Raw genomic sequence first — 56,628 nt, forward strand, 5'->3', positions numbered from 1 at the left:
CACCAGCATGCCGGCAATGACTTTCCCTGACTTCATGGCTTGCCCCCTCATGACCAAGATCTGCTTGTCCCCATACATGATATGCCGAAAATCCGCAAATATGAGTCATACGAGGGCGGACTGCGAGAGTGGGTCGGCCGTCAATACGCAGCATGATGATGATATCGTTTACATTTTCAACAGTCAACTTTCTGGAAAATTATCGCTTCAACGCTTTGAGCTCCTCCGACAGCTGAATAAAAGCTGCTTTATCACCCTTGTCCAGGGCAAGATTGATTCTGTTTTTCAGTCGTTCTTCCGCATAAGCGCGCTCTGCTGCTCCGGTTGCTTCCTCAGCCGCCGCGCCAAACGTGTCGTGAATTGTTTTTTCATGGTCCGGCCGGTCTTCAAGTACGGTATAGTACTCCGCGTGTCCTTCCACACCATGAAGCTTGAGAGAAATATAAACCGCATCCGTCTGGTCAAGACGCAAATCATGAAATGCTTTTTCCGGATCATTGGTCATCACGGAATCCTTAATGTATCTGAAACGTTCGATCCGGTCTTCTGCAGCATGAATATCGATGGCCCGTCTGCACCCTTCAACAGATTCAACAAAGTGAACAATGCCTAGAATTATATCGTCACCCATCAGATAGTTAAACAGCCAGATGATCTCTCTGTTCCTGAGCAGTCGTTGTTCCAGAAACCATTTGATAAACGCTTTCTTCTGAACCGCCGGTACGATTTGTTCCATCATCCGTTCCCCCCCCGGAAAAGCAAATAAATAAGGTTCTCTTAAATATATTCCATCTTACATTGAATCATCCTGCTTTAATCGTTCTACAAAAGCCGTCAGATCCTGATCTTCCGGATGAAGCCGGGCTGCTTTTTCCAGATTAGCCAGACCTTCCGCGCTTTTTCCTGTATCACGCAGATATTCTCCGAATTCCTGAAGAAATTCGGCATTGTTTGCGAATGCAGGGGCACAGCTTCTGTAGTACTTTTCAGCTTCTTTTAATCGGTCAGTGCGATTCAGTGCCGTCGCCTTGAACCATATCAGCATCGGATCGGTCATTTCCTGACTGCCGGTCAGTTCAAGAATCGTGTCGTAATCTTCATCCTGTGCTTTTAATTCAACCATCCGGGTCAGTGCTTCAACGTTTTCCGGCTCAAGCGCGTGCCATTTCTGATAGTAACCGTAAGCCTTGTCCGGATGATGCAGCTTAACAGCCAGATCACCTGCCTCCTCAAACATCCGGGCGTTAAAATCATCCTGCTTCAGACCCTCCTCGACGGTCTCGAGTGCCTGTTTCGGATCGCCTTCATGCTCATAAGCATGGGCAAGTACAGGATAAAGCGTACTGTAGCCCGGATCCATGTCCTTCAATTCATTTAATGCTTTGATGACCGTCTTGTTCTGGTCAATCCGTGACGCGGTCACCGCATAGTCAAAAAGCCCGTCGAGTGTCTTTTCCTTTTTCAGGCCCTTTCGGTAATATTTGAGCGATTGTTCAAACTCGCCCGAGAGGCTCAGAGCTTTAGCCAGCTTCAGTGCGACGTTCTGTCCTTCCAATTGGTTATTATCGACAACTTTTCTAAGAAACTTGACCGCTTTTATTTCTTCACCGGTATCCAAGTAAAATTCGCCGAGTGCCAGCTGCACGACGGGTTCACCGGGCGCCGCTTTCAGTGCGCCGAGCAATTTATTTTCAGCAACCTCATCAAGCCCCTCGAGGCGGTAAAGATCGGCAAGCATGACCTGAGCACTGAGATAATTCTCATCAAGGTACGGGATTCGTGATAAATAGTCGATCGCCCGGTTCTCCTGTTTATTGTCAATCAGTAAATCTGAAATCTGAAGCAACAGTCCGCTGTCGCCGGGATAACGCCTCAGCAAGCTTTCATAAACGCGCTGAGCTTCGTCAAGGAATCCATATTCCTGATACAGAGACGCAGCACCGTAGAGCAGGTCGTCATCTGCGTGACCGACCAGCTCTTTGAGCATGGCCAGTCCGTCCTCTGTCTGTCCGTTTTCGAGCAGCGCATTTGCTGTTTCCAAATCGTTCATGAAATAACCTCCACCTGTTTCCGGTCCGAATACTATCTTTATCTTAATCAACATGGGGATTAACTTCAATGAATCAAACCCAACAAGGCTCCGGAGGTACTGTCCCTCCGGAGCCGTGAACCTGGTCCCTTTTCCCGCATCTGCGGACCTTATGTAAGACGGAATGATGCGGCACGCTTCACCTGTTTCCTACTGCCTGCCCCAGGAGCCTTTCTTCAAGAATCCGTTTGATCTGTGCCGCTGCTTCAGAACATGTCCGGCGGTCCGACAGGCGTTCCGCTCGTTCACCGATCAGCGACACGATCGCGCTGCCGACAATGAAGCCATCCGCATGGCTTCTGAGTGCGTCAACCTGCGCGCTTGTGGAAATGCCGAATCCGACAGCCGTCGGAAGATCTGTAACGGTACGGACCCGATCGAGAAAGGGGAACACGGACGGATGAAACTGCTTCCGGACTCCAGTCACGCCCAGTGAAGACACACAGTACAGGAAGCCCTGTGCCGATCCGGCGATCGCCTTGAGCCGCTTATCTGAGGTGGTCGGAGCAACAAGGGAGATCAGGCAAATGTGATGCATGCTGCACGCCTGTGCCAGCTCCCGGCTTTCTTCAAACGGAAGATCGGGAACCAGCAACCCGTCAACCTGATTTTCTTGGGCCAGCTGAAAAAAAGTCTTGCTGCCCAATTGAATCAACGGATTGATATAGGTAAAGACGATCAAGGGAATCGTGACGCCGTGTTCCCGGATTCGGCCGCAGAGCCGGAGCGCCCCTGCCAGCGTCATTCCGTGCTTCAGCGCGCGCTGGGATGCTTTCTGGATCACCGGACCGTCTGCGAGTGGGTCAGAATAAGGAATACCCAGTTCAAGTGCACTCGCACCGGCAGACTGGAGCATCGCTGCCAGTTCTATCGTTGCGTCTTCCGTCGGGTCGCCGGCGGTGATAAACGGGATGAACAGCATCCCTCTTTTTTTATTGACAAACTCGTCCATCCGGCTCATTTCGATGTACCTCCTTCACTTTTCTCCTTATCTGCCAGGTAACTCAGTACGGTTCGGACATCCTTATCGCCGCGGCCCGAAAGATTGACCAGGATCGACTGCTCCGGGCGCATGGTTTTCGCTTTTTTAATAGCGAGGGCAAGACCGTGAGCACTTTCCAGCGCCGGGAGAATACCTTCAAGTTTACTCAGCCGGAGCAGCGCATCGATCGCTTCATCGTCCGTCATCGCTTCGTAGTGCGCACGCCCGGTCCGGGCTAGATGCGCATGCTCCGGCCCGATTCCGGGGTAATCAAGTCCTGCGGAAATGGAATACGGCGCAATGATCTGACCGTCCGGATCCTGAAGCAGGTAAGTCATGGCACCGTGGATCACGCCGAGGCTCCCCCTGGTCAGCGTTGCTGCATGCTGATCCGTATCCGTTCCCTTACCGCCGGCTTCCGCACCGTATAAAGCGACCGGGTCATTCAGAAATGCGGTAAACAGGCCCATCGCATTGCTGCCGCCGCCGACACAGGCACACGCAGCATCGGGAAGCTTGCCCGTCTTCTCAAGTATCTGAGCTCTCGCTTCGTCCCCGATAATCCGCTGAAAATCGCGGACCATCAGCGGATAAGGATGGGGACCGACGACGGAACCGTCAATATATGCCGTGTCCTCAACATTCGCCGCCCAGTAGCGAAGCGCCTCATTGATCGCATCCTTCAGTGTTCCGTTGCCGCCTTCCACAGGAACGACCTCCGCACCGAGCAGTTTCATACGGAACACATTCAGTGCCTGTCTTTTCACATCCACGGCGCCCATGAACACCTTGCACGGCATGCCGAAGTAAGCGGCCACAGTCGCCGTGGCAACGCCGTGCTGACCGGCCCCCGTCTCGGCGATCATTCTCTTCTTGCCCATCCGCCGGGCGAGCAGGGCCTGACCGACCGCATTATTAATTTTATGCGCCCCTGTATGGTTCAGGTCCTCCCGCTTCAGGTAGATCTGTGCGCCGCCGACTTCACGGGTCAGCCGGGCACAGTACGTGACCGGCGTCGGCCGTCCTGAGTATGCCTTAAGAATGTGATGGTAGTCGGCGAGAAAATCCGGATCATGGATTGCTTCTGTGAACCCCTTCTCCAGTTCGAGCAGGGCATGCATCAATGTTTCCGGCACGTACTGACCGCCGAATTCACCGAAACGACCCTTCCTCTGCCCTTGTTCCGCCGGTTCAATCTGCGGCTGTCTGATCATATACACCACACACCTTTTCTTCTATTTTTCGGATCTGCTTGCTGTCCTTGTGAAAATTGCTTTCAATTCCTGACGAAATGTCGATGCCTTCCGGACCATAACGGAGCAGGTCGCCGACATTTTCCGGGCGGATGCCCCCGGCGATCAGGCAGATTTTACCCTGACGACGGGCCTCTTCCGTATACAGCGGGACCTGATGCCAGTCAAAGGCGATACCCGTTCCGCCAAACTGCCCCGCCACTTTCGTATCGATCACATAACCGTCGACGTACCCTTCATAAAGACGCATCTCATTCAAGGAAGAAGCGCCGTGATGGATCGCTTTCCAAACCCGGATGCCGGTCTTTTTCCGGATTGCTGCGGCATATTGGGGACTCTCTCCGCCGTGGAGCTGGATCACGTCAATACGGACTGTACGCGCCGTCTTCAAGATCAGATCCATCGGGTCATCGGCAAAGACGCCGACGATTTGTTTATGTCCGGCAGGACCTGCCTGATCCAGCCAGTCGGCTGCCTGTAACGGGCTGACTGCTCTCCTGCTTTTTTGTGTAAAAATGAAGCCGAGATAGTCCGCCCGGCTGTGCATCGTTTTGCGTACGTCTTCCAGTGAATGATTCCCGCAATATTTAAGCTTCAGACGCATGACGGCTCACCTTCGCTCCAAACAACGTCCGGACCCGGTCCGGAATTGAATCGGCGCAAACCAGCGCTTCGCCGACCAGCAGAGCATCTGCGCCATGGTCTTTTGCAAAGGCAACGTCGCTTGATGTATGAATGCCAGATTCCCCGACGAAGACAACCTCCTTCGGGACAACTCTGCGGATTTCCGCCGTCACCGAAAGATCCGTGGCAAATGTCCTCAGATCACGATTATTAGCTCCCATGACCCGAGGAAGGAACAGATCGAGAATGCGGTCGGCTTCACGGACACTGTGAACCTCGACGAGGGCCTCCATACCGCGTACTTCCGCTGCCTGATACAGTTCATAGAGCCTTTCCGGATCCAGTGCCGCCGCGATCAGTAGGATGGCGTCTGCACCGACGCGGTCGGCCGCTTCAATCTGGCGCTCGTCAATAATAAAGTCTTTCCTGAGGATCGGCAGCGTCACCGTTTTCCTGATTCCGGCCAGGTCGCTCAGCGAACCATGAAAATAGGTCATGTCCGTCAGCACACTGATCGCATCTGCCCCGGCCTCCTGATAGAGCGAAGCAGCTTCCCCGGGCGTGCGTTTGAACATGAAGGTCCCCTTTGACGGGGATGCTTTTTTCACTTCGGCGATCAGACCGACCTGATGATTTGGCGTTTTCAGAGCTTTCGACAATGAGTGGTGTGTGAAAAAGGTTTTTCGTTCAGGCATCTTAAATGCTTCAAGCTCCGCCTGTTTTGTGACCATAATCCGGTCGAGAATGGACTCAGGCATGGGCAGCAGCTTCCGTTCTCTGAGCACGCAGCAAGCTCAGCTGCCTCCGTGCCTTTCCGTCGCCGATTGCCTGATCCGCCTCATGCACACCTTCTGCGATTGTGCTGGTTCGCCCGGCGACGAATAAACCGGCTCCGGCGTTCAGCAGAACAGCGTTCCTGGCCGTCCGGTTTGCCGTCTCACCATCGAGTATTTGTTCAATCAAAGCCGCACTCTCGGCCGGGTTGCTGACCTGAATGCCGCTCATTGTTCCGGAGGCCAGCCCGACTGATTCAGGTGTCAGCGTAAACCGGCGAATCTGTCCCCGCTCCACCAGAAGACAGCGGGTTGCTCCGGTAACGGAAATTTCATCCATCCCGTCTTCACCGGAGACGATCAGGGTCCGGTGCGTCCCCAGACTGGAAACAGCATGGGCATAGGCTTCGGCAGCTTTTTCACTGTAAACACCGAGCAGCTGGCGCTGAGCCCCGGCCGGGTTCGTCAGCGGACCAAGCAGATTGAAGATTGTTCTGAATCCCAGGGCTTTTCTCGGTTCAATGGCGTATTTCATCGACGCATGATAGACCGGGGCAAACAGGAAACACATATGTGTTCTCTCCAGCAGCCGCTCTGCTTCCTCCGGTGTCGTGCGGACAGGAATGCCCAGGGCTTCCAGGACATCGGCAGCGCCGCTTGTTGAAGAAACGGACCTGTTGCCGTGTTTGGCTACATCGACACCCAGTGCAGACAGGACAATCGCACTAGCTGTTGAAATATTAAATGTCGCCGTCCCATCACCGCCTGTTCCGACGATGTCCATCAGTTCTCTGTTGCTGTTCAGGTGTTTTGCATGAGCGCGCATACTGCGCACACACCCGGTCAGTTCTTCAACGGTCTCACCGCGCAGGCTCAGAATCGACAGGAAACCGGCAATCTGAGCCGGACTTGCCTGCCCGTCCATGATCTCATCCATCATGCCCTCGGCTTCTTGTTCCGACAGTGTTGTTCCGGCGACTAATTCTTTGAGTTTTTCCTGAAACATGATTCCCACTCCTCTTTTTTTGAGGAATGAGCAGTTTGACTTTGAGAGGGGGATCTTTCAAAGGAGGAATCCTGATCGAAATGCAGAAAACCCGCAGAGAAAATCCCTGCGGGTTCAGGTTCGTAGTCAGTTGAAGTACCCTCAGCTCTTCTCAACTCAGCTCATTCTCTTGTCTCATTCTTGAATCTGGCCGACAATGTCCTGTGACACTGTCCGACCTGTTTAGCGTACTCTTATCATAGCGATTGGAAGCAGAACTGTCAATTACCCGAAATCGTGAACGGGGAAAAATGTCCGGTCATTCCGACTGTTTTTTATCCTGCTTCCGGTAAAAAAAGGATTCCGCGGAAGCCAGTCCAAAAATATCCGGCCGGAAGATCTGCTCGGTGCTGCCGACAAACAGAATGCCGCCCTGATTCAGGGCATGGCCGAATTTTTGATAGATAAGCGACTTGCCTTCTTCAGTAAAATAGATCAGCACATTGCGGCAGACAATCACATCAAATCGTCCCGGTGCAGGATCACGCAGCAAGTCGTGGCGGAGAAACCGAACGCTCCTTTTCAGTTCCGGACGAATCCGGTAAAATGGCCCTTTTATTGTAAAGAACTGCTGCTGCTCTTCAGCAGAAAAGCCGGATACTGCCTGCTGCTGATAAATCCCGGCCTCGGCCTGACGCAGGACTTCCCTGTCTATATCAGTCGCCACGATTCGGTAATGATTCCCGGAAAAGTATTTTCCAATCAGCATCGACAGAGAATAGGGTTCCTCACCGGTTGAGCAGGCTGCGCTCCAGACCGTCAGATTTTCCTTGCGGGCCGCTATCCCTTTTATCTTGTCCTCAAGAATCTGCCATCGGGATGCATTTCTGAAAAATTCGGTGACATTTATCGTCATCCGGCTTAACACCTGATCAAGCAGCTCGCCCGACTGTTCCATGCCATCGGCCAACGCAACCAGATCAGGAAACTGTTTTCTCGCCCGAAACGAATTCAGACGACGCTTCATCTGTTCTTCTTTATAGAGGGAAAGATTGATCCCGGTCAACCGAAAAAAGCGCTCTTTAAATTGCTCATAATCCTGATTCCTGTCGCTTTCCATCACTATCCACCTGTTTCGTCCTGCCTGTTACTTTTTTCGGATAGAATGGATTAATCGTTGACCAGTTCCTCATCTTTGAAAAAAAGGTGGATCTCCCGTTCTGCATTTTCAAGCGAATCGGACCCATGAATCACGTTCCGGTTCATCCGCGTCGCATAATCTCCGCGGATCGTTCCCGGCAGTGCTTTCTCCGGATCTGTGGAACCCATCATCCAGCGGGAGAGTTTGACCACATCTTCGCCTTCCCAGACCATGGCAAACACGGGACCGGAAGTCATGAAACCGATCAGATCCTCGTAGTACGGCCTTCCAATATGTTCATGATAGTGTCTTGCTGCAAGTTCCGGCGAGATTTTCATAAACTTTCCGGCAACCATGCGAAAACCCTTGGCCTCAAAACGGGCGATAATCTTTCCAATCAACCCTCTCCGGACAGCATCCGGTTTAATCATAAGAAATGTTTGTTCCATGTCAGTCAGTCCCTTCAGATAAATCGTTTTCATTATATTTGAACACCTAGTGATCGCTGCTCAGTGATCAGGATGTATCATCCATCTATTACCATTCTTTCAACAGACAAACCTTCCCGGGGTCAATAATTTCTCGTCCCCACATACCCGGCAATTTCTTCAAGAGCTTTCGTGGCCGGTATCTGTGGTAATTGTTTTAATACTTTTCGTGCTTTGTCAAGATATCGGTCGCTCAGCTGTTCTGACCGGGCAATCGCATCGGACGCACAGATCGCCTGAATCAGCGCCTGCCACTCCTCATCAGATGCCTGGTCCGACTGTAACAATGCCGCCACAGCGTCATGAAGCTGCCTATCCTGCAGCGCATAAAATGCCGGGAGCGTAATATTTCCGCTGCGCAGATCGCTTCCGGCCGGTTTCCCCAGCTGTTTCTCAGTCCCGACAAAATCAAGTATGTCGTCGGTGATCTGATAGCTCATACCAAGACAATAGCCAAAGTAGTATAGCTTTCCGGACAGGCTGAGGCTGCACCCGGACGCATAACCGCCAAGCTGGCAGCTCAATGCCATCAGGATCGCCGTCTTCCGCTTGATGCGCAACAAATAGGCCCGAAGATTCTGGTTCAGATTATAAAGGTCGCGAATCTGGTCAATCTCTCCGAGGCTCAGATCACGGATGACCTTCGAAATCATTCGGTGCGCCTGTACATGGTCGAACCGGGAGATCAGTTCAATCGCCCTGGCGAAGATATAATCCCCGGTAAACATGGCGACCCGGTTATCCCATTTCGCCTTTACCGTAGGCTTGCCGCGTCTTAAGCCTGAATCATCGACAACGTCGTCGTGTACCAGTGAGGCCATATGTATCAGTTCAAGGGTCACTGCTGAATCAAGTACTTCTTTCCGGTCCGGGTCCCCATACTGCGAGGCAAGCAGAACCAGAATCGGCCGGATTCTCTTTCCGCCGGCGTGCAACAGATCCAGTGATGCTTCTCGCAGAAGCGGATAAGGCGCCTGCAAATAGGACTCCAGTTTCCGTTCGATGATATTCAGATTCTTTTTCTCTTTAAGATAGATCTGTGCCAGACTCAATTCATTTCACCCTTCAGATTGCCGCCGCATCGCCTAGCCATGAGAACAGCCATTGTTCCTTTTGTACTTGTCAGCAAATCATTTCTCCGGTTTGACCGCTTTATGAATCGCAGCAATACCGCCCATCAGCGGTTTCACGGTGACCACTTCAAACCCCGCCTGCCGGAACAGGGCGGACAATTGGTCCCGGTCCGGAAATTTATGTGCCGATTCGTTGAGCCAGGCATATTCCTTGTAGCTTCCCGCAAAAAGTTTCCCGAGAAACGGCATGATGAAGCGGAAATAAAAGAAATAGAGCTGCCGGTATACCGGTACATACGTCTGTGACGTCTCCAGGCAGACAAATGTGCCGCCAGGTTTCAGAACCCGGTAGATTTCCTGCAGGACTTTCAGATAATCCGGCACGTTCCGCAGCCCAAAACCAATTGTCGCCCCGTCAAAAGTCGCTCCATCATAAGGAATCGCCATCGCATCACCATTGACCAGTCTGACATTTTCCAAATCTGTATTGTCCAGTTTCATTTTTGCGATTTTAAGCATGTGATCACTGAAATCCAGTCCGACAACCTGTCCCTCAGGTCCGACATCGTTACCGAGCGTCAGTGTCCAGTCGCCCGTTCCGCAGCAAATATCGATGTAGCTGCTGCCCGGAGCGGCTGCTGCCAGCTCATCAGCAAGACGCCGCCAGGTTTTATGCCGGTTAAAACTGATTAATGAATTCATCGCGTCGTACTTTTTATAAATCGTCTGGAAAACTTGATGTACTCTCTTATGTTTCGCTTCCGGATCCATTGCCGTCATTAACGATTAACCTTCTTCCAGCGCATAGCTGCAATACATCCGCATCTGTTTCCTGAGATAGTCAAGGAGTTTACCGGGCATCGTGCAGCTTTCTGCTGTCTGCCCGGCACTTTTCTCAAATTCGGCAGCTGCATCAAGTATGACATGGTCCATTCTCCTGCCAAGCTGTTCGGATTTCAGTTTAAAATGTGTTTCAAAGAACTTGCAGATGTTTGTCAGCGCTTTTTTCTGCATGCATCCCAGACGTTCCTGAACGATTCTTTTCACAAGAAAATAATGATGAATCACAGGAATCCAGTGATCCTGTTCCAGTCCAGCAGCAATACGTACAATCAAAGCGCTTTCCGAAGCACTCAAAGCCTGAACGGCCTGATCCCAGTCCGGTTCCGGGCCGCCATTGTAATAAAGCCGGCATTTCTCAATATTAAATTGCTGAATCGCCTGCGCCACCCAGCGGACAATATCGATTTGTCCGCATCTGGCCAGAGAATAATAGTACATGGCACTATAAAAGTCGCCGGACAGCGCTGTCAGCTGCCGTCGGCGAATAGCCGAATTGTCCGTCAGTGTGTCGTTCGTCATCCATTCATGGGTTGTCAGTCCGACCTCTGCGATCATGACACTTTTGGCACATATACCTGCATCGCGGTCACCGACTTTTGTCCGGAATAGCAGGTAATATATCAGCAATTTATCTTTATCGACAGCAGGATGGGGCAGAACGCGTCTGATATAAGGATGATTCAGCTCATCCTGAAGCTGTTCATATAACCGGTCTACTTCCTGCTCAATAGGCATGGGTAGCCTCCCCCGCCCAGCTTAAGCATCACAAGCCCCTTGCTGGAAATATTATTGATCAAGGCATTTGCGTCGATCTGTCTTTTGTTTCCCGCTCCATTTTCTGAAGCAGCAAAATCGGTACGCTACCTGAATCAAAGTTTTACTTATAAAAAATGTGTCCTGTCAGCCTGAGATCATCGTACCGTGCTTTGTCTGAATCGTCGCCCGGCCGTGCACCTTGATGGCTGACGTATGTTCGGTAAACTGGGCAATCATGACTTCACCGCGGTCCAGTTTTTCCGTATGGAAGAACCGGGTTTCAGCACCGCGTGTCAGACCGATCACATTCACGCCGTCTTCCTCAGCCTTGATGACAAAATATTCACCTAAAACTTCTTCTCTGTTCACATCCATCGTTCAATCCTGCTTTCCCTGCTAAATTTCAGTGGCTGATCAATGAGAGCGCCTCGGCACGGGCGGTCGGATCCTTCTGAAAAACCCCTCTGACCGCCGACGTAATGGTCTTGGATCCTGGTTTTTTAATCCCCCGCATGGTCATGCACATATGCTCCGCCTCAATGACCACAATCACGCCATAAGGCTTCAGTGTTTCCATAATGCTGTTCGCGACAGTGGTGGTCAGCCGTTCCTGAAGCTGGGGCCTGCGTGCCACAGCTTCCACTGCTCTGGCCAGTTTGCTCAGCCCGGTCACGCGGGCGCCTCTGGGAATATAACCGACGTGGGCCTTGCCAAAGAAGGGGAGAAGATGGTGCTCACACATCGAGTAAAACGGAATATCCTTAACGAGAACAAGCTCTTCGTGATCCTCATCAAAGGTCTTGGCCAGGTATTGCTTCGGATCCTGATCCATTCCCTGGAAGATCTCATCACACATTCTGGCATATCGCTTCGGCGTTTCCCTGATTCCCCTTCGGTCAGGATCCTCGCCAATCGCCTCAAGGATCATTCTTACCGCTTTCTCTATCTTTTCATGGTCTATGCTCACAGCCCTGCCTCCTGTTTTTCCGGAGCTTCCAGCACGCTCCGCCTTGCCTTAATTCATGAGCGGGCCCGCCTGTCACTGTTTCAAGGTGAAAGCAAGTCATCAAAAAAATATGTCCAGAAAAATTCTAGCATAATAAAACTTAAAATGTAAAGAAAGTCCGCCGAATGACCGCTTATGTATTCTGAAATCTTCTTCTGATGTTCAGATCGTCATCTTTTGCACCTGCAGAAAACCGCTCGTTTTTAACATGCAGGATATCAAAGAGAGAGCCATCATCGCGATGGCTCTCTCTTTCTCACGTCCTATGTATCGTTTCAGATCATTGGACGGCTTCTTTTAAAGCCTTGCCAGGCTTGAAAGCAGGAACTTTGCTTGCCTTAATTTCAATTTCTTCGCCTGTTTGCGGATTGCGTCCCTTGCGGGCACTCCTTTCGCGTACTTCAAAGTTGCCGAATCCGATTAATTGAACTTTGTTTCCACTCTTAAGTGCAGTCTCAATCGTTGACAGGACAGAATCAACTGCTTTAGTCGCGTCTTTCTTCGACAGCGCAGCTTCTTCGGCAACGGCAGTAATTAATTCAGTCTTATTCAACTCTTTCACCTCCTTACAAGGGATTGCTCCCTATGTGCTGAAAGAACACCAACAACGCTTATAATATACGATGTGATGGAAGAATTCAACAACTTTAATTAAAATATTACCAATTCAGGACTTTTTAAACCTCCCGGCCGGAAATATTTAAATACTGCCGTCCGCGCCTGTCAAACCGGGCATTTTTCAAGATAATTACCGCCTGTTTTCATAAATCGGCATGCCTCGTTTCTGAACGAATAGAACAAAAAAGGCTCCTCTCCGGAACCTTGTCAAGTGATGCCTATTGTGATTTCTTTTAGAGAATAATAGCGATCAGTCCGCCCGACCCTTCGTTGATGATCCGCTCCAGTGTTTCTTTCAGCTTGTAACGTGCATTTTCCGGCATCAGCGCAAGTTTCGCCGAAATGCCTTCACGCACGATCGAATTCAGGGAGCGGCCGAAAATATCCGAATTCCAGATCGACAGCGGATCGTCTTCGAAATCCTGCATCAGGTAGTGAACGAGTTCCTCACTTTGCTTCTCCGTACCGATGATCGGGGCAAATTCGGATTCGACATCCACCTTGATCATATGAATGGATGGCGCGACCGCTCTGAGCCGTACACCGAATCGCGATCCCTGACGGATGATTTCCGGTTCGTCAAGGCTCATATCGTTGATCGACGGGGCGGCGATTCCGTAGCCCGTCTGTTTAACCATCTTCAAAGCCTCGGCCACCTGATCATATTCGCGCTTGGCATGGGCAAAGTCCTGCATCAGCTGAAGCAGATGGTCTTTACCGCGGATCTCTACGCCGACGATCTCTTTAAGCACCCGATCATAGAGATTATCCGGCGCGAACAGATCAATCTCCGCTGTTCCCTTGCCCATTTCAATTCCGGATAACTGGGCATTTTCGATAAAGTCATAATCCCCGAACAGATCAACGACGTGGTCGACATCCCGGAGCCGCTTGATGTCTTTGACGGTTTCCTTTACCGCATCTTCATAACTCTTACGCAGCCAGTGGCCCTCTTTAAGCACCATCACCCAGCTGGGAAGATTTACGTTGACCTCAAGGACCGGAAATTCAAATAATGTTTCGCGAAGTACGTTGTTGATATCATGTTCCGTCATATTCTCGACGCTTTGCGCAAGAACCGGTATGTCATATTTTTCAGAGAGTTCTTTGCGGAGCGCTTCTGTATCCGGATGATAGGGGTGCGTTGAATTGACAATCAGAATGAACGGCTTTCCGACTTCCTTGAGTTCATCCACGATCCGCTCTTCCGCCTCCAGATAGTCGTCGCGGCCAATATCTCCGATGGATCCGTCCGTTGTGATCACAACACCCAGTGTCGAATGTTCCTGAATTACTTTCCGTGTGCCGATTTCCGCAGCTTCCTGGAAAGGAATCGGTTCATCATACCATGGGGTGTGAACCATCCGGGGACCATTCTCATCCTCAAACCCTTTAGCACCCTTCACAGCGTATCCGACGCAGTCGACCACGCGGATGTTGACCTCAAGGCCTTCTTCGACTTTAACAGATACGGCATGGTTCGGAACAAATTTCGGCTCGGTCGTCATAATCTGCCGTCCCGCCGCGCTTTGCGGCAATTCATCCTGTGCCCGTACCCGGTCGGCTTCATTTTCAATGTTCGGCAGCACGACCAGTTCCATAAATTTTTTAATAAAGGTCGACTTTCCTGTCCGGACTGCTCCGACAACGCCAAGATAAATATCTCCGCCAGTTCGTTCCGCAATGTCCTTAAAAATATCCACCCGCTCTAACTTTTCCAAAGTTTGCACCCTCCCGCTCCTCCTCCTGTAGACGAAACCCGGTGATTGTTCTATCCATATGACTTTGTCCACCAAATATGATAAAAATCTGGCCGGACCGGGTTGGCCAGTCTGATCAGGTTGCTGTTTGCCTGTCTCAGGCTGCCGCTCCCTATAAGTTATTGTCTCAGGGTGAAAATATGACACTTTCACGCCGGAAAAAGGGATCGGGATGGAAATCAGGCGAAAAAAAAGGCGGGAGGAAACGAATGAACCGTTTCCTCCCGCTTTGACTAAGCCTTCAACGCCACACAGCTCTCTTGGATGGTTGACGCATATTATAAAGTATGCGGACTTCAGAACAGTTGCCGATGGCGGCAGCCTATCCTCAAGGCTTCTGGCCGAACATTTTTGACAAAGAAGATAAATTGCCGGGAACATTACCAGATGTAATCGCTTTAACCAGCGCTTCTTCTTTCTCTTTAGATACCGGCACGCCTGCGGTACGGCCGATACGCGCAATTAACTGCCGGACGACTTCAGGATTGCTGAAATCAGCGTTTGAGACAGAATCAGCGATCGAATAAATATCTTCTTTTTTCATCTGTGTCTTTTTTTCGATATTATCGAAAAAAGGATTACTGGCATTCATGGGCGCCCTCCTTTGTGACTGCATTCTTTACAGTGTATGCAGGCACAAGAAAGCGGTGCTCAGGGAATCAGGAATCTGCGTGGTTCATCCGGTCTGTCAGGCTTTCGGTCAGTGCCGCGATTTCATCCTTCTTGTCACGGCCCATGAGCTCATCTACGGCGTCTTTCGGATGTTTTCCGTCAAACAGAACATGATAGATGGCTTCTGTAATCGGCATCTCAACGTGTTCCTTTTTCGCCAGTGCATAAGCCGCTTCAGCAGTCCGGACACCTTCGACAATCATGCCCATATGTTCCAGAACATCGTCAAGCTTTTTCCCTTTGCCGAGCATATTGCCGGCGCGCCAGTTTCTGCTATGGACACTTGTACAGGTCACGATCAGGTCGCCCATTCCGGTCAGACCGATAAACGTCAGCGGATGAGCACCCAGCTTCGCGCCGAGGCGAGAAATTTCAGCCAGACCGCGGGTGATCAGTGCTGCCTTTGCATTGTCGCCATAGCCAAGGCCGTCGGAAATGCCGGCACCCAAAGCGATGATATTTTTCAAAGCACCGCCGATTTCTACACCGACGACATCTTCATTTGTATAAACACGAAAATAATGATTAAAGAACAGATCCTGGACCTTTTTTGCCGCTTCCTGATCATCCGAGGCGACGGCAACGGTTGTCGGGTGGCGCAGGGATACCTCTTCGGCATGGCTCGGCCCGGACAGAACAACTACCGCGGTGCGCAGGGACTCCGGTATTTCTTCCTGAATCACTTCAGACATCCGCTTGAACGTTCTCGGCTCAATACCTTTGATACCATGAACAAACAGCACCGGCTTCGTCAGATAGTCGCGTATATGTCCCAGAACTTCGCGCAATGCTTTGGCCGGTACAACCAGCATAATTGCATCAGTTCCCTTCAGTGCTTCTTCAAGGCTGGATGTTCCAATGACGCTTTCCGGAAGCAGCACACCCGGGAGATAGCGCGTATTCGTATGAGCTGTGCGAATCTCCTCCGCCTGATCCTCCCGGTGACTCCAGAGACTCACCGTATTGCCGTTATCCGCCAGCACCATTGACAGTGCTGTACCCCAGCTTCCGGCGCCGATGACAGTAATCTTTTTCAATTTATTGCCTCCCTTCTATTTTCTTCCGTTCAGATTGCTTTCTTTGATTTTCCGAGTTTGTTTTCATTGCCATGTACGAGCCGGACAATGTTTGTCCGGTGCTGATAAAAGGCCAGTGCAGTTATCAGAAATGCGGGAACCAGAACCGGCCACGATCCTTTGCTGATCAGCCAGGCAAATACCGGCGAGAAGAGCAGAAAGATCAAAGAACCAAGCGACACATACCGGGTCATGACGATCAAAAGAATGGCGATCACTCCGGCAAGTAATGCGTCAAGAGGGAAAATCATCAGGAACACGCCGATCGTCGTCGCGACCCCCTTGCCCCCCTTGAAGCCAAAATAAACAGGGAAATCATGGCCGATAATCGCACATAACCCTGAAGTTACAACAGCCCAGTCCGCCAGGCCGACTGTCCGGGCGAGCAGAATGCAGACAACGCCCTTTAATACATCGAGCAGCAGGACACCGACGGCCCAGCCGGTTCCCAGCACACGCTGCGTATTTGTCGCCCCGGCATTTCCGCTTCCCGTTTTCCGGATATCAATTTTTTTAATCTTTTTGGTGATCAGATAACTGAAACTGATCGAGCCAATCAAATAGGATAAAACAAAAACAACGAACGCCAACACCTGTACGGCACCCTCTTATTTTTCATTTTTTTTCCGTGATAAAATGCGAATCGGCGTACCGACAAATCCGAAAGTTTCACGAAACCGATTTTCAAGATGCCGGACATAGGAAAAATGGAGCAAGTCCGGATCATTGACAAACAGTACAAATACAGGAGGCCGGACGGCAACCTGTGCCGTGTAATAAATCTTCAGCCTTTTCCCCTTATCGGACGGCGGCGGTGTCATCGCCACGGTATCCATGACGCAATCGTTCAATATGCTCGTCTGAATCCGCAGGCTGTGGTTTTCAGCAACCTGACGGATCACCGGGAGCAGCTGCGGAACTCGCTTCCCGGTCAGGGCCGACAAAAAGATGATCGGAGCATAGCTGAGGAACTGGAATTCATCACGGATCTTCTTCCGGAACCGGTCCTGTGTTTTATCATCCTTGGCGACGGCGTCCCATTTATTCACCGCAATGATCATGCCTCGTCCGGCATCGTGCGCATAACCGGCTATTTTTTTATCCTGCTCGATGATCCCTTCCTCACCATCGATCACAAGGACGACAACATCTGATTCTTCGATGGCATGCTGGGCCCGCAGAACGCTGTATTTCTCTGTTTTTTCATAGACTCTGCCGCGTCGGCGAATGCCGGCCGTGTCGACAATAATGAAATCCTGACCGTCTCTTGAGAATTCCGAGTCAATCGCGTCCCTGGTCGTTCCGGCAATATCGCTGACAATGACCCGCTCTTTACCGAGAATGGCATTCGTCAGTGAAGACTTGCCGACATTTGGCCGGCCGATCAGGGCAAAACGGATGGCATCGCTCTGCTCCGACCTTTCGGCTGCTTCCGGGAACCGCTCAATCACCGCATCGAGAAGATCCCCCAAACCCATCCCGTGTGCGCCCGACAACGGCAGCGGGTCGCCCAGACCCAGTGTATAGAACTCATAAACCAAATTCCTCTGGGCGTAATTATCCAGCTTATTCACGCCGACGACAACCGGTTTCCCTGAGCGGCGCAGAATCTGTGCCACCTGTTCGTCAGCATCGGTCATTCCCGTTCTGCCATCCACAAGAAATACAATAACGTCTGATTCATCGACCGCGATTTCTGCCTGAGCACGCATCTGGCCGAGCAGCGGTTCATCGCCGATTTCAATACCGCCTGTATCAATCACATGAAATTCATGATTCAGCCATTCTCCGTTCCCATAGAGCCGGTCACGGGTCACTCCTGGCTTGTCCTCAACAATTGCCGTACGGCCCCCGACGATTCTGTTGAACACCGTCGACTTGCCTACATTCGGCCTGCCAACGATGGCCACTGTTGGTTTTGACATATTATTCCTCCATAATGTTTCAAAAAAGAAACCTTTCCATCAGGAAAAGTTCGTATCAGGATGTATTATTTTCTGCGTCCCGCCTGTTTATCTTATCAGAAAGGCAAATGATCCTCAAACCGTCCAGAACATTTACGCGAAAAAAGCAGAAAAAGCGGGAACCGGAAACAATGCGTTCCCGATTCCCGTTCTTCTCATGTTTCCTTACTTTAATTTTTTCAGCTGATCACCGATCATATCACCAAGAGAGAAACCGGAAGCGTCATCATCTGAAGTGGCTTTGGCAATATCCCTTGCCGAGGCCGACTTCGACTGAGACGGCTGCTCGTTTTCCAGCGCCTTAATACTGAGCGAAACACGCTGATCCTGGAAATTAACATCAAGCACTTTGACCTTAATAACTTGACCTTCAGACAATACTTCTTCAGGTGTACCGATATGTTCGTGAGAAATCTCGGAGATGTGAACCAGTCCTTCAACACCAGGAAGAAGTTCAACAAATGCGCCGAACGGTACGAGCCGTTTCACTGTTCCCTGAAGCGCATCGCCCTGATGGATCTTATCCTTCGCCGTCTCCCATGGTCCCGGCTGTGTTGCTTTAATTGAAAGCGAAATACGCTCACTTTCCGGATCAACGGACAAGACTTTGACCTTGACCTTGTCGCCTTCTGAAACAACTTCCGAAGGCGTCTCGACGTGATAGTGTGCGAGCTGTGAAATATGAACCAGTCCGTCCACGCCGCCAATATCAACGAATGCGCCGAAGTCGGTCAGGCGCTGTACGGTGCCTTCGATCACGTCGCCTTCCTTAATTGATGCGAGCGTTTCTGCTTTCTTCTTGTCTGCCTCTTCATCAAGCACAGCACGATGCGAAAGAATCACCTTGCGTTTCTCACGGTCCAGTTCAACGATCTTGACATCCAGCGGCTTGCCCTTATAATCGCTGAAATCCTCAACAAAATGCCGTTCGACCAGCGAAGCCGGAATAAATCCGCGCACCCCGAGATCTACAACCAGTCCGCCTTTGACAACATCGGCAATCTCCACGGAGAACGTCTCTTTGTTCTTGTATTTCTCTTCCAGATCATCCCATGCTTTATCTGCGTCGACTTCACGCTTGGACAATACGAGTTCGTCATCTTCCATTTTTGTGATCTTTACCGTGATATCGTCGCCTTCATGCAGCAGGTCCGAAACCTTTTCAACATGCAGACTGGAAAGTTCACTGATCGGAAGAATACCATCAACTTTATATCCAACATCGACTAATGCATGTTTTTCTTCTACTTTCGTAACTTTGCCGTTGACCACATCGCCAACGTTTAACGCTTTAATAGATGCCATTTCTTTTTTAAAATCTTCAACCATTCTCCGGGACCTCCTTAAGATAAACCCAACACGCAATCTCCTATCACTAACTTCTTACAATTGGCGTGTTTTGTCAAGCAGATGGACTTACGGACGCTTGAGTGACGCATGCGCATCCAGAAGCATCTGAATATGTGACATAATCACTGCACTGACCTCAATCGGCCTGAGCGATTGTTCCTTCAACACTCTGATATTCACCGGAGTACCGAAAACCACGGTCATCCGTCTTCTGAATTTATAGCGGCCGATGATGGCGCAGGGGATGATGACCGCATTCGTATGAAGTGCGAAAAATCCCGCTCCGGCCAGACCTTTGCGGAGTTTCGAACCAGAATTCCGGTGTCCTTCGGGAAAGATCAGAAGCGCGTGCCCGTCGTTCAGCAAATGCATGGCCAGACGGATGGCTCCTCTGTCACCGGTACCCCTCTTGATCGGAAAAGCATTCAGATGGCGGAGCAGCGTCTTCAGCAAGGGAACACGGAATAATTCTTCTTTGGCGATAAAACTCAGCTTACGGCGCATCGAGATGCCCACAAATGGCGGATCAAAATTCGAAAGATGATTACAGCAGATCAGTACCCCGCCTGATTCAGGTATATTTTCTGCGCCTTCCACAGTGATCGGGAACAGAATCCGATAAAACCATTTTACGATCGGCTTGCCGAATGCATAGAGATTCAACGGAAACGCCTCTTAGTGACAATGTCCAGAATCTTGTCCACAACCTCATCAATCGTCAGTGACGTCGTATCCACTTCGATGGCGTCTTCCGCTTTGACAAGCGGCGAAACGGCGCGTTCCATGTCTTTTCGGTCACGCAGAGCGATCGCGTTCCGCAGCGATTCCATTGACGGATGCCTGCCCTTCTGCTCTTCCTCTCTGAACCGCCGGACGGCACGCTCGTCAACTGATGCCCTGAGAAAGATCTTCACCTGTGCGGACGGCAGAACATGTGTCCCGATGTCCCGACCGTCCATGACGACGTCACAGCTTTCAGCCAATACCCGCTGACGCCTGACCATCTCTTTCCGGACCTCGCCGAATGAAGAAACAAGGGAGACGTGCGCCGATACCTCAGGATAACGAATCGGTTCCGTGACGTCCTCCCCGTCGACAAAAACTTTCTGACCGTTTTCGCCATACTCAAGACGAATGTCGGTCTTTTCAAGGAGCGACGCCAGACCGGCGCCGTCGTTCAAATCCTTATTCTCTTTTTGCGCTTTATAAGTCAGCGAACGGTACATTGCCCCCGTATCGATATAAACGAAGCCCAGCTTCTTAGAAAGAATCTTAGCGACGGTGCTTTTCCCTGCAGCCGCCGGTCCGTCGATCGCAATCTGAAAAAAACGTTCCATGTACATCGTCTCTCCAATCCCTGCATGATCATCGAATCCACGCTGCGTCAGCGGCGGCGGTGATCCATCTCCCATTGTAAAATTCTTCTCCGGCTTGCCAACTGCTTATCAAAGCAGAAACGGATAATCGGCTGGCGTGCCGACTCGTTCTCCAGTTTGAATGCAATCGATGCCTTGTTCTTGTGTGTGAACTTGTCCGCAAATACACGGACGATCTTTCCGTTAAGCGACAGATAATGGTATGTTCCTGTGCTCAGATGAATACACAGCCAGATCACGACCGGTGTTTCCGGCGGCAGGGACACGTTGTCCGGAAGGTTAACCAGCACGCCCCCGCCGCTGATATCCGTTGTAAGCGTGACAAAGGGGCTGAAGCGCTCATCCGCCGGGTGCACCGCGATATCGAGGTTCGCATCAACGCGCACATAATTTCTGCGCTGAACCTGTTCCAGACTCTCTTCCCCGTCATAGCGCAGCAGCATCATCGGTATCCGGCCCGGGACACGCCGCACGAACTGTACTCTGAAATGAAAGACATGATTTTCTGCAATATAGTTGGCCATGAACAGCGTATCGTTCAGAAGCAGCGCTGTTTTCCCCGTTCGTTCATCGATCGGGTAGTCAATCAGTATCTGATTTTCTTTCAGATCGGCAATCCGGCAGCGAAACCGTTCGGTCATCCCGCTCTCTCCGCTTCTCTCCAGGATCAGATTCTCCCCTGCCCTTAAGATCATGCCTCAGCCTCCGGTCATATTCTGATTGCACCGCACACGTCCGGCGCAATCCATTACATCAAAAATATTATACATGAAAACGGGGCGAGAAAACATGCTCCCCCGTCTAATTTCCCACCAGCTCCATTTTTTCCTGATCGCCATTCGCTGCATTGAGCAGCATCCGGTAGGTTTTCTCACCCTTTGTAACAAACAGCTCGTAGCAAAGAATATTATCCAGCGATCCATTTTGAATCACAGCCAGATTGACCTCCCTGACTTTCAGATCTTTATTGATCTGTGACCGGACAGATTTTTCCGACACTTTAGGGACAAGCGGAATCTTTTCACATTTATGGAACAGATAATTCATTTGATCAAATGCGATGATCTGTCCATTATCCATAGCAACCTTTAATTTAATTGAAGCCGGATAAATCCGGACATTTTTAATCTGCCGGACATACGTCAGAACGGCCACATTCTGATATTGATTCCGTTTGGTGAGGGTCAGGTTATGAAAACCTCTTTCCCGCAGAAACCGGTCCGCCTTTTCCGTTGCCTGGCCCAGGCTGATCTCTTCCTTGTGAACCGGCCGGTTGATCATGTACCAGAGCACGTGACCGCCCTTTTTCGACACGGAGCCTGCGGTCACAGGCCCTCCGTCCGCTTTGACCGACAGTTCATAACTCTGTTCATGCGAACCCCTGCCGCTCTCTTTAATCTGCCGCAGGGCAGCGTTCCTGACACCGATCATGGCTTTCAGTTTGCCGGCCGCCTGCTCCTTGCTGATCTGCGCACCGGTCAGTTTATTCAGCTTGTTCTTTTGCAGCGCCATATTGCGTGGATTTTCCGGGCTGAAATCCTGAGTATAATCGGTTGCCTGAATGTTAATCTGTTTCATCCCGTCGATAACCTGATTGTCCTGATTCTGTTTTTGCCCGTTCAGTGCGGTTTCGACATCCATCCACTTCAGATGGCGCGTCATGATCGTCCCCTGAACCTCTCTCAGCCCGTCGCTGATTTTCTCTGACTCACGATATAATGTCTGCAGCGTATGGTACTCGTGATCGGTCAGCGGCCGTGATGAAGCCGGCTTGACTGCCGACTGATAGGTGAATTCACCGACATGTGCCAGGAATTCATTCGCGCGGTTAAACGGAAGCAGCGTCAGGGGGAGTTCATTCGCCGCCGCATGGGCCAGCGTGCTCAGCCGCCATGATTCCGCCAGCTGGGGCCGCATCCCATTTCTCGACTGCATGGCCAGGGAAACACCCAGCGCATTCTGAAGGGCGTCAACATAATAGGTCAGTTCGTGATACGCCTGCTGATAATGATTTTCCGCATGAATCGTCACGGCATTGCGCATCCGGTGTTCCTGCCAGCCCCAGGCAGCGAGAATCACCAGTGCGGCAGCAGCAGTAATCATCAGCGCGTATGTTCTCCATCTTTTCATGCTCCTGCCTCCTATTTACAGAAAATGTGTTTGCCAATCTTCTGGATTTGCGGCCGTGACCAGATCCATGCAGACGTCGCCGTATCCGGATTAAAATAATATAAAGCACCTTGAGACGGATCCCATCCGTTGATGGCATCCATCACCGCCCTTCTCGCCGTTTCATTCGGTGTCAGCCAGATCTGTCCGTCTGAGACGGCCGTAAATGCACCCGGCTGGAAGATGACATCCGAGATGGTATTCGGAAAGCGCGGATCGGCAACCCGGTTAATGATGACCGACGATACGGCGACCTGGCCGATATACGGCTCTCCTCTTGATTCGCCGTAAACGGCGTTGGCCATGAGATTGATATCCGCTTTCGAATAGCCCTGTGGCAGATTATCAATCGTATACTTGCTTTTTGCCGGCTTGCCCTGCGACTGTGCCGCAGGGGCCTTGCCCTTTGGAATACCGGAGTCCGTCTTTTGATCTGAAGAAGTCCTGCCTGCGTGTCCGTAGTAAGTGAACGGTTTTCCTTCCTGCAATTTCTGATAAACGTAATTCCTGTCAAATTGCGAAGCGCGGATCAGCTTTTGCCGGGTTGCAGAACCCGCCTGGCCGTCCACCTTAAGCCCGAACTTCTCCTGAAAATCACGAAGCGCCCAATAGGTTCCGTATCCGAAAATCCCGTCTATTCTTCCTTTAAAGTACCCGCAGTACTGGAGCCTCGCCTGCAATTCAATGACGTCGTCCCCAGTAGCGCCTCTGACAATCACCTGACCTGAGAAGGCGGACACTTCGTCCGGCGCAGCCGCCTCAATGAGACAAACAAGGACGATCGCAGCAAAGAGATAAAGCAGCCGTTTGAACACGATTCATTTCCTCCCCGGAATTTTTACCGTCTGAAAGGTGAGTTTCCGATTCACGGTCGTTTTCTGAAAATCACTTATAGATTGCCAATATAGCCCGGGAATATACTGTATCGGCGAAAAAGTCGCAGAAAAAAAGGACAGAAAGGATCATTCCCTTCTGTCCTTAAAAAAACATTCACTTTGCTGCCATAAAATTGATGACCCGATCATAGACTGAAAGCAAACAAAGCAGAGAGCCCCGGGGCATTGCACAAGACGATTCTCCCGTTATGCTTCCGGATGATGAAGAAAATATTTTAAAATTTGGGCAACCGCGTTGTCGCGAATCAGACACTTTCCATACTCTTCCAGGCGATAGATCGTCATCGTCGATGTACTGCCGAATTCGGCCAGTAATGAGATGAGCGTTTCAAGATCTGTGCCTTCCGGGAGTTTGTCTTCATCAAAATACAGATAATATTTATGGTCAAGCAGATACAGACTGCCGTTCATGATATTGAGTTCTTTCAACGTCGCGCTCAGGGTGATGATATCTTCAAACTGGCTGAACTGATATAAAACATCCTGGCTCTCATCCATCGTGACCTGCATCTGTATAAAGTCATCGTCGTACTCCTCATCGTCGTCGTCCTGATCATGATCGGATCTGCCTCTGGAAACGATGACCACCATCCCCTGGGCAGGAAGTGAAAAGATCTCAACATCTATCGGGCCGTTCGCCTCGAATCCGAGCTCGTCGTCTGCCTCAAGCATCATGTCACGAAAAAGCTGCTCCACTCTTGGCAAGTCGTGCCACATATCTTCTTTCGTAATGCCACGTTCTTTAAGATCATCAAAGGTCAGGAAAATTTTGATCCTGTCCCCGTTCAAACGCTCCAATCGCATCGCAAAACGCCCTCCCCGCCATGAGCCCTGTCTCTCTGAAACCCCGCAGACCCTTTTCCTATATTATTATGACCATCGCAGGTTTTCGGTGTCTCACGGTTCGCTGAATTTCCACACAGAATCAGAGGACGGCAGATTTGTGTAAATGCTACTTAAGCGTAGTATACAACGCAAAAGCAAAAAAGTACATGCTTTACGGTACAATCTGTATCCGCCTTCATGACTCATGGCGGATCAGCGCCATGGTGCGTTTCGACAGTATGTACCGCATCTGTTGCCTTCATTCTTTTCCCGTCAAAACCGGACTGATATGTCATAGGGACAGTCCCTGGCTGCATATAAAAAGTGATGTTTAACCCAAAAGAAATGTGGTGACGTTCTTGGCGACAAGCAGAAAATGGTTCGTACCTTACGTCGGAAGACATGACCCCTGTCCACCGTTGACACCGGTCAGTTACGAAACACCGGTACAGCTCTATCTCGGTTTCCAGCCAGAGGGTCTGCGCCAGTTTGCACCGGCAGAGGCTCTGAGAATGGGTACACTCTGGCCGGACCTCTACTCCCCTTATGTCAATCCTTACCTGCATTTAAAAAGGGAGGCCGGATCCAATGGATGAACGCAAACCGATGCCGGAGCAATATGATACCGATCTGAAAGCGATTCAGGCCATTGATTTTACACTTGTGGAGCTGACCCTGTACCTGGATACCCATCCGAACGATCTGAATGCACTGAAACAATTCAACTCAACAGCGCAGAAAAGTGCCGAACTGCACGAGGCCTTTGAACGCCGCTATGGCCCGCTTCGCCAGTTCGGACAAAGTTTTTCAGCGTATCCCTGGCAATGGATTGAAACCCCGTGGCCCTGGCAGGTCTGAATCGATGAATCATAAAGGAGCGGTTGCTTCATGTGGTATTACGAGAAAAAGCTTCAGTATCCGGTCAGAGTCAGTATGTGCCAACCGAAACTGGCTAAATACCTGATTGAACAGTATGGCGGTGATGACGGAGAACTGGCGGCGGCACTTCGTTATCTGAACCAGCGCTACACGATTCCCGACAAAGTCATCGGCCTGCTTAACGATATCGGCACAGAAGAGTTTGCCCATCTGGAAATGATTGCCACAATGGTCTACAAACTCACAAAAGACGCGACCCCGGATCAGCTGAAAGCAGCCGGTCTCGGTGCCCGCTACGCCAATCATGGTAAATCCCTTTTCTATGAAAATGCCAGCGGTCAGGCATTCCGAATGGGTATTCAGTCCAAAGGGGATCCGATTGCGGACCTTTACGAGGATATCGCCGCAGAAGAAAAAGCAAGAGCCACCTACCAGTGGCTGATTAATCTCTCAGACGATCCCGGTCTGAATGATGCACTCGGCTTCCTCCGTGAACGTGAAATTGTTCATTCCCAGCGATTCCGGGAAGCCGTCGAATTGCTCAAGGAAGATCAGCAGATGAAGAAAGTATTTTGAGTCAGTCATGTGTCGGCCCTGATTCAGGCTGACACTTTTTGTTTCTTCTCTTTTTAAGGATTCATTCATTTATAAAAAAGATTAATGTCTTTCTCATGGAGAAGTTCATGCATGACCGCCGCGCGCAACCGTCCGTCAGGTTCTTTCGGCCATAACTCCGAAGCCCTGTCGATGACTTGTGCTCTCAGTTCGTCAAAATCATCCTCGGCATCCGTCGTCTCGCGCTGCATTTTCAGATAGAAATAAGAAAAGGCCGCAATGCTCCCGCCTGCAAGCCAGATCACCGGCAGACGGAGTATCTGGATCAGGTCATGCAGTGACGACGGTATACGGACGTTGAAGAAGAAGAAACAGGCAGCAGGCAGGAGAACGGCGGCAATGAGCACGATGCCGGTGGCCGTCCTTTTTCGCTTCAGACGGTCGGCCTGATTTTTTCGTGCAATCAGTTCCCGGAGTATTTCATAGGTCATTTCGGAAAGGGTTTCATTTTCCCTGTAATCTTCCAGAGTCACATGTTTCACCCCCTGGAAACAAGCTATGCGGCAAAAACTCAGAATAGGCCGGTATCCACAAAAAGCCCGCGTTATTTCTCAGTCAGGAGCAATGCCGTCAGCCTTCTTCTCCAGTCGAATGCCACGTGTGATTTGCGGTTCGTCTGCCGTTCATTCGCAAAATCGCTGATACTGATGCCGCAGCGGTCACAACAATGAGCTGGTTTCCGGGTTAATTTTTCATCAAAAAATTCCAGACAGGCCTCTCTGCGGCAACGTTTCGTGTGAATCCATGCCTTCATATGTTCCAGATCGCCGAACTGGGTCTGCTTTCTCTCATGTACGGCCCTGAGGACTTTTTGAAGGGCAGCGGTGGCGGAAATCCCCGGCGGCAGTTCCTGCAGCTGATCTGTCAGAAAACGTGCCGCGGTTTCGCCGGCACCCGACTGCATCAGTGCCCCCCTGAAAGCATTCGGCTGTTTTCCAGGGTCAAGGAGGCCGCGGCTGATCCAGCCGAGTGCCAGCCGCATCAGCGGTTCAGAAGGATAGTTCGCCTCAATCAGTGAAACCGGCAGCAGATCATCCTCCGGCGCATGAAGCAGAACAGCCAGTCCTGGCCCGCCGTCCCGTGCCGCACGGCCGATTTCTTGCAAATACGCATTCAGGTTTGCCGGGTACTGATAGTGGACAACAAGGCGGATGTCCGGTTTGTTGATGCCCATACCAAATGCACTGGTACAGCAGAGCACGTCCAGACTGCCCTCCAGAAACTGATTTTGAATTTTTCTGCGGTCTTCCGGATACATGCCGCCGTGGTAATAGGCCGTCCTCAGATGAAGCTTTGCGCCAATGAGATCTGCCAGCTGCATGGTCAGTACTCGGCCCGAACAGTACACAATACCGGGAAGGCGTACGGTATGGAGCAGGCCAAGCAGCTCTTTTGTCTTTTCCGGCACATTCTCCGTTTCGATCACACTCATGGCAATATTCGGACGATCGACGCCCATCATGATGTGACAGGCATCCTTAAGATGCAGATAGTGAAGGATGTCTTCTTTCACGCGCTGGTCGGCTGTTGCGGTCAGGGCAAGGCAGACCGGATGATTCAGCTGTTCCCGGATCCCGGCGAGATGCAGATAATCCGGCCTGAATTCATGTCCCCACTGAGACACGCAGTGTGCCTCGTCGATCACAAACAGGGCCACTGAAACGCGCGTCAGTGCATCAATGACACGGGGCCGGCGCAGCATCTCCGGCGAGAGGTATAAGAAGCGGAGACTGCCGAGCTGCCCGAGGATACGTTTCTGCTCCTGCGGGTGAACCATACTGTTTAAAGCACGCACCCGCGTCTCGCCGATTTCCCTCAGCGCATGGGTCTGATCCTCCATCAATGAGATCAGCGGGGAGACAATCACGACAAGGCCATCAAGGATATAGCCGGGTATCTCATAACACAGAGATTTGCCTCCGCCGGTCGGCAGCATTGCGAAAACATCGCTCCCCTGCAGTAAACTGCTGATGATCTCCTTCTGGCCTTCTCTGAACGAAGGATAATGAAACCGGCTGCGCAGGACTGCCTCGGCCCGGATCATCGCGTCATCGGATGAACCGCCGTCCTTCTTCATCTTGTTCCGATCAACCATGTGCGGGCCCCTCCTTACAAACAGCATCCTTTGCCAGTGCCAGCCTGATCTGAAAATAATCTGCCCGATTCCCCAGTGCGGTCCGAATCGGCTTGAGCTGCCGGGTCCCGATCCGGCGTGCCGTTTCGGTAATCTTCTTTTCAAGAGAGGGCGTCAGGTAACCGGTAATATTAAAGTCGGGTTCGGTCAGCGTGATTTCAACGATATGGTCCTCAATGGTCCCTCTGGACAGGTGCCTCAGGCGGACAAGCTCATCAAGACTCTTCCCGCTCTGAAGCTGTGTATACGTCACGCGGGCGGACTGTGACAGACGGCTTCTTCTCGCCGGAAGAAGCGCCGCCAGGCTCGGAAATCGGCCGGGCTCTCCGGAAATGGACTGCATCATCTGCCGGAGTGCGGCTTTTTCGATCGTCTTGCAAAAAAAGACGTCCTGGTTCACAGATTCACCCGCCTGTTCGGTCGTCAGCCCGGCTGTCTGATAACCGCTGAACTGACTTGTCAGCAGATCTGCCGCCGGCTCGGGAAGATCTGCGAGCAGACCGGAAAGCTCATTCAGAATAGCGTTCGCCAGTGTCTCAATTCTGCCGGCCGAATAGAAGATCATCCGCCGGACGGTTTCAGTCACCGCCGGTTTTCCGGTGACGGGCAGATAGGAACGGGAATGGTGAACGTGTTCAGACAGCGCCTGGACGATCAGCTGCAGGCTCAGCCAGAAATCCGTTTCTGATTTCACAAAACCGGTATATTTCAGCGATTCGGGAAAAGAAAAGACAGCTGACAGTTTTGTTAATGCTTTTTCCCCTGATTCAGTGAGCACGTAATGGTCGGCAGCCGGTTTTTTTGGCATGATCCACCGCTTCGTCCGGCAGTCCTCAGCCAATATGGCAAAGCGCTCTCTGGAGACGGTATCGTAGACATGGTACAGTGCGTCCGTGTGAAACAGCATACTGTCCTGAATCGTCTGGATCGACTGCCTGCCGCGAAGCATATGAATGATTCCCGAAAGAGACCGCTCCCCGTTTATCCGGCCGATCATCGAAAGCATAAGAAAACTGCCAAATGACATGGTTCCAACTCCGATCTTTCTTTTGGCCCGTTAACGGTTTTCCGTTTCAGGTGCCCGCTTACCGATAACGGTACTCCGCGCTGCAGGGACAGCCGGGTCTTCGATTCGATAAAATTCCGGCGCAAAATTCGACATTCGGTCACTTCTGCAAGCCGGATCCGGTTGAAAAACGATCAGGCGTTTCTTAAAATGTGAAGTAAGGCTTTTGCAGCCTAACATGCGGAGAAACCGGGAGGAAGATTTAATCAATGAAGAAATATCTGATGGTCGATAAAAGCACTTGTATTTCATGCGGCGCATGCGCTGCCTCAGCGCCGGACCTGTTTGACTACGACGATGACGGTCTGGCTTTCTCACTGCTCGACAACAATAAAGGAGATCAGGTTGTTCCGGACGAACTTCTTGATGATCTTGCCGATGCCTATGAAGGCTGTCCGACCGAATCAATCAGGATTTCCGACACGCCGTTTCACGGTTCGGCAGCCGAAGTCTCGCCATCGTGAAAAAATGCCTGAAAAGACGGGTCCGGTTCCCGGATCCGTCTTTTATTTTAGCCTGTTTTTGTCGGTACGGGAAGTGTGAACCGGAATGTTGTGCCCTGACCCTTTTTACTATTCACCGATATGTCTCCGTCGTGCGCGTCAACAATATGTTTGGCAATAGCCAGCCCCAGTCCGGTACCCGATTTTCCGCGCGTTCTTGCCTTGTCTGCTTTATAGAAACGTTCAAAGACGAACGGCAGGTCTTCATGGGCAATACCGACGCCTGTATCCCGGACACTGACGGTCAGCCCCTGCTCACCGAGACGTCCGGTGACGGTAACTGCTCCCTGCTCACGGGTGTGACGAATCGCATTGTCGATCAGATTGGTCAGTACTTGTTCAATCCGGTCCGGATCAAAGATAAACCGTACCGAAGAATCAAAATCGACGTCCAGCTTCAGGTTAATGCCGGCATTAGCGGCAAGATTATCAAACTTTGTCACAGCATGACTGAGAAACGGTGCGAGCGCCACATCCCTCTTCTTCAGTTGAAAGTGTCCTGCTTCCAGTCTTGCAAGATCAAGTAATTCGTTGACCAGTCTGCCGAGCCGCTTCGACTCATCCAGAATGATCCCGGCCATGTCCTTTTTCTCCTGATCGCTCCCGGCAATATCATCGATAATGGCTTCGCTGTATCCCTGGATCATGGTAATCGGCGTGCGCAGCTCATGGCTGACGTTCGCCACAAAACTTTTTTTCATCTGATCAATATGGCGCTCCTCCGTCATATCGCGAAGGACAGCCACGGCGCCGCGGACTTTGCTTCGGCTGAACAGCGGCGTCAGAATGATGACCCAGAAGCGGCCCTGGATACTAAATTTATCAACCGTCTGTTTTGCACCGGCCACTGTCTTTTTCAGCATGCCGAGCAGCGCAGCCGGGGAAGCTTCTCCCTCATGTTCATAGTTCCATGAGCGGATAAACTTTTTTCCAGGCGGATTGGCCGCGACAATATTCCCGTCTTTGTCCAGGAGCAGCACCCCGTCTGCCATATTCTGCAGGATTCCGGCCAGCTGCTCCTTCTCCTGCGTCAGTGCGGTCATATTATTTTTCAGATCCGTGCTCATTTTATTAAAAGCGATGGCCAGGTCGCCGACTTCATCCCGGGTGACCACCGGTACACGGTTGTCAAAATTACCGCTGGAAATCTGCAAAACTGCCGACCTCATCCGCCGGAGCGGGGCACCGATTCGCGTGGACAGGAAAAAAGCGAAAAAAGTAGTGAGCAGAATCGCAATGCCCGCACTGATATAAATCAGTTTATTCGACTGACTGGTCGCATTCTGCGTAAAAGCCAGCGACTGGATCACAAATACAGCACCTTTCCCGCCGGTTGCCAGCCGGACAGGTCTGCCGACAATAGTCAGCTGTTCCTGGCCTTTGCCAATCGGGAATGAACTGCGCTTAATCACCGTCCTGCCCCTGGTCAGTGTCTGATTCAAATCTTTATCGGACACAAAAAACCGGCGGCCGGGATCAGGAACACCGCTGACTGTGGAAGATATCCAGTAGTGATCTTTCGTGAGTAAAACGCTGCGCGTGGAATAGACCCCCGCAATATCGGAAACGGAGACCAGCGAAACGCGGCCGGCATCCCCTCGCTCAAGTATCCCTGCCGACTTGTCGGCAATACGGTTCATCAGCCGGGTCGATTCCTGCATCTGACTATTATCAAAGAACTGCAGTAACAGCACCGTTAAAAACACGAGTACAATGGTCACGATCGCAATGATCGTCGCCCAGAGTTTGGTGATAATACTGTTCCGTATCATGCCTGGTTCTCAGCTTCGATCTTGTAGCCGACACCCCAGACGGTAACGATCATCTTTGCTGCATTTTCAGACACGCGGTTCAGTTTCTCACGGAGTCGTTTGACATGCGTATCCACCGTCCGCAGATCACCGAAGAATTCATAGTTCCAGACATCCTTGAGCAGATCTTCACGGGAGAACACTTTATCCGGATTCTGAGCAAGATAATAGAGCAGATCGTACTCCTTCGGTGTCAGATCCACTTCGTGGTTATCCACCTTAACGCGATGCGCATCATGGTCGATCGTCAGATGGGGAAAAACAATCACATTTTTCGTGGTTGGTTCGGTTTCGAGAAATTTGGTCTTCGACGCTCTTCTGAGCAGTGCTTTGACTCTGAGGACCACTTCACGCGGGCTGAAGGGTTTAACAATATAGTCATCCGTGCCGACTTCAAATCCCTGAACCCGGTTTGCTTCTTCCCCTTTGGCTGTCAGCATGATCACCGGCGTAGCCTTGGACTCACGCAGTTTTTCACACACTTCAATACCGTCCATGCCCGGCAGCATCAGGTCGAGAATGATAAGGTCGTAGTCCTTATTTAAAGCCATCTGGAGCGCTGTTTCACCATCGGCCGCTTCATCGATCAGATATTTCTCGCGTTCCAGATACATTGTCAGCAGCTTTCGGATCCGTTCCTCGTCGTCTACAACAAGAATCGTCGATTTCTTCTCTTCCATCAAAGGTTCCCCCTGTCAGCCTAAACAGTCATCTCTCTTTTGCGCTGCAAAAGCTCTTTGTCATTAAAGATTGATCCGATCAAAAATATTGTGTCAAACCTATGTCTTATTTTAAACAATTTTTCAAAAAAAAAACAGTCCTTCTCAACGGAAGCCTCATTGCCAGCCCGTCATTGTTTACTTGCCGTCCGGTCGGGAAGGATTAACCCGTTCCACGAGATGGTAAAAGGTTTTGACCTCATGCGGTTTCAGCGGTCTGCTGTCGCCCGGGTGAAGTCCCGCCAGACTGAGAAAGCCGTAACGGTCTCTTCTCAGTTTACGGACATGAAGGTCAAGTGCCGCAAACATCCGACGAACCTGCCTGTTGCGGCCTTCATGGATCGTCAGCTGGACGTTTGCGGTCTGCCTGCTCCGATCACTCGAGACAAGACGGACTTTTGCCCCGGCTGTCATCCCGTCGTCCAGTCTGATCCCTGAAGCCAGCCGGCGCAGCTGATCCTCTGTCGGTATCGGATGAACCGCAGCAATATACGTCTTATCGAGTTGGAAACGCGGATGCATCAGCTTATTTGCCAGTTCGCCGTCATTCGTCAGCACGATGGCACCGGACGTATCATAGTCCAGGCGTCCGACCGGAAAGATTCGCTGCGGGACGTGATCGAAAAAGTCAACCACTGTCTTTCGGTTCCGGTCATCCCGCACAGAGGAGATGACACCGACCGGTTTATAAAGTAAAAAGTAAACGGGCTGTTCCCGTGAAATAGGAACGCCGTTTACTTTCACCTGATCATCCGGAGAAACCTTAATGCCCAGTTCAGTGACCGTCTGCCCGTTGACTTCCACCTTGCCGGACACGATCAGCTGTTCCGCTTTCCTTCTCGATGTAATACCCGCCTGAGCAATCACTTTCTGTAAACGTTCCATCCTTACACCTCAACGTAATCATAACGCCGCCGGTTATTTTTCTCAAGTTTCAATAAACGTTCATTTTTTCAGGTTCTCCGGCGGCTGATCCGTGTCCTCTCAGGGACCGAACGCCCAGGTCACGATCCACACCGAACAGATGACACCGACCGCATCGGCCAGCAGACCGACCTTAATGGAATCACCGATTTTATGAATGCCGACGGCGCCGAAATAGACCGTAACAATATAAAACGTGGTATCCGTACTGCCCTGCATCACTGACGCAAGCCGCCCGATAAAGCTATCCGCGCCGTGCACTTTGATCAGTTCCGCCATCAGCCCCAGTGCACCGGTTCCGGAGATCGGCCGGAGCAGGGCAAGCGGTACCAGTTCCGGCGGCATGCCGATCACCGACAGAACCGGGCGCAGTGCCTGAGTAAGTGCATCCATCGCACCTGACGCCCGAAACACACCAATGGCCGTCAGCATCCCGACCAGAAACGGCATGATCGACACAGCCAGTGAAAAGCCTTCCTTTCCGCCTTCGACAAAAAGTTCGTAAGCCGGTACTCTTTTATACAATCCGTACATCAGAATGATGACGATCAGAATCGGAATCAGCCATAAAGAAAGCCCTGTAATTACGGCCATTTCACTTCTTCTCCTTCCGCTTCCGGCGATAATAGAAATATCTGTCGATCAGAAGTGCTGAAATCGTTGTGCACAGGGTAGCCAGGAGGGTCGGCCCGACGATGGCTGCCGGTGCCTTTGAGTCATACTGCATCCGGATCGCGATCACCGTTGCCGGGATCAGCGTCATGCCGGAAGTGTTGAGGGCCAGCAAGGTGATCATCGACCGGCTTGGCGTGTTGCGGCCGCCGTTCAGCTTCTTCAGCTCCTCCATTGCTTTGATCCCCATCGGCGTGGCTGCATTTCCCAGCCCGAATAAATTGGCAATCAGGTTGGACATGATGTAGCCCATCGCCGGATGGCCGGCCGGCACCTCGGGAAAGATCCGCCGTATAAGCGGTCTGAAAAGATGTGCCAGTTTATCCAGCAATCCCGACTTCTCAGCAATTTTCATCAGACCGAGCCAGAAGATCAGGACACTGGCCAGGCCAAGACAAAGCGTCACGGCCTCCGAAGCAGAACTGAAGATGGCTTTATTCACCTGAGCCATCGTTCCATTTATCGCAGCGTAAAAAATACCGATACAAAACAGCGCCACCCAGATGATATTGATCATAGGCTTTGCGCACCGCCGGAGATCAGTGTCGTCAGCAGGCTCGTAAACAGCTTCCAGAACGACTTTTTTTCTTCGGCAGCTTTCTTATAGTAGACCGGGATCGAGCCGAGCTGTTCCTGAGCCACACGAATCTTCAGATAGCCGGCCGGTTCCGGCGGCATCTGCTTTTCCTTTCCGGATGTCGGAGCGACGAGCACCAGGTCCCTTTTCACCCGGGCAGCCTCCTGATCCGTCAGCGGCCATACTGCATTGTGCCGAATATACAGCCGGTTCCGGTAAAAAGAAACTGTATTCGCTTTGAGCTTTCCCTGGTGTACGACAACAACCGGATGATAGTTGGTAAATCCCCACTCAAAAAGCTGCTGGTGGTCGCGCCAGTCGTCGCCGTCATTGAGTGTCACAACGATCAGGGACACACTGCCGGACGACGCTGTAGAGATCAGAGTCCGGCCGGCTTTTTTCGTAAAGCCGGTTTTTCCACCGGTTGCCTTACTGTAAAGCCGCAGCATTTTATTCTTATTGAGCAGTACCCTGACCTGTTCCTTGTTCGTTTTTTCGACCCGATAGGAACGGGTCCCGGTAATTTTCCTGAAGGTGGTATTCTGCATGGCATAACGTGTCAGAACAGCCATATCCGCGGCAGTCGAATAGTGGCCCGGATCATCAAGACCGTTCGGATTCATAAAATGGGTCCCGTTCATCCCGAGCTCCGCTGCTTTTTCGTTCATCAGCAAGGCGAATCCGGCAGTGCTTCCGGCCACCGCCTCAGCAATCGCTACCGAAGCGTCATTGCCTGAACGCAGCATCAGTCCGTACACGAGATCGATCAGCCGGATGCGTTCGCCGGGCTTCAGATATATGGAGGAACCTTCGGCACGAACCGCTTCCCGGCTCACGGTGACCATACGGTTCAGTTTGCCTGATTCAATCGCCAGAACCGCGGTCATGACCTTGGTGATGCTGGCGATCGGTAATTTCTCACTGCTGTTCCTGCTGAATAAGATGCGCCCCGATGCCTGATCGATCAATACCGCAGCCTGCGCGGAAACAGACGGGACACTGCCTGCCGCCCGGACCGAAACGCATTGAAGTCCGGCCGGCAGTATTAAACAGAGGAGGAACAGATAATAAACGATCTTTTTCACGGGACGCCCCCCTGACCTGTAACTAATACAAGCCTATGCACGGACAAGCGGATTATGAGTCTGGATCGTCAACGCAAGAAGAAAGCCTGCCGGTTAACCGGCAGGCTGGCAAGTTGCAGAAACATGAATCACGGGTTTAAAGATTTTTAATCGTTTCCTTGTATTGGTCATAGAAAAGGTCATAGGCGTCCAGCTGACGGTTCGGTTCTTTCGCCGCGTCAGCGAGCGGCGGCATGTCGTCCAGTGAATGCAGTCCGAAATAGTCGAGAAAGACGGGCGTCACACCATATAAAATAGCGCGGCCGGCGCCTTCCGCACGACCGACTTCTTTAATCAGCCCCTTGACCATCAGGGTCTGCAGTGCGCGCTCAGACTTGACACCCCGGATCTCATCGATCGTGATCCGGGATACTGGCTGTTTGTACGCAATGATCGCCACGGTCTCGAGAGAAGCCTGCGAAAGCGGGGAGGATTTCGGAATTGCGGCAAATTTTTCCGCATACGGAGCCAGTGACGGTTTCGTCGTCAGCCGGTACCCTCCCGGAATATCTGTAACCATCAGCCCGTGCCGCTCGTCCGCATTCCATTCGCTTTTCATCCTCCCGATGACATTATGAATCTCCTGAACGGAGCATTCCGGCAGCACTTTACGGATCTGGTCCAGTAACAAGCCCTCTTCACCGGTGAGATAGAGCAGGCCTTCAATAATTGAATGTATCTTCTCCGGTGTCATATGCAGCAGCCCCTTTCCCCAGATCAACAATGATTTCAGCAAAATTTTCATCCTGGCGGCAGAATACAGCGTCCTTCTTCATCAGTTCCAGCAACGCCAGGAAAGTAACAATGACATGGATGCGGTCTCTTACCGAAAAAAAATCATCGAAACGCAGTGCGTGGCCGGCCTCCTGAAGCTGGCCGACCACTCGATTCATCTGCGCACCGATCGGCAGAATCTGACGGTTAATCTTAGTATTCTGCGGGCCTTCAAGCTGCTTTCGCAGCAGCATCCTCTGAACGGCCCGCATCATGTCGTAGATGGTCGCACGCTCGGACTTCGGAATCGTTGTGATATCCTCCCGCTCATACCGGCTCAAGTCTTCGGGCTCCTTGGCGAACAGCAGCATTCTTCCGGATTCATTATCCCGCAGCGACTGCGCCGCTTCTTTAAACTGACGGTATTCCAGAAGCTGCTGCATCAGTGCCTGACGGGAGTCTTCCGGATCCTCATACGGCTCGTCCTGACTGTCGTCAATGACTTCCGGCTTTGGAAGCAGCATCCGGCTTTTCATGGCAATCAGTGTCGCCGCCATCACCAGATAATCGCTGGCCACATTGAGTTCCAGTTTCTGCATATGATGAATATAGTCAAGATACTGATCGGTTATTTCTGAGACAGGTATGTCGTAAATATCAATTTCCAGTGTTTTGATCAAGTGCAGCAGCAGATCGAGGGGGCCTTCGAAGGCATCGATTTTCACTTTATATTCCACAGCCGTTTTCCTCCCTGTCTGCGATCTGGTCTAATCATAGCATAGAACCGGAACACCGTGGCCGGACGCCATAAAAAAGAAGCCGTCATCGTCCGGCTTCTTCATGATCTTTCTCATGAAAACAATTTTGATAATAAGCAGCAAGTGCCGCGGAAGGAACCAGTTTAACTTTGTCTCCCAGAAACTCCATCAGCGCCGAAATAATTCGCTTTCCGACGCCTTCTGCGCGGAATGACGGATTGACGCTGAGATGTTCAATGGTGGCTTTCTCAGCACTCTCCGTATGGATTCCGATCACTCCGATAATATCTTCCCCGTCTTTCCATAAAAAGAGCTGCCAGTCATCCTGGCTCTCATATTTCCGGATCGTCTGGAGCAGCAATTTGATGTCCTTTTCAGAAGGAACATAGGACAAGAGACCCATTGCGATCTTTTCATAATTTTTTTTGTAACGAATCAGCATTTTTAACCCCTCATGACCATGATAGATTCGATAATTGAAGCACAGTATTGAAAGGCATTCAGATCCTTACATGTCCTATATTATAACGAATCCTTCAGAATTGTGCACCAATCCGCTTACCCGGCCCTGACGCACTGTTTTTATCCTGATCAGAAAATCAGAATTTTAAACGGGATAGTGCCGGATCCGCCGCTTCAGCTTCTTCCGGACAATGCCTTCAACGGCAGGTCATTACGGATCAGATCCTCGTATGTTTCCCTCCGGACAACCAGTTCGGCGCTGCCGTTCTCGACAAAAACAACAGCCGGATTAGGCAGACGATTGTAGTGGCTGGCCATCGAATAGCCGTAAGCGCCCGTACTGAAGACGGCAAGCAGGTCGCCGCTGCCGCACGACTCCGGAAGCAGTGCCTCCTGAATCAGAACATCCCCGGTCTCACAGCATTTCCCGGCAATCGTTACCGGGTGGCCGGCCGGATCTCCGGCGCGGTTGGCGCAAAGTGCTTCATACTTAGCCTGATAAAGTGCCGGACGGATATTGTCGGCCATGCCTCCGTCCACCGAAATATAGTCACGGATACCCGGGATGTTTTTCGTTGACCCGAGCGTATAAAGCGAGGTCCCTGCTTCACCGACGATCGATCTGCCCGGTTCGATCCAGATCGAGGGAAGATGCAGCGATCCGGCGGCGCATACTTCCCGGACCGTCGAGACAATTTGATCAATATAGCGGTGCACCGGCAGCGGATGGTCTTCACGGGTATAACGAATGCCGAAACCGCCGCCGACATTCAGCACCTGAAGCTCGAAATTTTCGTCCCTTTTCCACGTGGCTGCCGCGTTGAGTACCAGCCGGACAGCCTGATTAAACCCTTCCGTCTCAAAAATCTGCGAGCCGATGTGACAGTGAACACCTCTCAGGTCCAGATGTGGCGACTGGAGCGTCTGATGCACAGCTCTGTCTGCCATGCCATTATCGAGATTGAATCCGAACTTTGTGTCGTCGTGACCAGTCATGATAAATTCATGTGTATGCGCCTCAACACCTGGTGTGACACGCAGGAGAACAGCCATTTGCTTGCCGCTGATCGTGCAGAACGCCTCAAGCCGTTCCAGTTCATAAAAGTTATCCACAATAATCAGTCCGACGCCGGATTCCAGCGCCAGTTTCAGTTCCGCGTCGGATTTATTATTGCCGTGGAAATGAATTTTTTCAGCGGGGAACCCGGCCTTTAATGCCGTATAGAGTTCGCCCCCCGACACCACATCCAGCGAAAGTCCATATTCATTGGCAAGCTGAATCATGGCAATCGTGGAAAATGCCTTGCTGGCATAGGCAATCTGCCAGTCCAGATCTTTATATCGGGCAAATGCCGATTGGAATTCCTTAATCTTACTTCTCATTGATGCACGATCATAAATATATAATGGCGTACCAAATTCACGTGCCAGATCGACCGTATCCACACCGCCGATCATCAAATGGCCCTCATCGCTGACCGTCTGCGTACCCAACAACCGGAATCTCCCCCTCCAGATGGTTCCCCTTAAATATCATTTGTCTGCTATGGCAGAGCAGCAATCCGTTAAGCAGCTGACGTCCGGATCCGTTCACTCCACATGCGGAAGACCGTATCCCGTTCTGAAAATGAAAAAGCGGCCTGCACACGCTGGATACAGGCCGGAACGTTCACCAAAGCCCGAAAAGTGCTCCACTGCATCATCATGCAGTGACAGTCTGCTGTCTGTTCGGCAGCAGCCCAGCATACGATTCTGGAAAAAACCGTTGCTTCGGCGAGTTGACCTTTCAAAGACCATCATTGCCCTTCCCGGCTCCGGTGATATACTGATTCGTCCCGCTCCTCTTATCTGCTTTAAGGATAAATTTAGTTTAGCTTAGCATGAATCTTGTAGAATGACAAGGGTTACTGACGTTTCTTTCCCCCCGGCTGACGATACTTGTCCAGCGGGCGGACGATACTCGGCCTCAGAACGGATGTCGGCATCGCCCTGCGTACCAGGATGTTGTACAGTCCGGTCGGGTTAAAGGGGATGAACGGCCACAGGTACGGTGTATTCAGGTTCATCACATGGGAAAGATAAATGATCAGCAGTGTGGTGGTGATCATGAAGCCGGGTACGCCGAAAAAACCGACGGCAAGGATCAGACACAGGCGGACAATCTTATTAGCCAGCTGCAGTTCATAACTTGGCGTGGCAAAACCGCCGATCGCAGAGACCGACGTATACAGGATGACTTCCGGAATGAAGACACCGACTTCAATGGCAATCTGGCCGATGAGCACGGCCGCAATCAGGCCCAGTGCCGTGGAAAGGGATGTCGGTGTGTGTATGGCGGCCATGCGCAGCGTCTCGATTCCCACCTCGGCGATCAGAATCTGGACGAGCAGCGGAATATGATAATTTGTCTTATCCGGACCGATAAAATGCAGCTGTTCCGGCAGAAGATGACCCTGAACCAGCAGCAGCCAGAGCGGAACGAGAAATACGGAACTGAGAATGGCGATGAAGCGGACCCATCTCAGCATCGCGCCGGAAGCAGTTACCTGTCTGTACTCCTCCGCATGCTGAAAGTGATGGAACAAAGTGGTCGGCAGAATCATCACGCTTGGCGACGTGTCCGTAATGAGCACGACGTGCCCCTCCAGCAAATGCGCTGAGGCGACATCCGGCCGGCCGGTGTAACGGACAAGCGGAAACGGGTTCCAGCCCTGTTTCAGAATAAACTCTTCCAGGGCATTGTCCGCCATCGGAATCCCGTCAACGTTGATCGCCTTCAGTTCTTTTCTCAGCGTTTTCAAGAGGCCGGGATTGGCTACATCTTTCAGATAACAGAGGCAGACATCCGTTTTCGAGCGTTCACCGACTTGCATGATTTCACAGCGAAAGCGCGGATCGCGGATCCGGCGCCGGATCAGTCCTGAATTTTCAATGATATTTTCCGTGAAGCCGTCCTTGGAACCGCGAACGACTTTTTCAACATCCGGTTCCTCCGGCTGCCTGCCCGGATAGTGACGCACATCAATAGAGAAACCGATCGTTTCCCCGTCGATCAGAACGACGATCCGTCCGGTCAGCATTTTGTCCAGTACATCGGCGATCGTCTGAATCTCTTCAACCTGATAGTGAACCAGATGCTGCTTGAACTCCTGCAGTACATCGGCGGTATGTTCATTATTATTGGACAGCCGCATAAATTCGCGCATCATCATGGCAACGATCGTTGAATCAACCAGACTGTTCGTATAGTAAATGGCACATTTTCTGCCGAGCACAGTGATTTCCCTGTTGCCGACATCGAAATTCTTCGGACCGATGTCCAGAACGGATGCCAGCGTTTCGGTATTCACCTGGATCTCTGAGTCAATCGACTTCCGGTTCTTCTGATCCGGCATGACCGGTGTCCTCCTCTTCTTTATTCCGCTCAACCTTTTGGTCTGAAAAACAGTGCAATCAGAAAACCGAACAAAATGGCTGAGGTAATGCCTGCGGATGTGAGTTTAAAAATACCGATGGCAATGCCGAGATAGCCATGTTCATGGCCCTCAGCCATCGCTCCGTGAAGGATCGAATGACCGAAGCTCGTGATCGGCACCGTTGCTCCGGCACCGGCAAACGCAATCAGCCGGTCATAGATGCCGAATACATCGAGCACAGCGCCGATCACAACGAATGAAGCGACAACATGTGCCGGTGTCAGTTTAAACACATCCATCAGAAGCTGGCCGACGACACAGATCGCTCCGCCAATCAGAAACGCATAGAGAAAAATCATCGTCCGTCCTCCTTCACAGATTCCAGCACGACACCATGGGCGATGCAGGGAATCGTATCTTTCTGCTTCGGGGTTGCACTGTTCAGCAGTGCCCCGGTGGCCACGACCAGCACGCGGCGCAGCGATCCTTCCGCCAGACGCTTGTACAAATACCCGTAGGTCACGACCGCAGAACAGGCACAGCCGCTGCCGCCGGCATTTACCGGCTGATCCGGGCTGTAGATCATCAGTCCGCAGTCCTGATGCACCTTTGTAATATCCAGGCCTTTTTCAATCAGGAGCTGTTTCAGAATCGGCGAGCCGACCGAGGAAAGATCTCCGGTAACAATCAGATCATAGTCCTCAGGTTTTCTGCCGGTATCCTGAAAATGGGTCCAGATCGTATCGGCGGCTGCCGGAGCCATCGCTGAGCCCATGTTACTGGCATCTTTGATTCCCCAGTCGATCACCCGGCCGATCGTCGCCTCCGTCACTCTGACTTTTCCCGGTTCCCGGGTGACAATTGTTGCACCGGCACCGGTCACCGTGAACGTCTGCGTGAGTTTGGTCGGTCCGCCGTATTCTGTCGGATACCGAAACTGGCGTTCCGCGGTCGCATTATGGCTGCTCACGGCACATAAAACATTCTCCGCATACCCGCTGTCAACAAGCTGGGCGCCTGCGGCAAGGGTTTCCATCGACGTCGAACAGGCCCCGAACAGGCCAAGAAAAGGAATCCGGTTTTCACGGGCAATAAAATTTGAAGTCACGGTCTGGTCCATCAGATCCCCGGCCAGAAACAGATCCATATCCCCTTCCTTTTTCCCTGCCTTGGCAAGGCAAAAGGCCACGGCCCGTCGCATCAGCGCTTTTTCTGCTTCAGGCCAGCTTTTTTCACCGCAGTCCAGCGATGCATATTCTTTGTCGAAGTTGCCCGACAGCGGACCGCGGGCTTCCAGCGGACCGACTGTGGTACCGGTTGAAGCCAGATATACAGGTCTGTCGAAACGCCAGGTCTGCCTCCTTAACAAACTCATCTTCCGCCACCTCCGGATTCAAAATATCTGTTCAATAAAAAGCCTGATCATCCCCAGCACGGCAGCAGAGACAACGCCGAACACGATGACTTCTCCAGCCAGCGAAAAGAGATTTGTCGCGATCCCCAGTACAATGCCTTCATTCTTATGTTCCAGCGCCGCACTGGTAATCGAATTGGCGAATCCGGTTACCGGAACAATCGACCCGGCCCCGGCCACACGGGCAATTTTGTCATAAATGCCAAAACCGGTCAGCAAAGAGGCGATCAGGATCAGCGTCGCTACCGTCGGATTTCCGGCTTCCTGATTACTGAAATGAAAAAAATGTACGTAAAAAGTCTGGATTAACTGACCGATCAGGCTGATCAGCCCGCCGACGAGAAACGCCTTCACACAGTTCATCAGATAAGGCACTTCCGGCTGAAACGGTTTTATCGATTCACTGTAATTTTTCGGATCATTAAGCATCACTTTCCCTCCAATCATCAGTCTGTCTGAAGGTAGTATCTGCCGGATTGCTGTGAATTATGTTAGCCGTCCCATGCTTTTCAAGACCCTCGTTCGTCTGCAGCAAAAAAAGACTGGGGGCGCAGTCTTTTTTGATCGTTCATATTCTTTTCTTCAGTCGGCCATTTGCGTTTTAATTTCCTTCAGAATCTTTTTCTCCAGTCGCGACACTTGCACCTGCGAGATGCCGAGCCGTGCCGCAACTTCAGTCTGAGTCTGATCTTTGAAATACCTGAGGTAGACGATCAGTTTCTCGCGTTCCTCCAGTTGATCGACGGCCTCCCGTATCACCATTTTATCGAACCAGTTCCCGTTATTCTCGTCGGAAATCTGATCCAGGATCGTGATCGGATCGCCATCGTTCTCAAATACAGTTTCATGAATCGAATAGGGGGTACGGATGGCTTCAAGTGACAGGACAATATCTTCCGGCGCCATTTCAAGGCTGTCGGCGATTTCATTAATGGTAGGATTGCGTCCCAGTTTCTTCGACAGCTCGTCCTTCTTCTTTCGGACGCGGATGCCGGTTTCCTTTAGCGAACGACTGACTTTTACTGCACCGTCATCACGGATAAAGCGTTGAATTTCTCCAATAATCATCGGCACCGCATAGGTTGAAAATTTGACATCATAATTAAGATCAAATTTGTCGACAGCCTTGAGCAGTCCGATACAGCCGATCTGAAACAAGTCGTCCGGTTCGTAGCCGCGGTTGATAAACCGCTGGACCACAGACCACACCAGCCTCATGTTTCTCTGCACCAGCAAGTCGCGGGCATCGTGGTCTCCCGACTGACTGAGCCGGATCAGGCGTTTTACCTGTTTATCGCTCAATAGCTGGTTTTTCGACCCGTTTTTTTGTTCACGCTCCATATGCATGTCTCCCTACTTGCATGCCGCTCTGTTCTGACTGACTTCTTTCGTCATGAAAACAGTGGTGCCCTTTCCGACCTCCGTTTCAATCCGAACATGATCCATAAAGTTTTCCATAATCGTAAAGCCCATGCCGGATCGCTCCAGCTCCGGTTTCGTCGTGAACAAAGGCTGCTTTGCCTGGGCCACATCTTTGATCCCGATGCCGTCGTCGTGAATCTCCAGAGCAACCGTTCCCTCATCCAGCACAACATGGATCCGGACCTGCCCGTTCCCTGTATTGTTATAGCCATGAATGATACAGTTCGTTACGGCTTCCGATACGACGGTTTTGATTTCCGTCAGCTCGTCGAGCGTCGGATCAAGCCGGGCAATAAATGCTGCGACAGCGACCCGGGCGAAAGATTCATTCTCACTGATTGCCGTAAAGGACAGGGACATTTCGTTCTTCATTCAGGCCACCCCCAGACGGTGCAAAGCATCGGACTCATCCGTTTCCAGACGGATGATCTTGAACATGCCGCTGAGTTCAAACAGTCTTCTTACCGCCGGAGAAATAGCGCAGACAACCATTTCTCCACCAAGACTGGTGATCTGTTTGTAGCGCCCGAGGATCACACCAAGGCCTGAACTGTCCATAAAGCTCAAATTCCCGAGATTCAATAAGATATGCTGGATCATCTCTTCGTCCATCAGCTGATTGACCCTTGTCCTCAGCTGATCCGCCGTATGGTGATCCAGTTCTCCTTCCAGACGAATGCAAAGCACCCCATATTTCACTTCAAGATCCATTTTCAGACTCATTAACGATCTCTCCTCTCCGTAGACGAGACAGTTTCCTGACCGGCAGCCCTGCCGGTTTTATCTATCATTTTGAAAAGGTTGTACTTTCATTTTCTCTATTTGGATTTCTACTTCCTGCCTGCCGGCAAAACTAGTGCGGATTCGCTAAAACAACAGGTGAAACGCCATAGCCGGCCGACCGGTTTCCGGTTTATCTGGTCAGAATCGACACGGTGACGCGCGTGAAAAGCTGCCACCATCCCGCGCGCTTAACGTTCTCTCCGGCAACCAGCGGTGTCTTCGAAACGGTTCGGCCTTTCTTGCTGATCTGATAATAACCAACCACGGTACCCGCCCGAATCGGTGCCTGAAGATTCTTATTGATGACGGTCTTTTTTGTTGTGGTACCAGCCTCATCGCCTTTTTTCAGCAAGAGCACGGCCTGCTGACCGGTGACGATGGACAGATGTGCCGGATTCCCCTTATCCACCGGCCGGCTCGCCACCAGGCGGCCTTTATCCAGCAATTTCTGCGTCGTATAGCCGGCAAAGGCCTGATCCATTAATCCGGCGATTTCGCTGTTTCGCTCCTTAGGCGAAGCGGCGCCCATAACGACGGCAATGACGCGCATCCCGTTGCGTTTCGCCGTCGCCGTGAGGCAATATTTGGCTTCGTTGGTGAAGCCGGTCTTCATCCCGTCCGCACCGGGATAAGTCCGGATCAGTTTATTCGTATTGACCAGCCAAAACTTCTGATCCGTATTCTGGCGGAGATAGTCTTCATATTTGGACGTATAGTTGAACACTTGTTTATACCGTGCCAGTGCCTGGGCCATCACGGCCATATCATGGGCTGTTGTATAGTGATTTTTCACAGGCAGTCCGGTCGTATTTTCAAAATGTGTGTGCTTCAGCCCAAGCTTTGCTGCTTCCTGATTCATCTGCTTCACAAATTCTTTTTCCGAGCCGCCGACAAATTCAGCCATGGCAACCGACGCATCATTTCCTGAAGCGATGGCAATCGCTTTAAGCATTTCGTCGACGGTCATGCGTTCTCCCGGCTCAAGAAAAACCTGAGATCCGCCCATGGATGCGGCATGCTCACTGACACTGACCTGATCCGTCAGCGAAATGCGGTGCTGGCTCAAAGCCTTAAAGATCAGAAGCAGAGTCATCACCTTAGTCATGCTGGCCGGCGGCAGTTCCTTATCGGCATTTTTCTGGTACAGGATACGCCCGGTTTCCTGTTCAATCACGATTGCCGATTTTACACCGCTGCTCTTGCTGTCGGTTGTTTCTGCTGATGCCGTACCGGCCGGCAGCACTGCCGTCAGCAGGAGGGTTGCACAAATCAGCCATACAAAAAACGTCTTCATGAATCTACCTCCTTAGGATGATCGTTAACATTGTGGCCAACCGCATGCTTTTTATGCAGAAAAGTTGCGAGAAAACAAGAGAAAAATGCTTACTGATTTTCGGAAGAGAAGCATCAAGGGCACCGGATCTCGTGAACCGGTGCCCTTGATGCCTGTATATTTGTTTGTTTCGGAACCGTCAAAGCTGACCGATGATACCTTCAACAAGCTGTGTGAAATGCTCCTTCACCCGCTCCGCCGTTTCGATCACTTCATGGTGGGAAAGCGGCTGGTCGAGAATGCCGCTGGCCATGTTGGTAATGCAGGAGATGCCGAGAACACTCAGTCCGGCATGAGCTGCAGCAATGACCTCAGGAACGGTCGACATGCCGACGGCGTCGGCACCCAGTGTCCGCATCATCCGGATTTCTGCCGGCGTTTCATACTGAGGTCCCGAAGTGGCCAGATAGACCCCCTTCTGAAGATGAATTCCGGCACGACTGGCGACATCTTCCGCCTGTTCAATCAAAGCCGGGGTATAAGCTCCCGACATGTCGGGAAATCTCGGACCGAAGGCATCATCATTCGGTCCGATCAGCGGACTCCCGTCCAGCATATTGATATGGTCGGTAATCAGCATCAGATCGCCCGGTGCAAAATTCAGATTGATACCGCCGGCGGCATTCGTAACGAGCAGCGTCTTGATGCCGGCGGCCTTCATGACAGCCACCGGAAAGGCTACCTGCCTGAGCGAATAGCCTTCATAATGATGATAGCGGCCCTGCATCGCAATGACGGATTTACCTTTCAGTTTTCCAAGCACGAATCGCCCCTTATGTCCGGCGACGGTCGGTTCAGGAAAATGAGGCAGATCATGGTAAGGGACGGCATCCGAATCAGCAATATGATCCGCCAGTTCGCCGAGTCCGGACCCGAGGATCAGCCCGATCTCCGGCGTTTTCCCGGTCTTTGTTCTGAGCACTTCCAATGCTTCGTTAACATCGTTCAACACCAACACTCCATTTCGATACAATTCATTTACTGGTTCTTAAATCGGGCACGGGGATGACAGTGCCCATACATCTGTCTCAGTGTTTCTTTCCGTCGGAGCGGAAACCTGCGGCTGCCTGCAGACGCCGACCTGCCCATCAGCTCATCGACAGATTCCGGATCGGCACCTCGTTCAAACAAGTGTGCAATCAGCGAATTTCTTAACGTTTCCGGAGACAGCCCCGATCTGAGGCCGGTCTGCTGCGCATACGTTTTCATCATCTTCCAGACGGACTGGCGCGTCATGCGCGCGTTCCGGCGGTTCGGGAAAAGCGGCTGATCGCTCCGGATCTCCGAACCGTTTCTTTCCGATTCCTCCAGATAGCGACCGAGAACCTGTTTCGCCGGTTCGCCGACGGGCACGACGCGTTCACGGCCCCGTCCAGTCCGGCAACGGACAAAACCAAGTTCCAGATTGAGGTCGCCCCGCTTAAGATTGATCAGCTCGGTCGCCCGCATTCCGGTTGCATAAAGCAATTCGAGCATGGCGGCATCCCGCCAGTTTGGCTTATCAGAATGACGCGGCTTCTCGAGCAGTCTTTCCACTTCGCCGACCGTCAGAATGAGCGGAGGTTTGGGGGTGATCCTCGGCGCATCAATCATGACTGACGGATCACGCTCAAGCAGATGATTCCGGATCAGGAAGCGGTGGAACCGACGGATCGATACAGCCTTTCTGGCCAATGTTGCCGGGGATTCCTGTCTATCCTTCAGCCAGTAAATAAATTTTGCAGTCTGAACATCCGTCACCTTGTCCCACGATGAAACTGATTCCTTTGTCTGAAGGTAGTGACTATATTGCACGAGATCAGAACGATAGGCCGCCCGCGTATTGTCCGAGCACCCCTGCTTCTCACTCATATCTTTCAAAAAGTTGTCAATCCAGTTATTCACCGATGTCATTCCCCATCTCTGATGAATACAAGAATACGCCGCCAGTCAGGAAACTGATCCGGTCCGTCTGATTCACTAAGCCCTGATGACGAACGATCCGAGCTGACACTGACAGCACCGTGATCCGGCACCTGATCGTAGTTTCCATGTCCGGGAAGCCGATCCAGCCAGTTCATTCCCAGATAAAAGACACTGGTCATGGCCACGAAAAAAATGAATATGAATAAAGCCTGTACGATTCGCTTCACCAGTTGACCCATTCGTCCGCACGCTCCCCTCTGAACGTGATCCAGATGCCCTTCACGTTCCTTGAAGTTAGCCTATGCGTCAGGCCATGGGCTGCATGACTGTTCCGCTCATCCGGCCGGTCCTGATGAATTCTATTCTAACTGTTTCAGCGAATAAGGAAAAGCGGAAGCAACAAAAAACAGCCTGCATGAAATCAGACTGTTTTCTGCGCATGACCACACTTATACTTTTTCCATTTGATGATCCGATTCTTCTTTAATATTCGGCTGTGCCCCATCCTCGTGCTGCTCCTCTTTATGCTTCTCAAGGCAGCGATGGCAGATGCCGTGAAACGTCAGCCGGTGATCCATTACTTTAAAGTGCCAGCGCCGTTCGACGACCTTCTCCACTTCACCAAGCAGGTCCTCCTGGATTTCATCCACCGCCCCGCACTCAATGCAAACCAGATGATGATGAAAATGGTGAGCCCCTTCACGGCGAAGATCATAGCGGGAAACCCCGTCGCCAAAATTAATCTTATCGACAACCTTCAGTTCGCTTAGCAGTTCCAGCGTCCGGTAAACTGTTGCAAGGCCGATCTCCGGTGCTTTTTCTTTGACCAGAAGATAGACATCTTCTGCACTCAGATGATCCTGTTCATTTTCAAGTAAAACTCTGACTGTCGCCTCACGCTGCGGAGTCAGTTTGTATTTCTCTTTATGCAGTTGTTTCTTAATCCGGTTAATCCTGCCTTCCATACAAACCTCTCCCTTCGCAGGACTGGCAGAAACAAACCAGTAAGAAACAACGCTGATTCATTGAACCGCCAGCATGACGTCTGATTCTCAACTATATGCAAAGTATAAGCCCTGCTCCGGCGGGTGTCAATGAAAAATAAAACAATTATAAAGTTATAATAAATTTATTCTGATAATCACTAAATCCCTGATAAAAGCGCCTTTATTAGCTAAATGATTATCATTTATCACTCATTCCAATCAAATCTGTCCAAAAAGTCACAAATTCTCTGTTCTCAGTTAAGAAACAGACGGATCAGGGAAGGAGACAGGTACGCTTCGAAACTGCTGGCCGCAAACACAAGCACACAGGCAGGCAGAAGCAGCAGAACATATCCGAACAGTTGCGGTAAAAGCGGTTCCCGTCTTGTCCGGATCAGAAGCTGTCGGAACACTTTCAGGCAGCAGACAACGGCAATGACGGAAATAAACAGATCGGCGGGGATCAGCAGCATATTCTGTGGAAAGATACTGACCAGAGACGCCAGAAATCCATTAACACCCATCTGACTGACAAGAAATCCGACCGTAAAGCCAAGCACCAGACCTTTAATAAAAATGAGCACAAAGATAATCGGCAGACCGATCACGGACAGCCCGAGCAGCCAGATCAGGCCAAGATACTGAAGATCATTGGTCAGGCTCTCCCGGAACATCAGCTGCGGATCGGCAATCTGTCCACGGGACAATTCACCGAAAAACTGTTGCATATAGTGAAGCAGATCTAACTTTGTCCCGTATGGAAGACTGTTGACGACAATTCCTCCGAACACGATGCCTACCATAAATAGCGCAATTACGAAAATATAGAGTGAGCGGCACTCCCGAAAATGATCGTTCAACAGGCGCATCAATCGTACTCTGGACATAAGCCAACCCCCCTGCCGTTCTTCTTTCACCCGGAATCTATGATTCAGTCTATGACCGGATCCGCCGGGCTAGTACAAGGGGGCGTGTTTCATATAAAATTCTGATAGATTATTTGCGCAAGGCGCGGAGCTGCATAAACTGAACCGCATAAACGGTTTTCGCATCGGCGATCCGGTGATCCCTGACCATCGCAACCGCTTCATCCAGGCCGACGGCACAGACTTCAAGAAATTCGTCCTCGTCCAGGTGCTGGCGGCCTGAGGTCAGAGAATCAGTAAAGTACAAATGCAAGAGTTCATCAGAAAATCCGGGCGTCGAATAAAACTCCGATACTTTATCCAGCTGGCGGCAGCGATGGCCCGTTTCTTCTTCGAGTTCGCGTACTGCGGCATGATCCGGATTTTCACCGGGTTCGAGTTTGCCGGCCGGAATCTCATAGATAATCTTTCTCATCGGATAACGAAACTGGCGGACCAGAAGCAGACGATCCTGCGCGTCTGCAGCAATGATCGCCACAGCTCCGGGATGCATGACCACTTCGCGCGTAGCGCTTTCCCCATTGGGGAGCCTGACCTTGTCCAGGTACAAATGCACGATTTTACCGTCAAAAATTTTTTTAGAATCCGTTTGTACTTCTATCAAATCACGATCCATAAACAGCCACTCCCTATATTGTTCTCCTGTAAAGTCTTTCACCGGTTCCGGTCAGGCTGATGGTTCCCGGCAATTTCAGCATAGCAGAAACACCCGGTCTCGTGATCATTCACCATGCCGGTCGCCTGCATAAATGCATAACAGATTGTCTCTCCGACAAATTTAAATCCCCTTCGTTTCAAATCCCGGCTCATGTTTATGGATTCCTGGCTGCGCGCCGGAATCTCCTCATGAGAATGATAATGATGCTGCACTGGGCGCCCGCCGACAAAGGACCAGATGTATTCGCTGAACGGCCGGGTTCGCTCAACCTGAAGAAAGCATTGCGCATTGACAATAATCGCATGGATTTTCCGCCGGTTGCGAATAAGTCCTGCGTCCTGCATCAATTTTTCTTCTTTCTCTTCAGTAAATCGGGCGATCCGCTCGGGATCAAATCCGGCAAATGCGCGGCGATAATGCTCCCGCCGTTTTAAAATGGTGATCCAGCTCAGTCCGGCCTGCATGCCTTCAAGACAGAGCATCTCAAACAGTGCCTGCGCGTCGCGGACCGGCCGGCCCCATTCCTGATCATGATAGGCAATATATACGGGATCGCCGGTATGCCAGTCGCACCGCTTCTTTCCATGAGTCGTATCCTTTTCCACAATGTCGGTCCTTTTAGCTGATAATCTCGGTTTTGAAGATGGCTTTCATCTGTTTCAGAAAGATGTCGTGCTGTCCGGTGAATGTGGCCATCCCCTGATTATAAGCAACCGTTCTGAATCCCCTGGAATAGGCACCGTAAGCTGTGAGAAAATCACAGATATCGGTGCAGACGCCAGTCAGATGTACCGTTTCAACATGAAGCGATTTAAGGATCTGATCGAGATTCGTTCCAATAAACGCGTCATACTCAGGCTTCGGAACAAAAATGACCCCCGGTTCTTCACGATGTGCCTCGTACCACTCGCCGAGCTTGCCGTAAATCTGTGCGCCCCAGGTGCCGACAATATTATGCGGCGGCCAGAGCTTGAAGTGCGGATCATGTTCATGATGCGCATCCATACAGAAAATGACCGGTTTTCCCTCCTGATGAAATTTGCCGGCCAGCGAGACAATATATGGAACTATTTTCTGCGCCGGCTTCCCCGCTGTCAGCCCGCCGTGGTCATCGACGAAATCATTGCTCATGTCAACGATCAGTAATGCTTGCCGGCCCAATATGCTGTTTTCTGCCATTTTGCTGTCATCCCCTTATTTGCACTTTAGCAGGTTCTTTCGCTGTTTAAAAGAGGTATACACCGGTTGCCTGATTCATTCGGGCAGAATACATTGCGTCCGGTTGAAAATTTGCTAGAATTGAACGTAAGCGTGGATCACGTGGATCACAATGAAGGGAAGCCGGAAGATGAAAGCGATAAACTCAGTAGAAGAATTCAATAAAGTGATCAACAGTCCGGAAACGGTGATCGTGAAATTCGAAACCGGCTGGTGCCCGGACTGTAAACGGCTGAATATGTATGTAGACGATCTGGTGCAGGAATTTCCGTTCAAATGGTATTCCGCCGACCGGGATCAATTTCCTGAACTGGGCCGGGACTACCAGGTACTCGGCATCCCCAGCCTGCTTGCTTTCAAAAGCGGCAAAAAAACGGCGCATTTACGCGCGGACAATCAGTCGCCGGACGAGATCCGCGACTATCTTAAATCCATCGAACGATGAACCGCGGTGGAATGAAAACAACGAAAGCCTGCTTGTTCTGACAAATGTACGGCCGGATGAAAATTTTTAACCGGCAGCCATAAAACAGAGAAGCAGGCTTTTGCTCACGATGAATAATATTATTTTTGCTCGCTTTCCGCGGGCAATCCGTTCCAGACAGCAGAGGGACAAAAGACAAAACAAATTTATAAAGCCTTTCACAAAGAAGGATCAGTACTTTTCAAGTCCGGCTTCCCTGGCTTCCGGGCGGCGTGGGCGCAGTCGGAATGACAGTCTGAGTAGGCTGCGCCTTCGATCTGGATCGTTGAATGTTCAAGTTGATAGGGTTCAAGAATATGTTCAACCTGCCTGAGCACCTCATCGCGGTTCACCCCGTCGGCCACTTTCAGGTGGCAGCTCAGGGAGAGAAAACCGGAAGTAATCGTCCAGATATGCAGATCATGAAGATTCGTTACGCCATGGACGGCACGAATCTTCTCACGGATCTCATCGACATCCAGTTCGTCGGGCTTGCCTTCCATCAGAATGTTGATGGCTGATTTGCTGACCTGCCAGCCGCTTCTCAGGATGATCAGGGAAACCAGGATACTGGCAATCGGATCGGCCGGCTGCCAGCCGGTCAGATTAATCATAAGCGCTGCCGAAATGGCGCCGACAGAACCGAGCAAATCGCCGATCACATGGAGCCATGCACTTCTGACATTCAGATTTTGCTTCGATTCCCCGCGTCCGAGAATCCAGGCAACCACCAGATTAATGATCAGACCGAGCGCAGCGATGACCAGCATTTCTGTGCCGGCGACCTGAACCGGACTGGAAAAACGGCGGATCGCTTCAATGAGAATCACTGCCGAGATAACCAGCAGCAATACCCCGTTGAACAGTGCGGACAAGATTTCAAACCGGCGATAGCCGAATGTTTTTCGGTTGTTTGCCGGAAGGCGTAATCCGGCAACAAGTGCAGCAAAGCTCAATCCAAGAGAAATCGAGTCGCTGAGCATATGCCCGGCATCAGACAGGAGTGCCAGACTGTGGCTGATCAGCCCGCCGGCAAACTCAACAATCATGAATAGCGTAATCAGAAGAAAGCTCAGGAATAGAGCTTTCTGGTTACCTGTATGGTGATGCGCCTGATGGCCCGGTTCAGATCGTTTCATTTTTTCCTCTTCCGGAACGCTATTTGTCGTCATTGTGGTTCATCCCCGTTTCAGCAATCAGACGTTCTTTTCGTCCCTTCATATGAACGACTGTTCATATGTTAAATATGTCGCTAATTATTTGAAAAGTCAAGTTCAATCATAAAAGAATGATAGAAAATGATTTTTCTCTGCCCTCTTCCATTAACTGTGGATTTGAGGCATCATTATAAGAGATTGTTTTAAGACCGGTGGACACGGATCAGATCCGTAACCACTGCGCCAATTCATTTAGGAGGATGTCTATGAGCGTACATATGGAAGCCAGGCAAGGCGAGATCGCCGACACCATTTTGCTGCCCGGCGACCCGCTGCGGGCAAAATACATTGCGGAGACCTATTTAGATAACCCTGTTCAGTATAACCAGGTTCGGGGTATGCTCGGTTTTACCGGCACTTATAATGGAAAAAGAATCTCGGTTCAGGGCACCGGAATGGGAATCCCGTCGATCTCAATTTATGTCAATGAACTGATTCGTGACTATGGCGTAAAAAAATTGATCCGCGTCGGAACATGCGGGGGCATTCAGAAAGAGATCCATGTCCGGGACGTCATTCTGGCGATGTCGGCAACAACCGATTCCGCAGTTAACCGTGCCATTTTCCCCAATGTTGATTTTTCCCCCACCGCTGACTTTAAACTATTGAAAACGGCTTATGAAATCGGATCTCGGGCGAACATCTCGCTCCATGTCGGTAATGTGCTTTCAGCGGATGTCTTTTACCGGGACAGCACGGATATCTTCAAAACGCTGGCCGGCTACGGTGTGCTCGGCGTTGAGATGGAAACCAGCGCCCTTTATACACTGGCTGCCAAATATGGCGTACAGGCGCTCACTGTCCTCACCGTCAGCGACCATATTTTCGCCGACGAAAATACAACAGCCAAAGAGCGCCAGACCACGTTCAACGACATGATCCGGATTGCTCTCGAAACAGCTGCCGACTGATTTCGGCGTCCAGAAAGCACAAAGAAGGGACCGTCCGGATACGATCCCTTCTTTTTTCATCATTTTAATTTCGAGATAAAGTCGTTGACAATCCGGAGATGATTTTTTAATAACGGTTTCGGCAGCTCATTTAAAGAAAAAAATTGATAATCGAGTGATTCTGCAGGATCAACCTGCAGCATCCCTTCAAAATGGGACGTGACATAAGCAATTGTCAGTGGATAGTACTGATCGCCGTTCCCGGCTGTCGACATCCGGCCGGAACTGGAATAGACGCCGAGCAGCTTAAGGTCGGAGATTATGAGGCCGGTCTCCTCCCGCACCTCACGAATCGCTGTATCTTCCGGAGATTCGCGAAGTTCCATGAGCCCGCCAGGAATCCCCCAGCTGTTCACCGGGTCGCGTCGTTTCTGAAATAATACAGACCCGTCCGTGTTCTGAATCAGCACAGCAGCACCGGCAAGAATCAGCGGCATATGCCCGACTTTCTGCCGGAGATTTTCAATATAGCCCATAACTTCACCCCGCCAAGGGCAATTATAGCATAGTCATGCTCAGTCCGGCTGATTGACCCGTACGGCTCATCCTCTGCCCATGGTCGCCCGCTGAGCGCTTCGGCTGCGCGCCTGAAGATACTTCCAGGCATTCGCCAGCAAAAGGCCGATCAGCATGAAAGTGACTTTACTCAAATACAGATAGGCACATCCTGCACAGAGCGCCGCGAGAATCCCGAAGAAGATCTGTTCTCCGGCCCGTGACGGAGAAGTCGGCGGGTCGGTCAGCATGAAAAACGACAGAAACAGCGCCGCATTAATATACGGCATTCTCAGTGCATTCCCGGCTTCGGTCACTCCGAGAAGACCGGCAGCAGCAAAGAAAATAATATAGGCTGCCATGAACGCAAAGACGAGCGGAAATTTATTGATCCGGTTCACCACGACGAAACCGCCGGCAATGAGCAGGATCGTTGCCCAGGCGGGAAGCATCGATAAGGCACTCCACCAGCTCTCTTCCGTACTGAAAAGCAGTGAACTGACCAGAAGACCGATTGCCGCCGGATTCAGTATCGGTTTGCGTTTATCCTTGAACAGATGTTTGACACTTAATGCAGCGATCACTGTAACCATCACCTGCGCCCACGGAACTGCCGGGCCGAGGATGCCTCCGATAATCAGGCCGGTAATCAGTGCGCCATCCGAAAAAAGCTTCGGACGGTGCAGCAGGTAAGCGATGATGAAATCAAAGAACACCGCTGTCAGAACCGCGGCAATCAGATTGGTTACCCCGGCCCGTCCGTTGTTCGGATAAGCCGTCCCGATCATCGTAAGCAGCAGAATGATAACAAAAACAATACCCTTTGGGGATTTGATGAATTTTTGAAAACTGAAGCCCTGTTTCCTCTTTTTCGACTTTCGCAAATCTGAACGCTTTACCTGAATCTGATGCGGTACACGATTCAAAGCACTGGATTCCACGACCCTGCCTCCTTAAATTTTTTGGTCGACGTAACGTTCATATCACGGGTGATCATCAGACAATCAAGGCCCATCTCCTCCATTTTTTTAATACCTTCATCCGGACCGAGAACGATCGCCGCTGTCGAAAATGCATCGGCCAGCATGGCGAACGGGGCAATGACCGAGCAGCTTGACAGCTGAGACGGAGAATGGCCGCTGAGCGGATCAAGCAGGTGGTGCTCTCCCGGAAGCACAGAACTCGGCCGTTCATAACCCCCGGAGGTACAGATTGCCGCATTTTCGAGGCGCACGGTTCCGGCAATTTCATCGTGGTGTACCGGATGCCTGATTCCGATTTTCCATGGTTCTTTCTGTTCATTTCGTCCGGCTGCAAAGATGTCTCCGCCGGCATTGACCAGAAAATGTTCATAGCCCTCATTCCTGAGTTCTGCAGCAGCCAGGTCGATCGCCATACCCTTGGCAACGGCACCCAAATCGATTACCATTGGTTTTCGTAATGTGATCGTCCGGTTCACCGGATTAACGACAATATCCCGGTAGGTCGCCTGAGCCGGATGAACTTCATCCGAGTGAATCCGTTCACCGGTCAGATAATTCCTGTTGAACCCGCGCTTTTCCAGTGATCTGCCGATGCTCGGATCGAATTTTCCTCCGGTTTCGGCGGCTGCGCTGACTGCGAATTGAATCGCTGAGAATAAAACGGGTGAAACGCGAATCGGAACGTCGGTTTTATCCGGAAGACGCATCAGTTCACTGCCGCTGTCGAACCGGGAACAACTTTGCTCAACCCGATAAAATTGTCCGGCTGCACGAAGAATCGA

67 protein-coding genes and 1 riboswitch (2 of these 68 cut by a window edge) are annotated in these 56,628 nt (G+C 51.2%); of the genes, 6 read left to right on the forward strand and 61 right to left on the reverse strand.

Translation table 11 applies throughout. The annotated features are described in order from the left end of the window. The 28 genes from D889_RS0105605 to D889_RS0105745 all read right to left on the reverse strand — a co-directional run. Positions 1-36: the 5' portion of a sporulation protein YpjB gene (locus D889_RS0105605; protein ID WP_010631670.1), read on the reverse strand. It extends 744 nt beyond the left edge of the window; the window shows 36 of its 780 coding nt (coding positions 1-36); the start codon lies at positions 34-36; the stop codon falls past the left edge of the window. A 163-nt stretch (positions 37-199) separates the two neighbouring features. After that, positions 200-736, reverse strand: a complete 537-nt coding sequence (locus tag D889_RS0105610) for a YpiB family protein (RefSeq protein WP_010631669.1) — start codon at positions 734-736, stop codon at positions 200-202. 57 nt (positions 737-793) lie between these two features. Further along, positions 794-2,050 (reverse strand): tetratricopeptide repeat protein, encoded by a 1,257-nt coding sequence (locus D889_RS0105615; protein ID WP_010631668.1) that lies wholly within the window; start codon positions 2,048-2,050, stop codon positions 794-796. Positions 2,051-2,228: 178 nt separating this feature from the next. Then, positions 2,229-3,050 (reverse strand): tryptophan synthase subunit alpha, encoded by an 822-nt coding sequence (trpA, locus tag D889_RS0105620; RefSeq protein ID WP_010631667.1) that lies wholly within the window; start codon positions 3,048-3,050, stop codon positions 2,229-2,231. Then, positions 3,047-4,285 carry a tryptophan synthase subunit beta gene (trpB, locus tag D889_RS0105625; RefSeq protein ID WP_010631666.1) on the reverse strand — a complete coding sequence of 413 codons (1,239 nt, stop codon included), beginning with the start codon at positions 4,283-4,285 and terminating at the stop codon, positions 3,047-3,049. The genes trpA and trpB overlap by 4 nt, the downstream gene beginning before the upstream one ends. Continuing rightward, positions 4,263-4,928, reverse strand: a complete 666-nt coding sequence (locus D889_RS0105630; RefSeq protein WP_018962199.1) for a phosphoribosylanthranilate isomerase — start codon at positions 4,926-4,928, stop codon at positions 4,263-4,265. The genes trpB and D889_RS0105630 overlap by 23 nt, the downstream gene beginning before the upstream one ends. After that, positions 4,912-5,706: an indole-3-glycerol phosphate synthase TrpC gene (locus D889_RS0105635; protein ID WP_010631664.1), complete on the reverse strand. Its 795-nt coding sequence runs from the start codon at positions 5,704-5,706 to the stop codon at positions 4,912-4,914. Before D889_RS0105635 ends, D889_RS0105630 begins: the two co-directional genes overlap by 17 nt. Next, a complete protein-coding gene (gene trpD, locus D889_RS0105640) occupies positions 5,699-6,727 on the reverse strand; it encodes an anthranilate phosphoribosyltransferase (RefSeq protein WP_010631663.1) in 1,029 nt (342 codons plus the stop codon). Before trpD ends, D889_RS0105635 begins: the two co-directional genes overlap by 8 nt. Positions 6,728-7,025: 298 nt before the next feature. Continuing rightward, entirely contained in the window at positions 7,026-7,826 is an 801-nt protein-coding gene (locus D889_RS0105645; RefSeq protein ID WP_010631662.1) for a CheR family methyltransferase, read from the reverse strand. Positions 7,827-7,876: 50 nt separating this feature from the next. Beyond that, on the reverse strand, positions 7,877-8,296 hold the full coding sequence (gene ndk, locus D889_RS0105650; RefSeq protein WP_010631661.1) for a nucleoside-diphosphate kinase: 420 nt from the start codon (positions 8,294-8,296) through the stop codon (positions 7,877-7,879). 122 nt (positions 8,297-8,418) lie between these two features. Then, the gene (locus D889_RS0105655; RefSeq protein ID WP_010631660.1) at positions 8,419-9,387 is read right to left on the reverse strand and encodes a polyprenyl synthetase family protein; all 969 of its coding nucleotides are present in this window, start codon (positions 9,385-9,387) and stop codon (positions 8,419-8,421) included. 78 nt (positions 9,388-9,465) lie between these two features. Further along, the gene (locus tag D889_RS0105660; protein WP_010631659.1) at positions 9,466-10,188 is read right to left on the reverse strand and encodes a demethylmenaquinone methyltransferase; all 723 of its coding nucleotides are present in this window, start codon (positions 10,186-10,188) and stop codon (positions 9,466-9,468) included. 6 nt (positions 10,189-10,194) lie between these two features. Then, on the reverse strand, positions 10,195-10,986 hold the full coding sequence (locus tag D889_RS0105665; protein WP_010631658.1) for a heptaprenyl diphosphate synthase component 1: 792 nt from the start codon (positions 10,984-10,986) through the stop codon (positions 10,195-10,197). A 165-nt stretch (positions 10,987-11,151) separates the two neighbouring features. Next, a complete protein-coding gene (gene mtrB / locus D889_RS0105670; protein WP_010631657.1) occupies positions 11,152-11,382 on the reverse strand; it encodes a trp RNA-binding attenuation protein MtrB in 231 nt (76 codons plus the stop codon). A 28-nt stretch (positions 11,383-11,410) separates the two neighbouring features. Continuing rightward, on the reverse strand, positions 11,411-11,974 hold the full coding sequence (gene folE, locus D889_RS0105675) for a GTP cyclohydrolase I FolE (protein WP_010631656.1): 564 nt from the start codon (positions 11,972-11,974) through the stop codon (positions 11,411-11,413). 319 nt (positions 11,975-12,293) lie between these two features. Then, the gene (locus D889_RS0105680; RefSeq protein ID WP_010631655.1) at positions 12,294-12,566 is read right to left on the reverse strand and encodes an HU family DNA-binding protein; all 273 of its coding nucleotides are present in this window, start codon (positions 12,564-12,566) and stop codon (positions 12,294-12,296) included. Positions 12,567-12,864: 298 nt separating this feature from the next. Next, positions 12,865-14,352, reverse strand: coding sequence for a stage IV sporulation protein A (spoIVA, locus tag D889_RS0105685; RefSeq protein ID WP_010631654.1), 1,488 nt, complete (start codon positions 14,350-14,352; stop codon positions 12,865-12,867). Positions 14,353-14,719: 367 nt separating this feature from the next. Continuing rightward, on the reverse strand, positions 14,720-15,007 hold the full coding sequence (locus D889_RS0105695) for a stage VI sporulation protein F (protein WP_345938773.1): 288 nt from the start codon (positions 15,005-15,007) through the stop codon (positions 14,720-14,722). 43 nt (positions 15,008-15,050) lie between these two features. Beyond that, on the reverse strand, positions 15,051-16,100 hold the full coding sequence (locus D889_RS0105700) for an NAD(P)H-dependent glycerol-3-phosphate dehydrogenase (protein ID WP_010631652.1): 1,050 nt from the start codon (positions 16,098-16,100) through the stop codon (positions 15,051-15,053). 29 nt (positions 16,101-16,129) lie between these two features. Then, entirely contained in the window at positions 16,130-16,732 is a 603-nt protein-coding gene (gene plsY / locus D889_RS0105705; protein WP_010631651.1) for a glycerol-3-phosphate 1-O-acyltransferase PlsY, read from the reverse strand. A gap of 15 nt (positions 16,733-16,747) precedes the next feature. Next, positions 16,748-18,064: a ribosome biogenesis GTPase Der gene (gene der / locus D889_RS0105710; RefSeq protein ID WP_010631650.1), complete on the reverse strand. Its 1,317-nt coding sequence runs from the start codon at positions 18,062-18,064 to the stop codon at positions 16,748-16,750. Between the two features lie 204 nt (positions 18,065-18,268). Further along, complete coding sequence (rpsA, locus tag D889_RS0105715; RefSeq protein ID WP_010631648.1) at positions 18,269-19,432, reverse strand: 30S ribosomal protein S1; 1,164 nt, start codon at positions 19,430-19,432, stop codon at positions 18,269-18,271. Between the two features lie 87 nt (positions 19,433-19,519). Then, complete coding sequence (locus D889_RS0105720) at positions 19,520-20,116, reverse strand: lysophospholipid acyltransferase family protein (RefSeq protein ID WP_010631647.1); 597 nt, start codon at positions 20,114-20,116, stop codon at positions 19,520-19,522. After that, positions 20,113-20,790: a (d)CMP kinase gene (gene cmk / locus D889_RS0105725; RefSeq protein WP_010631646.1), complete on the reverse strand. Its 678-nt coding sequence runs from the start codon at positions 20,788-20,790 to the stop codon at positions 20,113-20,115. Before cmk ends, D889_RS0105720 begins: the two co-directional genes overlap by 4 nt. A gap of 47 nt (positions 20,791-20,837) precedes the next feature. Continuing rightward, positions 20,838-21,524, reverse strand: coding sequence for a flagellar brake protein (locus D889_RS0105730; protein ID WP_010631645.1), 687 nt, complete (start codon positions 21,522-21,524; stop codon positions 20,838-20,840). Positions 21,525-21,630: 106 nt separating this feature from the next. Then, positions 21,631-22,959 carry a germination protein YpeB gene (gene ypeB / locus D889_RS0105735; RefSeq protein WP_010631644.1) on the reverse strand — a complete coding sequence of 443 codons (1,329 nt, stop codon included), beginning with the start codon at positions 22,957-22,959 and terminating at the stop codon, positions 21,631-21,633. Between the two features lie 11 nt (positions 22,960-22,970). Beyond that, positions 22,971-23,813 (reverse strand): spore cortex-lytic enzyme, encoded by an 843-nt coding sequence (gene sleB / locus D889_RS0105740; RefSeq protein ID WP_010631643.1) that lies wholly within the window; start codon positions 23,811-23,813, stop codon positions 22,971-22,973. A gap of 267 nt (positions 23,814-24,080) precedes the next feature. Then, the gene (locus D889_RS0105745) at positions 24,081-24,698 is read right to left on the reverse strand and encodes a genetic competence negative regulator (protein WP_010631642.1); all 618 of its coding nucleotides are present in this window, start codon (positions 24,696-24,698) and stop codon (positions 24,081-24,083) included. A 380-nt stretch (positions 24,699-25,078) separates the two neighbouring features. On the opposite strand from D889_RS0105745, the gene D889_RS15380 reads away from it, so the two are divergent. From D889_RS15380 to D889_RS0105755, 3 genes are read left to right on the forward strand one after another with little or no spacing between them, the layout of a single operon-like run. Continuing rightward, positions 25,079-25,315, forward strand: coding sequence for a spore coat associated protein CotJA (locus D889_RS15380; protein WP_018962206.1), 237 nt, complete (start codon positions 25,079-25,081; stop codon positions 25,313-25,315). Next, on the forward strand, positions 25,308-25,577 hold the full coding sequence (locus D889_RS0105750; protein WP_010631640.1) for a spore coat protein CotJB: 270 nt from the start codon (positions 25,308-25,310) through the stop codon (positions 25,575-25,577). The genes D889_RS15380 and D889_RS0105750 overlap by 8 nt, the downstream gene beginning before the upstream one ends. 30 nt (positions 25,578-25,607) lie before the next feature. Beyond that, on the forward strand, positions 25,608-26,174 hold the full coding sequence (locus D889_RS0105755; protein WP_010631639.1) for a manganese catalase family protein: 567 nt from the start codon (positions 25,608-25,610) through the stop codon (positions 26,172-26,174). A 65-nt stretch (positions 26,175-26,239) separates the two neighbouring features. Here D889_RS0105755 and D889_RS0105760 read toward each other — a convergent pair whose 3' ends face one another. From D889_RS0105760 to D889_RS0105770, 3 genes are all read right to left on the reverse strand, one after another. Next, on the reverse strand, positions 26,240-26,686 hold the full coding sequence (locus tag D889_RS0105760; RefSeq protein ID WP_010631638.1) for a DUF2663 family protein: 447 nt from the start codon (positions 26,684-26,686) through the stop codon (positions 26,240-26,242). 71 nt (positions 26,687-26,757) lie between these two features. Continuing rightward, complete coding sequence (locus D889_RS0105765) at positions 26,758-28,308, reverse strand: RecQ family ATP-dependent DNA helicase (protein ID WP_010631637.1); 1,551 nt, start codon at positions 28,306-28,308, stop codon at positions 26,758-26,760. Next, positions 28,301-29,374, reverse strand: a complete 1,074-nt coding sequence (locus D889_RS0105770; RefSeq protein ID WP_010631636.1) for a YpbB family protein — start codon at positions 29,372-29,374, stop codon at positions 28,301-28,303. The genes D889_RS0105765 and D889_RS0105770 overlap by 8 nt, the downstream gene beginning before the upstream one ends. Before the next feature lie 248 nt (positions 29,375-29,622). On the opposite strand from D889_RS0105770, the gene D889_RS0105780 reads away from it, so the two are divergent. Then, positions 29,623-29,877 (forward strand): ferredoxin, encoded by a 255-nt coding sequence (locus tag D889_RS0105780; protein ID WP_010631634.1) that lies wholly within the window; start codon positions 29,623-29,625, stop codon positions 29,875-29,877. A gap of 47 nt (positions 29,878-29,924) precedes the next feature. Here the strand turns inward: D889_RS0105780 and D889_RS0105785 are convergent, their stop codons facing one another. From D889_RS0105785 to D889_RS0105915, 26 genes are all read right to left on the reverse strand, one after another. Beyond that, positions 29,925-31,688, reverse strand: coding sequence for an ATP-binding protein (locus D889_RS0105785; RefSeq protein ID WP_010631633.1), 1,764 nt, complete (start codon positions 31,686-31,688; stop codon positions 29,925-29,927). Next, positions 31,685-32,407 (reverse strand): response regulator transcription factor, encoded by a 723-nt coding sequence (locus tag D889_RS0105790; protein ID WP_010631632.1) that lies wholly within the window; start codon positions 32,405-32,407, stop codon positions 31,685-31,687. Before D889_RS0105790 ends, D889_RS0105785 begins: the two co-directional genes overlap by 4 nt. A 177-nt stretch (positions 32,408-32,584) precedes the next feature. Next, a complete protein-coding gene (locus D889_RS0105795) occupies positions 32,585-33,331 on the reverse strand; it encodes a pseudouridine synthase (protein ID WP_010631631.1) in 747 nt (248 codons plus the stop codon). A 99-nt stretch (positions 33,332-33,430) separates the two neighbouring features. Further along, positions 33,431-33,964 (reverse strand): spore maturation protein, encoded by a 534-nt coding sequence (locus D889_RS0105800; RefSeq protein ID WP_010631630.1) that lies wholly within the window; start codon positions 33,962-33,964, stop codon positions 33,431-33,433. A 1-nt stretch (position 33,965) separates the two neighbouring features. Beyond that, a complete protein-coding gene (locus D889_RS0105805; RefSeq protein WP_010631629.1) occupies positions 33,966-34,559 on the reverse strand; it encodes a nucleoside recognition domain-containing protein in 594 nt (197 codons plus the stop codon). Next, on the reverse strand, positions 34,556-35,704 hold the full coding sequence (locus D889_RS0105810) for a D-alanyl-D-alanine carboxypeptidase family protein (RefSeq protein ID WP_010631628.1): 1,149 nt from the start codon (positions 35,702-35,704) through the stop codon (positions 34,556-34,558). The genes D889_RS0105805 and D889_RS0105810 overlap by 4 nt, the downstream gene beginning before the upstream one ends. 136 nt (positions 35,705-35,840) lie before the next feature. Further along, positions 35,841-36,437, reverse strand: a complete 597-nt coding sequence (gene scpB / locus D889_RS0105815; RefSeq protein ID WP_010631627.1) for an SMC-Scp complex subunit ScpB — start codon at positions 36,435-36,437, stop codon at positions 35,841-35,843. Next, positions 36,406-37,194, reverse strand: coding sequence for a segregation/condensation protein A (locus D889_RS0105820; RefSeq protein ID WP_010631626.1), 789 nt, complete (start codon positions 37,192-37,194; stop codon positions 36,406-36,408). Before D889_RS0105820 ends, scpB begins: the two co-directional genes overlap by 32 nt. Before the next feature lie 85 nt (positions 37,195-37,279). Continuing rightward, on the reverse strand, positions 37,280-37,657 hold the full coding sequence (locus D889_RS0105825) for a GNAT family N-acetyltransferase (RefSeq protein ID WP_010631625.1): 378 nt from the start codon (positions 37,655-37,657) through the stop codon (positions 37,280-37,282). Between the two features lie 194 nt (positions 37,658-37,851). Further along, positions 37,852-39,174: a diaminopimelate decarboxylase gene (gene lysA, locus D889_RS0105830; protein WP_428834900.1), complete on the reverse strand. Its 1,323-nt coding sequence runs from the start codon at positions 39,172-39,174 to the stop codon at positions 37,852-37,854. A gap of 179 nt (positions 39,175-39,353) precedes the next feature. Then, positions 39,354-39,531, reverse strand: a riboswitch (Lysine riboswitch). Between the two features lie 50 nt (positions 39,532-39,581). After that, a complete protein-coding gene (locus D889_RS0105840) occupies positions 39,582-41,072 on the reverse strand; it encodes a spore germination protein (protein WP_010631622.1) in 1,491 nt (496 codons plus the stop codon). 29 nt (positions 41,073-41,101) lie between these two features. Further along, complete coding sequence (gene spoVAE / locus D889_RS0105845; protein WP_010631621.1) at positions 41,102-41,452, reverse strand: stage V sporulation protein AE; 351 nt, start codon at positions 41,450-41,452, stop codon at positions 41,102-41,104. Continuing rightward, positions 41,449-42,468 (reverse strand): stage V sporulation protein AD, encoded by a 1,020-nt coding sequence (gene spoVAD / locus D889_RS0105850; RefSeq protein WP_010631620.1) that lies wholly within the window; start codon positions 42,466-42,468, stop codon positions 41,449-41,451. The genes spoVAE and spoVAD overlap by 4 nt, the downstream gene beginning before the upstream one ends. Before the next feature lie 18 nt (positions 42,469-42,486). Further along, positions 42,487-42,936: a stage V sporulation protein AC gene (spoVAC, locus tag D889_RS0105855; RefSeq protein ID WP_010631619.1), complete on the reverse strand. Its 450-nt coding sequence runs from the start codon at positions 42,934-42,936 to the stop codon at positions 42,487-42,489. A gap of 153 nt (positions 42,937-43,089) precedes the next feature. Next, positions 43,090-43,848 carry an RNA polymerase sporulation sigma factor SigF gene (gene sigF / locus D889_RS0105860; protein ID WP_010631618.1) on the reverse strand — a complete coding sequence of 253 codons (759 nt, stop codon included), beginning with the start codon at positions 43,846-43,848 and terminating at the stop codon, positions 43,090-43,092. Between the two features lie 12 nt (positions 43,849-43,860). Continuing rightward, positions 43,861-44,301 carry an anti-sigma F factor gene (spoIIAB, locus tag D889_RS0105865; RefSeq protein WP_010631617.1) on the reverse strand — a complete coding sequence of 147 codons (441 nt, stop codon included), beginning with the start codon at positions 44,299-44,301 and terminating at the stop codon, positions 43,861-43,863. Next, positions 44,302-44,652 (reverse strand): anti-sigma F factor antagonist, encoded by a 351-nt coding sequence (gene spoIIAA, locus D889_RS0105870; RefSeq protein ID WP_010631616.1) that lies wholly within the window; start codon positions 44,650-44,652, stop codon positions 44,302-44,304. 190 nt (positions 44,653-44,842) lie between these two features. Continuing rightward, on the reverse strand, positions 44,843-46,006 hold the full coding sequence (locus tag D889_RS0105875) for a D-alanyl-D-alanine carboxypeptidase family protein (protein ID WP_010631615.1): 1,164 nt from the start codon (positions 46,004-46,006) through the stop codon (positions 44,843-44,845). Between the two features lie 178 nt (positions 46,007-46,184). Continuing rightward, positions 46,185-47,000 (reverse strand): purine-nucleoside phosphorylase, encoded by an 816-nt coding sequence (locus D889_RS0105880; protein ID WP_010631614.1) that lies wholly within the window; start codon positions 46,998-47,000, stop codon positions 46,185-46,187. Between the two features lie 23 nt (positions 47,001-47,023). After that, the gene (locus D889_RS0105885) at positions 47,024-47,938 is read right to left on the reverse strand and encodes a tyrosine-type recombinase/integrase (protein ID WP_010631613.1); all 915 of its coding nucleotides are present in this window, start codon (positions 47,936-47,938) and stop codon (positions 47,024-47,026) included. Then, positions 47,935-48,189 carry a DUF4227 family protein gene (locus tag D889_RS0105890; protein ID WP_010631612.1) on the reverse strand — a complete coding sequence of 85 codons (255 nt, stop codon included), beginning with the start codon at positions 48,187-48,189 and terminating at the stop codon, positions 47,935-47,937. The genes D889_RS0105885 and D889_RS0105890 overlap by 4 nt, the downstream gene beginning before the upstream one ends. 210 nt (positions 48,190-48,399) lie before the next feature. Beyond that, complete coding sequence (fur, locus tag D889_RS0105895; protein WP_010631611.1) at positions 48,400-48,915, reverse strand: ferric iron uptake transcriptional regulator; 516 nt, start codon at positions 48,913-48,915, stop codon at positions 48,400-48,402. Between the two features lie 275 nt (positions 48,916-49,190). Beyond that, positions 49,191-49,823, reverse strand: a complete 633-nt coding sequence (gene spoIIM, locus D889_RS0105900; protein WP_010631610.1) for a stage II sporulation protein M — start codon at positions 49,821-49,823, stop codon at positions 49,191-49,193. A 109-nt stretch (positions 49,824-49,932) separates the two neighbouring features. Continuing rightward, the gene (locus tag D889_RS0105905) at positions 49,933-50,478 is read right to left on the reverse strand and encodes an NUDIX domain-containing protein (RefSeq protein ID WP_010631609.1); all 546 of its coding nucleotides are present in this window, start codon (positions 50,476-50,478) and stop codon (positions 49,933-49,935) included. Between the two features lie 38 nt (positions 50,479-50,516). After that, the gene (locus tag D889_RS0105910) at positions 50,517-51,125 is read right to left on the reverse strand and encodes a DNA-3-methyladenine glycosylase I (protein ID WP_010631608.1); all 609 of its coding nucleotides are present in this window, start codon (positions 51,123-51,125) and stop codon (positions 50,517-50,519) included. A 13-nt stretch (positions 51,126-51,138) separates the two neighbouring features. Then, positions 51,139-51,699: a cysteine hydrolase family protein gene (locus D889_RS0105915; RefSeq protein WP_010631607.1), complete on the reverse strand. Its 561-nt coding sequence runs from the start codon at positions 51,697-51,699 to the stop codon at positions 51,139-51,141. 169 nt (positions 51,700-51,868) lie between these two features. Here D889_RS0105915 and D889_RS0105920 point away from each other — a divergent pair, with 169 nt between their 5' ends. Next, positions 51,869-52,183, forward strand: coding sequence for a thioredoxin family protein (locus tag D889_RS0105920; RefSeq protein WP_010631606.1), 315 nt, complete (start codon positions 51,869-51,871; stop codon positions 52,181-52,183). A gap of 197 nt (positions 52,184-52,380) precedes the next feature. Here the strand turns inward: D889_RS0105920 and D889_RS14870 are convergent, their stop codons facing one another. Next, the gene (locus D889_RS14870) at positions 52,381-53,373 is read right to left on the reverse strand and encodes a cation diffusion facilitator family transporter (protein WP_010631605.1); all 993 of its coding nucleotides are present in this window, start codon (positions 53,371-53,373) and stop codon (positions 52,381-52,383) included. 251 nt (positions 53,374-53,624) lie between these two features. On the opposite strand from D889_RS14870, the gene deoD reads away from it, so the two are divergent. After that, the gene (gene deoD / locus D889_RS0105930; RefSeq protein WP_010631604.1) at positions 53,625-54,329 is read left to right on the forward strand and encodes a purine-nucleoside phosphorylase; all 705 of its coding nucleotides are present in this window, start codon (positions 53,625-53,627) and stop codon (positions 54,327-54,329) included. Between the two features lie 59 nt (positions 54,330-54,388). On the opposite strand, the gene D889_RS0105935 is transcribed toward deoD, so the two are convergent. From D889_RS0105935 to D889_RS0105945, 3 genes are all read right to left on the reverse strand, one after another. After that, positions 54,389-54,844: an NUDIX hydrolase gene (locus D889_RS0105935; protein ID WP_010631603.1), complete on the reverse strand. Its 456-nt coding sequence runs from the start codon at positions 54,842-54,844 to the stop codon at positions 54,389-54,391. Between the two features lie 66 nt (positions 54,845-54,910). Next, positions 54,911-55,804, reverse strand: a complete 894-nt coding sequence (locus tag D889_RS0105940) for an RnfABCDGE type electron transport complex subunit D (RefSeq protein ID WP_010631602.1) — start codon at positions 55,802-55,804, stop codon at positions 54,911-54,913. After that, a protein-coding gene (locus D889_RS0105945) for an FAD:protein FMN transferase (RefSeq protein WP_010631601.1) crosses the window boundary here: on the reverse strand, positions 55,786-56,628 show its 3' portion. It continues 87 nt past the right edge of the window; the window shows 843 of its 930 coding nt (coding positions 88-930); its start codon lies beyond the right edge, outside the window; its stop codon occupies positions 55,786-55,788. The genes D889_RS0105940 and D889_RS0105945 overlap by 19 nt, the downstream gene beginning before the upstream one ends.

The organism is Sporolactobacillus vineae DSM 21990 = SL153 (assembly GCF_000377985.1).
Lineage (GTDB): Bacteria > Bacillota > Bacilli > Bacillales > Sporolactobacillaceae > Sporolactobacillus > Sporolactobacillus vineae.

Bases quoted from the DNA above. Each gene is read 5' to 3' on its own strand.
- D889_RS0105610 (WP_010631669.1), bottom strand. From the start codon at position 736: ATGGAACAAATCGTACCGGCGGTTCAGAAGAAAGCGTTTATCAAATGG.
- D889_RS0105615 (WP_010631668.1), bottom strand. From the start codon at position 2,050: ATGAACGATTTGGAAACAGCAAATGCGCTGCTCGAAAACGGACAGACA.
- trpA (WP_010631667.1), bottom strand. From the start codon at position 3,050: ATGAGCCGGATGGACGAGTTTGTCAATAAAAAAAGAGGGATGCTGTTC.
- trpB (WP_010631666.1), bottom strand. From the start codon at position 4,285: ATGATCAGACAGCCGCAGATTGAACCGGCGGAACAAGGGCAGAGGAAG.
- D889_RS0105630 (WP_018962199.1), bottom strand. From the start codon at position 4,928: ATGCGTCTGAAGCTTAAATATTGCGGGAATCATTCACTGGAAGACGTA.
- D889_RS0105635 (WP_010631664.1), bottom strand. From the start codon at position 5,706: ATGCCTGAGTCCATTCTCGACCGGATTATGGTCACAAAACAGGCGGAG.
- trpD (WP_010631663.1), bottom strand. From the start codon at position 6,727: ATGTTTCAGGAAAAACTCAAAGAATTAGTCGCCGGAACAACACTGTCG.
- D889_RS0105645 (WP_010631662.1), bottom strand. From the start codon at position 7,826: ATGGAAAGCGACAGGAATCAGGATTATGAGCAATTTAAAGAGCGCTTT.
- ndk (WP_010631661.1), bottom strand. From the start codon at position 8,296: ATGGAACAAACATTTCTTATGATTAAACCGGATGCTGTCCGGAGAGGG.
- D889_RS0105660 (WP_010631659.1), bottom strand. From the start codon at position 10,188: ATGACGGCAATGGATCCGGAAGCGAAACATAAGAGAGTACATCAAGTT.
- D889_RS0105665 (WP_010631658.1), bottom strand. From the start codon at position 10,986: ATGCCTATTGAGCAGGAAGTAGACCGGTTATATGAACAGCTTCAGGAT.
- mtrB (WP_010631657.1), bottom strand. From the start codon at position 11,382: ATGGATGTGAACAGAGAAGAAGTTTTAGGTGAATATTTTGTCATCAAG.
- D889_RS0105695 (WP_345938773.1), bottom strand. From the start codon at position 15,007: ATGCAGTCACAAAGGAGGGCGCCCATGAATGCCAGTAATCCTTTTTTC.
- der (WP_010631650.1), bottom strand. From the start codon at position 18,064: ATGTCAAAACCAACAGTGGCCATCGTTGGCAGGCCGAATGTAGGCAAG.
- rpsA (WP_010631648.1), bottom strand. From the start codon at position 19,432: ATGGTTGAAGATTTTAAAAAAGAAATGGCATCTATTAAAGCGTTAAAC.
- cmk (WP_010631646.1), bottom strand. From the start codon at position 20,790: ATGGAACGTTTTTTTCAGATTGCGATCGACGGACCGGCGGCTGCAGGG.
- D889_RS0105730 (WP_010631645.1), bottom strand. From the start codon at position 21,524: ATGATCTTAAGGGCAGGGGAGAATCTGATCCTGGAGAGAAGCGGAGAG.
- ypeB (WP_010631644.1), bottom strand. From the start codon at position 22,959: ATGAAAAGATGGAGAACATACGCGCTGATGATTACTGCTGCTGCCGCA.
- D889_RS0105745 (WP_010631642.1), bottom strand. From the start codon at position 24,698: ATGCGATTGGAGCGTTTGAACGGGGACAGGATCAAAATTTTCCTGACC.
- D889_RS0105750 (WP_010631640.1), top strand. From the start codon at position 25,308: ATGGATGAACGCAAACCGATGCCGGAGCAATATGATACCGATCTGAAA.
- D889_RS0105755 (WP_010631639.1), top strand. From the start codon at position 25,608: ATGTGGTATTACGAGAAAAAGCTTCAGTATCCGGTCAGAGTCAGTATG.
- D889_RS0105765 (WP_010631637.1), bottom strand. From the start codon at position 28,308: ATGGTTGATCGGAACAAGATGAAGAAGGACGGCGGTTCATCCGATGAC.
- D889_RS0105770 (WP_010631636.1), bottom strand. From the start codon at position 29,374: ATGTCATTTGGCAGTTTTCTTATGCTTTCGATGATCGGCCGGATAAAC.
- D889_RS0105780 (WP_010631634.1), top strand. From the start codon at position 29,623: ATGAAGAAATATCTGATGGTCGATAAAAGCACTTGTATTTCATGCGGC.
- D889_RS0105785 (WP_010631633.1), bottom strand. From the start codon at position 31,688: ATGATACGGAACAGTATTATCACCAAACTCTGGGCGACGATCATTGCG.
- D889_RS0105790 (WP_010631632.1), bottom strand. From the start codon at position 32,407: ATGGAAGAGAAGAAATCGACGATTCTTGTTGTAGACGACGAGGAACGG.
- D889_RS0105795 (WP_010631631.1), bottom strand. From the start codon at position 33,331: ATGGAACGTTTACAGAAAGTGATTGCTCAGGCGGGTATTACATCGAGA.
- D889_RS0105800 (WP_010631630.1), bottom strand. From the start codon at position 33,964: ATGGCCGTAATTACAGGGCTTTCTTTATGGCTGATTCCGATTCTGATC.
- D889_RS0105805 (WP_010631629.1), bottom strand. From the start codon at position 34,559: ATGATCAATATCATCTGGGTGGCGCTGTTTTGTATCGGTATTTTTTAC.
- scpB (WP_010631627.1), bottom strand. From the start codon at position 36,437: ATGACACCGGAGAAGATACATTCAATTATTGAAGGCCTGCTCTATCTC.
- D889_RS0105825 (WP_010631625.1), bottom strand. From the start codon at position 37,657: ATGCTGATTCGTTACAAAAAAAATTATGAAAAGATCGCAATGGGTCTC.
- D889_RS0105840 (WP_010631622.1), bottom strand. From the start codon at position 41,072: ATGCCGGATCAGAAGAACCGGAAGTCGATTGACTCAGAGATCCAGGTG.
- spoVAE (WP_010631621.1), bottom strand. From the start codon at position 41,452: ATGATTTTTCTCTATGCGTTTCTGATTGGCGGAGCGATCTGTGTCGTC.
- spoVAD (WP_010631620.1), bottom strand. From the start codon at position 42,468: ATGAGTTTGTTAAGGAGGCAGACCTGGCGTTTCGACAGACCTGTATAT.
- spoVAC (WP_010631619.1), bottom strand. From the start codon at position 42,936: ATGCTTAATGATCCGAAAAATTACAGTGAATCGATAAAACCGTTTCAG.
- sigF (WP_010631618.1), bottom strand. From the start codon at position 43,848: ATGGAGCGTGAACAAAAAAACGGGTCGAAAAACCAGCTATTGAGCGAT.
- spoIIAB (WP_010631617.1), bottom strand. From the start codon at position 44,301: ATGAAGAACGAAATGTCCCTGTCCTTTACGGCAATCAGTGAGAATGAA.
- spoIIAA (WP_010631616.1), bottom strand. From the start codon at position 44,652: ATGAGTCTGAAAATGGATCTTGAAGTGAAATATGGGGTGCTTTGCATT.
- D889_RS0105875 (WP_010631615.1), bottom strand. From the start codon at position 46,006: ATGAAGACGTTTTTTGTATGGCTGATTTGTGCAACCCTCCTGCTGACG.
- D889_RS0105885 (WP_010631613.1), bottom strand. From the start codon at position 47,938: ATGACATCGGTGAATAACTGGATTGACAACTTTTTGAAAGATATGAGT.
- D889_RS0105890 (WP_010631612.1), bottom strand. From the start codon at position 48,189: ATGGGTCAACTGGTGAAGCGAATCGTACAGGCTTTATTCATATTCATT.
- fur (WP_010631611.1), bottom strand. From the start codon at position 48,915: ATGGAAGGCAGGATTAACCGGATTAAGAAACAACTGCATAAAGAGAAA.
- spoIIM (WP_010631610.1), bottom strand. From the start codon at position 49,823: ATGTCCAGAGTACGATTGATGCGCCTGTTGAACGATCATTTTCGGGAG.
- D889_RS0105905 (WP_010631609.1), bottom strand. From the start codon at position 50,478: ATGGATCGTGATTTGATAGAAGTACAAACGGATTCTAAAAAAATTTTT.
- D889_RS0105915 (WP_010631607.1), bottom strand. From the start codon at position 51,699: ATGGCAGAAAACAGCATATTGGGCCGGCAAGCATTACTGATCGTTGAC.
- D889_RS0105920 (WP_010631606.1), top strand. From the start codon at position 51,869: ATGAAAGCGATAAACTCAGTAGAAGAATTCAATAAAGTGATCAACAGT.
- D889_RS14870 (WP_010631605.1), bottom strand. From the start codon at position 53,373: ATGACGACAAATAGCGTTCCGGAAGAGGAAAAAATGAAACGATCTGAA.
- deoD (WP_010631604.1), top strand. From the start codon at position 53,625: ATGAGCGTACATATGGAAGCCAGGCAAGGCGAGATCGCCGACACCATT.
- D889_RS0105935 (WP_010631603.1), bottom strand. From the start codon at position 54,844: ATGGGCTATATTGAAAATCTCCGGCAGAAAGTCGGGCATATGCCGCTG.